This is a genomic window from Streptococcus gwangjuense, from assembly GCF_003627155.1.
Classification (GTDB): domain Bacteria; phylum Bacillota; class Bacilli; order Lactobacillales; family Streptococcaceae; genus Streptococcus; species Streptococcus gwangjuensis.
The window spans coordinates 230,273-287,943 of the sequence record NZ_CP032621.1 but is presented as its reverse complement, the minus strand read 5'-3'; the positions used below and the strand labels follow the sequence as shown (position 1 = coordinate 287,943).

The 57,671-nt window shown below is 40.6% G+C and carries 42 protein-coding genes and 2 pseudogenes (2 of these 44 running past the window's edge); 12 read left to right on the top strand and 32 right to left on the bottom strand.

What is annotated here, in order from left to right; genetic code table 11:
• A protein-coding gene (locus tag D7D53_RS01280) for an Ig-like domain-containing protein (RefSeq protein ID WP_120769879.1) crosses the window boundary here: on the bottom strand, positions 1–7,162 show its 5' portion. The gene continues 956 nt to the left of window position 1, outside the view; only the first 7,162 of its 8,118 coding nucleotides appear in the window; it begins with the start codon at positions 7,160–7,162; its stop codon lies beyond the left edge, outside the window.
• Positions 7,163–7,769: 607 nt separating this feature from the next.
• Here D7D53_RS01280 and D7D53_RS01275 point away from each other — a divergent pair.
• Positions 7,770–8,399: an MBL fold metallo-hydrolase gene (locus D7D53_RS01275; RefSeq protein ID WP_120769878.1), complete on the top strand. Its 630-nt coding sequence runs from the start codon at positions 7,770–7,772 to the stop codon at positions 8,397–8,399.
• A 106-nt stretch (positions 8,400–8,505) separates the two neighbouring features.
• Here the strand turns inward: D7D53_RS01275 and D7D53_RS01270 are convergent, their stop codons facing one another.
• Both D7D53_RS01270 and pepO read right to left on the bottom strand, forming a co-directional pair.
• Positions 8,506–9,270, bottom strand: a complete 765-nt coding sequence (locus D7D53_RS01270) for a hypothetical protein (protein WP_120769877.1) — start codon at positions 9,268–9,270, stop codon at positions 8,506–8,508.
• 59 nt (positions 9,271–9,329) lie between these two features.
• Positions 9,330–11,222 (bottom strand): endopeptidase PepO, encoded by a 1,893-nt coding sequence (pepO, locus tag D7D53_RS01265; RefSeq protein ID WP_120769876.1) that lies wholly within the window; start codon positions 11,220–11,222, stop codon positions 9,330–9,332.
• A 179-nt stretch (positions 11,223–11,401) separates the two neighbouring features.
• On the opposite strand from pepO, the gene D7D53_RS01260 reads away from it, so the two are divergent.
• The 8 genes from D7D53_RS01260 to D7D53_RS01220 all read left to right on the top strand — a co-directional run bounded on the left by D7D53_RS01260 (position 11,402) and on the right by D7D53_RS01220 (position 17,190).
• A complete protein-coding gene (locus D7D53_RS01260; protein WP_064276573.1) occupies positions 11,402–12,124 on the top strand; it encodes a metal ABC transporter ATP-binding protein in 723 nt (240 codons plus the stop codon).
• Positions 12,121–12,969: a metal ABC transporter permease gene (locus D7D53_RS01255; RefSeq protein ID WP_000559787.1), complete on the top strand. Its 849-nt coding sequence runs from the start codon at positions 12,121–12,123 to the stop codon at positions 12,967–12,969. Before D7D53_RS01260 ends, D7D53_RS01255 begins: the two co-directional genes overlap by 4 nt.
• A 31-nt stretch (positions 12,970–13,000) precedes the next feature.
• Entirely contained in the window at positions 13,001–13,930 is a 930-nt protein-coding gene (gene psaA, locus D7D53_RS01250; RefSeq protein ID WP_120769875.1) for a metal ABC transporter substrate-binding lipoprotein/adhesin PsaA, read from the top strand.
• 236 nt (positions 13,931–14,166) lie between these two features.
• On the top strand, positions 14,167–14,661 hold the full coding sequence (tpx, locus tag D7D53_RS01240) for a thiol peroxidase (protein ID WP_020902427.1): 495 nt from the start codon (positions 14,167–14,169) through the stop codon (positions 14,659–14,661).
• 78 nt (positions 14,662–14,739) lie between these two features.
• Positions 14,740–15,390, top strand: coding sequence for a metal-dependent transcriptional regulator (locus D7D53_RS01235; protein WP_120769874.1), 651 nt, complete (start codon positions 14,740–14,742; stop codon positions 15,388–15,390).
• 118 nt (positions 15,391–15,508) lie between these two features.
• Positions 15,509–16,216: a nicotinamide mononucleotide transporter gene (locus D7D53_RS01230; protein ID WP_174705267.1), complete on the top strand. Its 708-nt coding sequence runs from the start codon at positions 15,509–15,511 to the stop codon at positions 16,214–16,216.
• A 128-nt stretch (positions 16,217–16,344) separates the two neighbouring features.
• Entirely contained in the window at positions 16,345–16,758 is a 414-nt protein-coding gene (locus tag D7D53_RS01225) for a hypothetical protein (protein ID WP_049552188.1), read from the top strand.
• 18 nt (positions 16,759–16,776) lie between these two features.
• On the top strand, positions 16,777–17,190 hold the full coding sequence (locus D7D53_RS01220) for a hypothetical protein (protein ID WP_080978360.1): 414 nt from the start codon (positions 16,777–16,779) through the stop codon (positions 17,188–17,190).
• Between the two features lie 38 nt (positions 17,191–17,228).
• Here D7D53_RS01220 and dtd read toward each other — a convergent pair whose 3' ends face one another.
• The 20 genes and pseudogenes from dtd to D7D53_RS01115 form a co-directional block, all read right to left on the bottom strand.
• On the bottom strand, positions 17,229–17,672 hold the full coding sequence (dtd, locus tag D7D53_RS01215; protein WP_049552187.1) for a D-aminoacyl-tRNA deacylase: 444 nt from the start codon (positions 17,670–17,672) through the stop codon (positions 17,229–17,231).
• A gap of 29 nt (positions 17,673–17,701) precedes the next feature.
• The gene (locus tag D7D53_RS01210) at positions 17,702–19,924 is read right to left on the bottom strand and encodes a RelA/SpoT family protein (protein WP_120769873.1); all 2,223 of its coding nucleotides are present in this window, start codon (positions 19,922–19,924) and stop codon (positions 17,702–17,704) included.
• A 134-nt stretch (positions 19,925–20,058) separates the two neighbouring features.
• Complete coding sequence (locus tag D7D53_RS01205; RefSeq protein WP_000229953.1) at positions 20,059–21,189, bottom strand: ABC transporter ATP-binding protein; 1,131 nt, start codon at positions 21,187–21,189, stop codon at positions 20,059–20,061.
• A 112-nt stretch (positions 21,190–21,301) separates the two neighbouring features.
• Positions 21,302–22,171, bottom strand: coding sequence for a helix-turn-helix domain-containing protein (locus D7D53_RS01200; protein WP_120769872.1), 870 nt, complete (start codon positions 22,169–22,171; stop codon positions 21,302–21,304).
• Positions 22,172–22,174: 3 nt separating this feature from the next.
• Positions 22,175–22,561 carry a Mini-ribonuclease 3 gene (locus D7D53_RS01195; RefSeq protein ID WP_000567927.1) on the bottom strand — a complete coding sequence of 129 codons (387 nt, stop codon included), beginning with the start codon at positions 22,559–22,561 and terminating at the stop codon, positions 22,175–22,177.
• Entirely contained in the window at positions 22,554–23,897 is a 1,344-nt protein-coding gene (cysS, locus tag D7D53_RS01190) for a cysteine--tRNA ligase (RefSeq protein WP_120769871.1), read from the bottom strand. The genes D7D53_RS01195 and cysS overlap by 8 nt, the downstream gene beginning before the upstream one ends.
• A gap of 17 nt (positions 23,898–23,914) precedes the next feature.
• Complete coding sequence (locus D7D53_RS01185) at positions 23,915–24,436, bottom strand: dihydrofolate reductase family protein (RefSeq protein ID WP_120769870.1); 522 nt, start codon at positions 24,434–24,436, stop codon at positions 23,915–23,917.
• Positions 24,437–24,736: 300 nt separating this feature from the next.
• Positions 24,737–25,621: pseudogene (locus tag D7D53_RS01180) on the bottom strand (GNAT family N-acetyltransferase).
• An 11-nt stretch (positions 25,622–25,632) separates the two neighbouring features.
• Positions 25,633–26,250 (bottom strand): serine O-acetyltransferase, encoded by a 618-nt coding sequence (cysE, locus tag D7D53_RS01175; RefSeq protein WP_120769869.1) that lies wholly within the window; start codon positions 26,248–26,250, stop codon positions 25,633–25,635.
• A gap of 15 nt (positions 26,251–26,265) precedes the next feature.
• Positions 26,266–28,479: a polyribonucleotide nucleotidyltransferase gene (gene pnp, locus D7D53_RS01170; RefSeq protein WP_120769868.1), complete on the bottom strand. Its 2,214-nt coding sequence runs from the start codon at positions 28,477–28,479 to the stop codon at positions 26,266–26,268.
• A 533-nt stretch (positions 28,480–29,012) separates the two neighbouring features.
• Entirely contained in the window at positions 29,013–29,879 is an 867-nt protein-coding gene (metF, locus tag D7D53_RS01160) for a methylenetetrahydrofolate reductase [NAD(P)H] (protein WP_000089967.1), read from the bottom strand.
• A gap of 102 nt (positions 29,880–29,981) precedes the next feature.
• The gene (gene metE / locus D7D53_RS01155) at positions 29,982–32,231 is read right to left on the bottom strand and encodes a 5-methyltetrahydropteroyltriglutamate--homocysteine S-methyltransferase (RefSeq protein ID WP_120769867.1); all 2,250 of its coding nucleotides are present in this window, start codon (positions 32,229–32,231) and stop codon (positions 29,982–29,984) included.
• Between the two features lie 244 nt (positions 32,232–32,475).
• Positions 32,476–32,838, bottom strand: coding sequence for a TIGR02328 family protein (locus D7D53_RS01150; protein ID WP_020902413.1), 363 nt, complete (start codon positions 32,836–32,838; stop codon positions 32,476–32,478).
• A complete protein-coding gene (locus D7D53_RS01145) occupies positions 32,822–33,226 on the bottom strand; it encodes a YbgA family protein (RefSeq protein ID WP_120769866.1) in 405 nt (134 codons plus the stop codon). Before D7D53_RS01145 ends, D7D53_RS01150 begins: the two co-directional genes overlap by 17 nt.
• 134 nt (positions 33,227–33,360) lie before the next feature.
• Positions 33,361–36,405, bottom strand: coding sequence for a type I restriction endonuclease subunit R (locus D7D53_RS01140; protein ID WP_120769865.1), 3,045 nt, complete (start codon positions 36,403–36,405; stop codon positions 33,361–33,363).
• A gap of 56 nt (positions 36,406–36,461) precedes the next feature.
• Entirely contained in the window at positions 36,462–38,189 is a 1,728-nt protein-coding gene (locus D7D53_RS01135) for a restriction endonuclease subunit S (protein ID WP_120769864.1), read from the bottom strand.
• An 11-nt stretch (positions 38,190–38,200) separates the two neighbouring features.
• Entirely contained in the window at positions 38,201–39,076 is an 876-nt protein-coding gene (locus D7D53_RS01130) for an Abi family protein (RefSeq protein WP_120769863.1), read from the bottom strand.
• A 78-nt stretch (positions 39,077–39,154) separates the two neighbouring features.
• A pseudogene (locus tag D7D53_RS01125) lies at positions 39,155–39,518 on the bottom strand (cell filamentation protein Fic); the annotation flags it as partial.
• Entirely contained in the window at positions 39,508–41,079 is a 1,572-nt protein-coding gene (locus D7D53_RS01120) for a type I restriction-modification system subunit M (protein ID WP_120769862.1), read from the bottom strand. The pseudogene D7D53_RS01125 and the gene D7D53_RS01120, both read right to left, overlap by 11 nt.
• Positions 41,080–41,186: 107 nt before the next feature.
• A complete protein-coding gene (locus D7D53_RS01115) occupies positions 41,187–42,500 on the bottom strand; it encodes a reverse transcriptase domain-containing protein (RefSeq protein WP_162927859.1) in 1,314 nt (437 codons plus the stop codon).
• 886 nt (positions 42,501–43,386) lie between these two features.
• Here D7D53_RS01115 and D7D53_RS01105 point away from each other — a divergent pair.
• Positions 43,387–44,004 (top strand): TVP38/TMEM64 family protein, encoded by a 618-nt coding sequence (locus D7D53_RS01105; protein ID WP_000076168.1) that lies wholly within the window; start codon positions 43,387–43,389, stop codon positions 44,002–44,004.
• A 42-nt stretch (positions 44,005–44,046) separates the two neighbouring features.
• On the opposite strand, the gene scrK is transcribed toward D7D53_RS01105, so the two are convergent.
• Both scrK and D7D53_RS01095 read right to left on the bottom strand, forming a co-directional pair.
• Complete coding sequence (gene scrK, locus D7D53_RS01100) at positions 44,047–44,934, bottom strand: fructokinase ScrK (protein ID WP_033685440.1); 888 nt, start codon at positions 44,932–44,934, stop codon at positions 44,047–44,049.
• 148 nt (positions 44,935–45,082) lie between these two features.
• Complete coding sequence (locus D7D53_RS01095) at positions 45,083–46,969, bottom strand: sucrose-specific PTS transporter subunit IIBC (protein ID WP_023948466.1); 1,887 nt, start codon at positions 46,967–46,969, stop codon at positions 45,083–45,085.
• 379 nt (positions 46,970–47,348) lie between these two features.
• On the opposite strand from D7D53_RS01095, the gene D7D53_RS01080 reads away from it, so the two are divergent.
• The gene (locus D7D53_RS01080) at positions 47,349–48,803 is read left to right on the top strand and encodes a sucrose-6-phosphate hydrolase (protein ID WP_033685441.1); all 1,455 of its coding nucleotides are present in this window, start codon (positions 47,349–47,351) and stop codon (positions 48,801–48,803) included.
• Positions 48,784–49,749: a LacI family DNA-binding transcriptional regulator gene (locus D7D53_RS01075; protein WP_000226006.1), complete on the top strand. Its 966-nt coding sequence runs from the start codon at positions 48,784–48,786 to the stop codon at positions 49,747–49,749. The genes D7D53_RS01080 and D7D53_RS01075 overlap by 20 nt, the downstream gene beginning before the upstream one ends.
• A 189-nt stretch (positions 49,750–49,938) precedes the next feature.
• Here D7D53_RS01075 and D7D53_RS01070 read toward each other — a convergent pair whose 3' ends face one another.
• The 7 genes from D7D53_RS01070 to rsmB all read right to left on the bottom strand — a co-directional run.
• Positions 49,939–51,213: a hydroxymethylglutaryl-CoA reductase, degradative gene (locus tag D7D53_RS01070; RefSeq protein WP_120769859.1), complete on the bottom strand. Its 1,275-nt coding sequence runs from the start codon at positions 51,211–51,213 to the stop codon at positions 49,939–49,941.
• Positions 51,213–52,385, bottom strand: coding sequence for a hydroxymethylglutaryl-CoA synthase (locus tag D7D53_RS01065; protein WP_162927858.1), 1,173 nt, complete (start codon positions 52,383–52,385; stop codon positions 51,213–51,215). Before D7D53_RS01065 ends, D7D53_RS01070 begins: the two co-directional genes overlap by 1 nt.
• 113 nt (positions 52,386–52,498) lie before the next feature.
• Positions 52,499–52,948 carry a threonine/serine exporter family protein gene (locus tag D7D53_RS01060; RefSeq protein WP_033682214.1) on the bottom strand — a complete coding sequence of 150 codons (450 nt, stop codon included), beginning with the start codon at positions 52,946–52,948 and terminating at the stop codon, positions 52,499–52,501.
• A 1-nt stretch (position 52,949) separates the two neighbouring features.
• A complete protein-coding gene (locus D7D53_RS01055; RefSeq protein WP_120769857.1) occupies positions 52,950–53,708 on the bottom strand; it encodes a threonine/serine exporter family protein in 759 nt (252 codons plus the stop codon).
• Between the two features lie 88 nt (positions 53,709–53,796).
• Positions 53,797–55,710 (bottom strand): Stk1 family PASTA domain-containing Ser/Thr kinase, encoded by a 1,914-nt coding sequence (gene pknB / locus D7D53_RS01050; RefSeq protein WP_120769856.1) that lies wholly within the window; start codon positions 55,708–55,710, stop codon positions 53,797–53,799.
• On the bottom strand, positions 55,707–56,447 hold the full coding sequence (locus D7D53_RS01045; RefSeq protein ID WP_042751602.1) for a Stp1/IreP family PP2C-type Ser/Thr phosphatase: 741 nt from the start codon (positions 56,445–56,447) through the stop codon (positions 55,707–55,709). Before D7D53_RS01045 ends, pknB begins: the two co-directional genes overlap by 4 nt.
• A gap of 14 nt (positions 56,448–56,461) precedes the next feature.
• Positions 56,462–57,671, bottom strand: partial view of a 16S rRNA (cytosine(967)-C(5))-methyltransferase RsmB gene (gene rsmB / locus D7D53_RS01040; RefSeq protein WP_162927857.1) — the 3' portion only. The gene runs 104 nt beyond the window's last position; 1,210 of the gene's 1,314 nt are visible here — the last part of the coding sequence; its start codon lies off the right edge, out of view — the gene reads right to left on this strand; it ends in the stop codon at positions 56,462–56,464.

Below are 57,671 nucleotides of genomic sequence, written 5' to 3'. Positions count from 1 at the left end.
GAAGTTTCTTAGTTTCTACGAAGCGGTAACCTGGAATATCTTTCTTAGGTTGTTCGCCATCTTCACTTGGATTTCCTGGAATCTCATTTCCTTCTTTATCCTTGAATGATGTCTTAACTTTTTCGTAGACGTGCTCTGTATCTCCATTTGGAAGTTTCTTAGTTTCTACGAAGCGGTAGCCTGGAATATCTTTCTTAGGTTGTTCGCCATCTTCACTTGGATTTCCTGGAATCTCGTTTCCTTCTTTATCCTTGAATGATGTCTTAACTTTTTCGTAGACGTGCTCTGTATCTCCATTTGGAAGTTTCTTAGTTTCTACGAAGCGGTAACCTGGAATATCTTTCTTAGGTTGTTCGCCATCTTCACTTGGATTTCCTGGAATCTCGTTTCCTTCTTTATCCTTGAATGATGTCTTAACTTTTTCGTAGACGTGCTCTGTATCTCCATTTGGAAGTTTCTTAGTTTCTACGAAGCGGTAACCTGGAATATCTTTCTTAGGTTGTTCGCCATCTTCACTTGGATTTCCTGGAATTTCGTTTCCTTCTTTATCCTTGAATGATGTCTTAACTTTTTCGTAGACGTGCTCTGTATCTCCATTTGGAAGTTTCTTAGTTTCTACGAAGCGGTAACCTGGGATATCTTTCTTAGGTTGTTCGCCATCTTCTGTTGGATAGTTTGGAATTTCATTTCCGTCTTTATCCTTGTGACTTGTCTTAACTTTCTCATAAACGTGTTCTACATCGCCATTTGGAAGTTTCTTAGTCTCTACGAAGCGGTAACCTGGGATATCTTTCTTAGGTTGTTCGCCGTCTTCTGTTGGATAGTTTGGAATTTCATTTCCGTCTTTATCCTTGTGACTTGTCTTAACTTTCTCATAAACGTGCTCTGTATCGCCATTTGGAAGTTTCTTAGTCTCTACGAAGCGGTAGCCTGGAATATCTTTCTTAGGAGTTGTACCTTCCTCAGTAGTTGTTCCTGGAATTACATTTCCATCTTTATCTTTATGAGTTGTTGTAACTTTCTCATAGATGTGTTTTGTATTTCCTTTTTCGTCTACTTCAGTTTTAACAATCTTATATCCTGGGATATCTTTAGATGGTTTAGTTCCGTCTTCTGTTGGTGAAAGTGGGTTACCATCTTTATCAACGAATGATGTATCAGGACGTACTGTTGGAGTGTACTTAGCTGTTACTGGTGTACCGTTCTTATCTACACGTTTAACTGTTACACCTTTAGCTTTTCCTACGAAGTTTGGTTCTGGTGTGAATGTTACTTTACCATCTTTATCAATAGTGTAAGTCCCTTCGCCTGGTACTTTCTTCTCAGTTGTACCATCGTCAAATGTTGGTTTAACAGTTTCATCGATTTCAACTGGAACTTCCTTACCGTTGATTGTAACTTTTCCACCTTCAAATGTTGGTGTTCCTGATTGAGGCTGTCCTTTAGGACCTTCTGATTCAGAATCTTTTGAAGTTGGTGTTACTGGAACGACTACTGGAGTGTACTTAGCTGTGATTGGTGTGCCGTTCTTATCTACACGTTTAACAGTTACACCTGTTGCTTGACCAGTGAATGTCTTCTCTGGTGTGAAGGTTACTTTACCGTTCTCGTCGATTGTGTAAGTTCCTTCGCCTGGTACATTCTTCTCAGTTGTTCCATCTTCGAATGTTGGCTTAACAGTTTCGTCGATTTCTACAGTTTTTTCTTCACCATTTACAGTAACTTTTCCACCTTCAAATGTTGGTGTTCCTTCTTGAGTAGCACCTTGAACATTTGTAGTGATAACATCTGAACTTGTTGGTGTTGCTGGTTTCACAACTGGTGTGTAAGTAGCTTTAACTGGTGTGCCGTTCTTATCTTCGCGTTGAACTGTGACACCTGTTCCTTTACCTGTGAAGTTCTTTTCTGGTGTGAATGTAACTGTTCCATCTGGAGATACTGTGTATGTTCCTTCACCTTCGATAGTTACTGAATCAACTGGATCTCCTGTTTTCGGATCTACCAATTTAGCTGGTTTATCTTCGTTGATTTCAACCGTTTTTTCTTCACCATTTACAGTAACTTTTCCACCTTCAAATGTTGGTTTACCTGTTTGAGTTGAACCTTGGATATCTTCAGTTACTGCATCTGTTCCTGTTGGTATTGCTTTCTTAACAACTGGTGTGTAAGTAGCTTTAACTGGTGTGCCGTTCTTATCTTCGCGTTGAACTGTGACACCTGTTCCTTTACCTGTGAAGTTCTTTTCTGGTGTGAATGTAACTGTTCCATCTGGAGCTACTGTGTATGTTCCTTCACCATCGATAGTTACTGAATCAACCGGATCTCCTGTTTTTGGATCTACCAATTTAGCTGGTTTATCTTCGTTGATTTCAACCGTTTTCTCTTTACCATCGATTGTTACTGTTCCACCCTTGAATTCTGGTTTACCTGTTTGAGTTGAACCTTGAATATCTTCAGTTACAGCATCTGTTCCTGTTGGTGTTACTGGTTTGACTTCCGGTGTGTATGTAGCTTTAGCTGGTGTGCCGTTCTTATCTTGACGAACTACTTCAACACCTTTGGCTACTCCTGTAAATTGTGGTTCTGGCTTAAAGGTTACTGTTCCATCTGGAGCTACTGTGTATGTTCCTTCACCTTCTACAGTGACTGAATCAACTTGTTCTCCAGTTTTTGGATCTACCAATTTAGCTGGTACTGTATCGTCGATTTCAACAGTTTTCTCTTCACCATTAACCATAGCTGTTCCACCTTGGAATACTGGTTTACCTGTTTGAGTTGCACCTTGAACATCGACAGATTTTGCTGGTTCTGCTTCTGGTTGTGCAGGAATGATTGATGGAGTGTAAGTTGTAGAAACTTTAGTTCCATTTGTGTCCTCTGCTTGAACGTTAGCTGGTGTTACTTTACCAGTGTAAGATTTATCTGTTGGTGTGAAGGTTACTTCACCTGTTGCTGGATCGATTGAGTAAGTACCTACTGGGGTTACTCCATCTTCAGCGTATGCTGGAGTTGTTTGTCCTGCTGGAACTTCATTTCCTTCTTTATCAAGAAGTTTGTATGAATTCTCTTTAATTGGAGCAATAGTGTCTCCAGGAGCGAATGTTGGAGTTCCTTTTTGAACGTCACCTTGGATAGCTTCTGATTTAGCTGGTTCTGCTGTTGGAACTACTGGAGTAATTAATGGTGTATAAGTTGTTTCAACAGCTGTTCCGTTTTTATCCTTAGCTTGGATTCTTACTGGTTGAACTTCTCCAGAGTATGTCTTATCTGTTGGTTCAAACACTGCCACCGCTTTACCATCTACAGTTTTCAGTGTGTATTTACCAATTACATTTCCTTCTGGATCTTTAGCTGGAACTTCTGTAGCTGGTTGACCATCTTCACCTAGAAGTGTGTAAGTGGATGGATCGATATCTACAGTTTTTTCTTTTCCAGCAATTGTAGTCTTACCAGGTTCAAATGAAACTGTACTTTCTTGAGTTGCACCTTGAATATCGACAGATTTAGCTGGTTCTGCTGTTGGGGTTACTCCGACAATTGTTGGCGTGTAAGTTGTCTTAACTTTAGTTCCATTTTTATCTTCAGCTTGTACGTTTGCTGGTTGCACTGGTCCTACATAAGTTTTATCTGTTGGAGTGAATGTTACTTCTCCTGTTGTTGGATCAACAGTGTATGTACCTACCTTGTTTCCATTTGGATCCAATGCATCAACTGGTCCAGTTGCTTCTGTTCCATCTGGATTCAATAGTTTGACAGAACCTTCTTTAATTGGAACTTCAGAGTTTCCTTCTGTAAATGTAGGAGTTCCTTTTTGAGTTTCACCTTGTACTCCTGTTGAAGTAGCTGGATCCGCTGTTGGTGTTACTGGTGTCACAGTTGGTGTGTATTTAGCTGTAGCTGTAGCTGTTACCGGATTTCCATCTTTATCTTGACCTACTGGCGCTGTTAATGATACATTAATACCTTTAGCAGTTCCTGTAAATTGTGGTTCTGGTGTGAAGGTTACCGCTCCAGTTGTTGGATCGATTGTGTAAGTTCCTTCACCTGGTACTGTTACAGTTTTTTCATCTGTTGGCTGTCCAGTTGCTGGATCAACTAGTTTAGCTGGATATTGTGCACTTGGAGTTACTGCGTCTGGAGCAGTGCCATCACCATCTTTATCTACGTCGATTGAGAATTTAGGTGTTTTCGTTTGTGGTTTACCTTGAATATCTGTCGATGTTTCCGGAGTTCCAACGATTTCTTTTGGAGTTACTGTTGGAATGTATACAGCATCCATTGTTTTTTCAGATGTTGTGTGTGTTCCATCATTGATATTTTCAAGACCGTGTTGTGCTGTTAGGGCTGTCCATCCAGTTGAATGACCATTAGCATCTACAGCACGAAGTACGATACCATCTGCTTTACCAACAAAGTTAGGCTCTGGAGTGAAGGTAACTTTGTCATCAGTTACTGTATAAGTACCTTGACCTGCTTTAGTGTATGATTTCACCAAGTTTCCACTTGGATCTACAATCATAACACCTTGAGATTGTTTTTTCTTAGTTGTTTCTAAGCTAATAGAGTTTGGTTGTTCAGAGTAATCTAGTTTACCGTATGAATTGAAAGTAGTATTTCCGTTGTTTGAACCAAGGTTAGAAGCATCGTCCCCTAGAGCACGTGATACAAATTCAATACCTACAGACTGAGTTTCACCTTGTTTACCAGTTGTTTCTTCCTTATCTCCACGTGGAGGTAAAGCAACTTGAATTTGGTTATCTTCTACTTCACCTGAGAAAGCAATACCAGTAGGTTTGGTTACTTGTTTTTCAGATTTAGCGATACGTGTACGGAAGTTAACTTTATCTTTAGTTGTATCAACAACCTGAGTGTTTCGGAACACTAATTCCACTGTTTCATTGTTTCCAGTTACTTTAACGATATCAGATGCTTCACCTTCATCGAATTTACCGTTATTGTTGAAATCGATAAATCCACGCACGTAAGCAGGTTCTACTGTACCTGTGTATTTGTCATTACCATTTGCTGAAGCAACTACTTTGACACGGTATGTATTATCTGCACCTTGGACAAGTTTAACTTCTGGTTCACCATTATCTTTATTGATATGAACATTTTCTAGAGCAATAAGTTGTGCTACACCTTCATCGCCATTGTCAGTAGCATCATCTGATCCGATACCGCGTACGCGCTCACCATTTTGCGCTTCAGGGTCAGCTTTTACTGTACCTAGATATGGTTGTTGAATTTCTTCTACTTGATTGGTTGCATAGTCAGTAGTAGATGTTCTGAGAGAATGCTCTGCTTTACCATAAGATTCTGGAAGATCTCCAAAGTCTGATAAAGAGATACCAATCATAGATGACTGAGCTCCACCCGAAATGATGTAGAATCCAACTTCAGTTGCTCCTGCAGTAGATACGATTGGTGTAGCTTTGTTACCACCTTCACCATTGATGTAACTACCAAAGACTTGAGAACCTAATCCTGATGTTGCTGTATCAGGTGTTGAAAAAGCAGAATTTGCTAACGCTTTTTGAAGTTTAGCGTCTGCAGGGCTAAATTCTTGAGGGCTTGTGACATTTTTCATCTTCACATTAGGTTGATAAGGAGTTGTTTCTGCTGCGTTACCTACCAATGCATATAAATCCCAAGGCGTTCCGTTTGTAGTGTAGATTTCACTTTCGTTTACCTTGATATCTTCACCAGATGTCATTAAAATAGTTGGTTTTGTTTTCTTACCGTTATATTCAGCATCAACACTAAATACTACACCAGCGATAGTACCATTCTTTTGAACCGATTTATCATCAGTACCCGCAATGGTAGTTTTATGTGGATCAGTATCAAAACCTGCGTTTTTCACGTGTGCCCATTTTGTTTGAGCAGAACCACCGATACCAGTCGCTTGTTTAAAGCTATTTACTGCATCTGGATTATAAGTATCTTCACTAGCAGTTCCCGCCACACGATTTTTATAAGTCTCTGTAGCATGGAACGGTTTCATCTCTTTAACAGTTAATGTTACAACATAACCTGGCATCAACTCCTTTTTGAAAGTTGAACCGATTTGAAGTTGTCCATCTGCATCTAAGTTAGTCCAAGCTGCTGTGTCTGTAAAATCTAGCCATTGGATTTGCTTAGAAGCTTCTTTTATCTCTTTATCATCTTTTCCTTTGTTTAAGATAGGAATATCAGCTAGAGATGAGTAACCATGATCTGCCAACCATTTTTGTCCTGCTTCTGTAGATGAGTCTTTAAGTGCTGTTGTTTGAGCATCTTCCAAGTTGACTGCGAACTTACCATCACGGCCGATTCCTGCGTTTTTCAATTCATTGTAAACTGCAAGGATTGATTCGTTAAGACGAGCCAATTGAGCATCTACTTGTTCTTTTGTTACACTCTTATCAGCAAGAAGAGCCTTAGTTTCAGTAAGAACTGCTTGGTTTTTAGCTACTGCTGCTTCAACAGCTGCTTTGTTTTCTTCCTTCACTTCCTTCTTAGAAAGTTCAGATTTTGCAAGTCTGTTTGTTACATCTGCTTCTGATGAAGCTTTGTCAAGCGCTGATTTAGCTTCTGAAAGAGATTTTTCTGCTGGAGTAGCTTTCTTTTCAGCTTCTGCTTTAGCCACTTCTTTTTCTGCTGCTTTCTTTTTATCGAAACCAGCAGTATTTGATTCAGTAACTACAGTACTCAATGCTGATACAGTTTCTGCTTGAACATCTACATCAGCTTGACTAGCATCTGCTTTTGCAAGAGTTGCTTTAGCTGCTGCCAATACTTCCTTAGCTGAGCTTACTACTGTAGCATCTGCATATTTAGCAGTTGAAAGTTTAGACTCCAAAGTTGCAATGCTTGCTTCTAGGACAGCTTTATTAACTTTTTTAGCTTCCTGTACTTTAACTTCAGGTTTTGCTTCCGCTACTTTAGTTTCTGGCTTAACGGCTTCCTTATCTTTATTAGAATCCGCTTGATTTGCTGGGGCAGTAGCTGCCGCTACTGATGTTTCAGCACCTTGAACTTCCGTTGCTGATACCGCACCATTTCCAAGGAACATCAAACCAGCTGCAATTGCTACTGATGCTGCTCCAAAGCTATATTTCCGGATACCATAACGGATGTACTTTTCTACTCTAAAATCTTGTTGTTGCTTGCCTTTCATTTAGACCCACAACCTCCTTTTTTATTTTGATGTCGATTTACAAGTTATTGATATCGAAAACTCACAGGTAACCTCAGATGAAACAAAAGATGTTAGAAGTGAAGTTTGATATCATAAAATTGTTTACAACATACAACTTTATGATATCATATTTTCTAGTCTGTAGCAAATAAAATGACTTATTTTTTTATTCTAAATTTAAAATAAATATTTTCCAAAAATACAACAATTTTCAGACTCTTTAAGTTGTAAAATAAGATGCATCAAACTGTCATAGGCCACACACTATATTTTTTAATAATCAGTATATTAATTTATATTAACTATACATGTATATTTTGTTTTCTTTTATTACAAACTTTCTTCTAATACAGAGTACAATTTACTTGTTTCATTAATTCACTCTCCAAATCATTAACTTTATTTTAAATCCCAGTCAATTAAAAGCTCTAGCTAGTTCATAACTCTAAAAATAGCTATCTTTATTTTAGACAGAATGAAATAGATAACCAGTAACCTTCTTTAAAAGAGAAGGATTTTCTGTCCACTCTATTCTCCCCAACTGTGCTATACTTATCTTAGTACATTCTTTGAGATTGGAGCTAATATGAAAATCCATAAAACTGTGAATCCTGTTGCCTATGAAAACACCTATTACCTGGAAGGTGAAAAGAACCTCATCGTTGTTGATCCTGGTAGCCATTGGGAAGCCATTCGTCAGACAATAGAGAACATCAACAAACCGATCTGTGCTATTCTCTTGACCCACGCCCATTATGACCATATCATGAGTCTGGACCTGGTTCGCGAGACTTTTGGCAATCCTCCTGTCTATATTGCAGAGAGTGAGGCTAGCTGGCTCTATACTCCTGTCGATAATCTCTCTGGACTTCCCCGCCACGATGATATGGCAGATGTGGTCGCAAAACCGGCTGAGCACACTTTTAGCTTTCATGAGGAATATCAATTAGAGGAATTTCGTTTCACTGTCTTGCCAACACCAGGTCACTCTATCGGTGGTGTTTCTATCGTCTTTCCTGATGCTCACCTAGTCTTAACAGGGGATGCTCTTTTCCGAGAAACTATTGGACGGACCGACCTTCCAACTGGTAGCATGGAGCAACTCCTTCATAGTATCCAGACCCAACTCTTCACCCTGCCAAACTATGATGTCTATCCAGGGCATGGTCCAGCTACTACTATTGCTCACGAAAAAACCTTCAATCCTTTTTTCTAGCTAGCAAAAAACCAAGGAATTTTTTATCCTTGGTTTTTGTGTACTTCTATTCAATTCTCCATTTTTTGATTTTAGGATCTAGTCTAGTATTGAATTTCATCGAATACTAGTTGACTGGCTGAAATTCTTTCCATTCAAATTTAGCTAAATCAAGTTCATTAGAAGAAATCCCCAAGATTTGCTCTGGCTTTTGATCACTACCAATTTGAAAGATTCCTTCTTTAATCTTCTGTACTCCGTCTTTATCAAAAGCATACAGACTTAAGTTCATTTCTGGTCGTGTTGACTGCCAGTCTGCATATCTGACTTGACCATTTTCATAGATAACTAAACTTGAACGAAAACCACCTGCAGAAGCTACATAAGCTGTATGAAGCAACTTGGGTTGTTTATTCTCTAAATAGTAAATGGCCCCTATATATTTTTTATCTCCAATAATCAATTCATCCTGACCATCATTATTTAAATCAGCAAACACATAATGAAGACTAGCTGGTTTATCGTAGGTGCTTAGTGTAAAGATATAGCCATACTCTTCAGAAAAAATCTTGTTCTGTTTCAACTTTTCATACAAGGATTCTCGGTCACCACTACTTAAAAGTGCCTGATAGTGATTGTACCGCTCTATTACTTCCTTGTACAAATCTTTTCCTGTTTCGCTTTTCGTTTCCATTGTTGTTGACGGCGTTGCCATTGAAGAACTTGTACTAGTTTGGCTCTCTGACTTCGTAGAGTTTTCCTTCTGTTCCTCTTTGGTAGAAGATGATTGTATTGCCGAAGGTTCTATTTTTTCATCTTTTTTGTTTGCACCACAAGATGCTAAAACAAAAACAGTAAGAATAGCTGAAAATATCATTAAAAATTTCTTCATATTAACCTCTTTAACCCATCCTATACAGATTTACGGATTTTAGTATTAGATTCGATTCATTACCAAATAATCACGCGGTCTTCTGGTGAACGCCACATACCATCTCCTTCTTTGACATCATAGGTTGTAAAGAAATCATCGAAGTTTGGTACTTGCACATTGACACGGAGTTTGGCTGGTGCGTGCACATCGACACTAGCCAAAAGTTTCATAAATTCTGGACGACCTTTCATGCGCCAAATGCGACCGAAGTTGTAGAAAAATTCTTCTGCTGAGAAGTCTGGTTCTCTCTTGGCTGCTTCAAGCGCTGCAGCGATTCCTCCCAAGTCAGCCACGTTTTCTGACACAGTCAATTTACCGTTGATGGTTGCACCATAAGAATCCTGTCCATCAAATTGGTCAATGACTTTTTGTGTTTTCTCCTTGAAGGCAGCATAGTCACTCTCTGTCCACCAATCCTTTAGGCTACCATTTTCATCAAAGGAAGCTCCATTGGTATCAAAGGCGTGGGAAATTTCATGGGCAATAACTGCCCCAATACCACCGTAGTTAGCAGAAGATGACTGATGCAAGTCATAGAAAGGTGCCTGTAAAATAGCCGCTGGGAAAACAATCAGGTTCTTCTGTGGATTGTAGTAGGCATTGACCATATGAGCAGGCATGCCCCACTCCTTGTAATCTACAGGCTGGTTCCACTTACTCCAACTGTGTTTGATTTCCACACGCGCAAAGGCTAGAGCATTGTCAAAAAGACTAGCATTTTCATCCACTACCTTGTCTTTGTAGCGTGCTGGCAATTCTTCTGGGTAACCGATATAAGGCTTGATGACATTGAGTTTGACGATGGCCTTTTCACGAGTTTCAGGAGTCAGCCAGTCATTTTTAGCCAAGCGTTCCTTATAGACATCAATCATGGTTGCCACTTTTTTTTCTACGTCTGCCTTAGCTTCTGGGGAGAATTTTTCATGGGCATACCAGAGACCCAAGGCTTGTTTGAATGGACCTTGTGCTAGCTGGTAGGCTGCCTTGATCTTGTCTTTAGCTTCTGGAACTCCTGAAAGCGCACGGCTATAGGCACCTGACAAGATACGAATTTCTTCTGTTAAATAGCTGGTTGAGAGATTAACCACACTCAAAATCAAGGTTGCCTTGAGGAGAGGCCATGCCTCTTCACTATAGAATTGGTCTGCTGCTTGCCAGAAACGTTCCTCGTCTACGATAACCTTGTCTGGCACTTGTCCAAGAACGGCTTGGAAGAAGTCATCCAAAGGTAGGGCAGGCGCAAATTTCTTGAAATCTTCGTAATCATATGGATGGTAAAGTTTAGCATACTCTGAACTTTCTTCATTAGAAAGCACCACTGCTGCAATTCGGCGATCCAATTCAAGTCTTTTCTCTAGCAAGTCTTCAATTTCTTCATCAGAGAAATCATAAGCCTTGAGAAGATTTGCGCTGCTTTCTTTCCAAAGAGTCAAGAGCTCTTCGCGCTGAGGATGGTCTTCTGCATAGTAGGTCGTATCTGGCAGGATCGTGCTTGGAGCACTGGCCCATAGAACATTGATTCTTGCATCCATAAAGTCTGGCGATACACCAAAAGGAAGGAAGTTAGGTTTTCCTGCAAGTTCAAACTCTGCTAGTCTAGCAGTGAAATCCGCAAAAGTCTCCAACTCTTGGAATTCTTTAAGGAGTGGTAAGACAGGTGTGATACCGTCAGCTTCTCTCTTATCAAAATCACGAACTAGGCGGTGGTATTTGACAAAGTTTGCCAAGATAGCATCCTCAGGTACCTCTTTTCCTACCAACCACTTGTCTGTTGTCGCCAACATCAAGTCTTCAATTTCCTGGTCTAAATCAACAAAACCTCCCGTTTGAGACTTATCTGCTGGGATTTCAGCTGTCTTCTGCCATTCTCCATTGATAGCATCATAAAAATCATCTTGATAACGTGTCATCTTGTTCTCGCTTTCATTTTTTAAGTTATTGCTAGCTTAACAAAAATTGCTTGGGAATGCAATTAAAAATGGACTTTCCTTTTCCATCATTTTTCAGTTATTATTTTAAATTTTTCAAAAATTAACTTGACTTAATTTTTTTTTTAAGGTATATTAAGAGGCAGGAGGAATACAACTGTATGATACGTATCGAAAACCTCAGTGTCTCCTACAAAGAAACATTGGCACTTAAGGATATTTCACTAGTGCTCCAAGGACCAACAATTACCGGTATCATTGGTCCAAACGGTGCTGGAAAATCAACATTATTAAAAGGTATGCTGGGAATTATCCCACATCAAGGTCAGGCATTTCTCGATGACAAGGAAGTTAAAAAATCCTTACACCGAATTGCCTATGTCGAACAAAAAATCAATATCGACTACAACTTTCCCATCAAGGTCAAGGAGTGCGTCTCGTTAGGACTCTTTCCCTCTATCCCTCTCTTTCGCAGTTTAAACGCTAAACATTGGAGAAAAGTAGAGGAAGCCCTTGAAATCGTCGGCCTAGCTGACTATGCTGAACGGCAAATCAGTCAACTGTCTGGAGGTCAATTCCAGCGGGTCTTGATTGCCAGATGTTTGGTTCAGGAAGCCGACTATATCCTCTTGGATGAACCCTTTGTTGGGATTGACTCTGTCAGTGAGGAAATCATCATGAATACGCTGAGAGATTTGAAAAAAGCTGGGAAGACGGTTCTCATCGTCCACCACGACCTCAGCAAGGTTCCCCACTACTTCGATCAAGTCTTGCTTGTCAATCGAGAAGTGATCGCCTTTGGTCCAACCAAAGAAACCTTTACCGAAGCCAATCTCAAAGAAGCTTACGGTAATCGACTCTTTTTCAATGGAGGTGACCTATGATTGCAGAATTTATCGATGGATTGCAAAAATTCCATTTCCTACAAAATGCCTTGATAACAGCCATTGTCGTCGGGGTCGTAGCTGGAGCTGTGGGATGTTTCATCATCCTACGCGGGATGTCACTCATGGGAGATGCCATTTCACATGCTGTCTTACCAGGTGTTGCCCTCTCCTTTATCTTGGGCCTTGACTTCTTTATAGGAGCCATTGTCTTTGGATTGCTAGCTGCTATCATCATTACCTACATCAAGGGAAATTCGATTATCAAAAGCGATACCGCCATCGGCATTACCTTTTCTTCTTTCTTAGCCCTCGGTATCATCTTGATTAGTGTCGCTAAAAGTTCAACTGACCTTTTCCATATCCTTTTTGGTAATATCCTGGCCGTCCAAGATACGGATATGTTTATTACTATGGGTGTTGGGGCAGTCATTCTCTTGTTAATCTGGATTTTCTTCAAGCAACTCTTGATAACTTCCTTTGATGAACTCTTGGCTAAAGCCATGGGAATGCCTGTCAATTTCTATCACTACCTTCTCATGGTACTCCTGACTCTCGTGTCTGTGACAGCCATGCAAAGTGTCGGAACTATCCTGATTGTAGCCATGCTGATTACCCCAGCTGCAACTGCTTATCTGTATGCTAATAGCCTGAAAAGCATGATTTTCCTTTCCTCAACCTTTGGAGCTACTGCTTCAGTTTTGGGACTCTTTATCGGTTATAGCTTTAACGTTGCGGCAGGTTCTAGTATCGTGCTCACAGCTGCTAGTTTCTTTCTCATTAGCTTCTTTATCGCTCCAAAACAACGATATTTGAAACTGAAAAATAAACATTTGTTAAAATAAGGGGTAAAGCCCCAATAAATTGGAGGATCTAATGAAAAAATTAGGTACATTGTTCGTTCTCTTTCTTTCCGTCATTGCTCTTGTAGCATGTGCTAGCGGAAAAAAAGATGCAGCTTCTGGTCAAAAACTAAAAGTTGTTGCCACAAACTCAATCATCGCTGATATTACTAAAAATATTGCTGGTGACAAGATTGATCTTCACAGTATCGTTCCTATTGGTCAAGACCCACACGAATACGAACCACTTCCTGAAGACGTTAAGAAAACTTCTGAGGCTGACCTCATTTTCTATAACGGTATCAACCTTGAAACAGGTGGCAATGCTTGGTTTACAAAATTAGTAGAAAATGCTAAGAAAACTGAAAACAAAGACTACTTTGCAGTTAGCGAAGGCGTTGAAGTTATCTACCTTGAAGGAAAAAATGAAAAAGGAAAAGAAGACCCACACGCTTGGCTTAACCTTGAAAATGGGATTATCTTTGCTAAAAACATTGCCAAACAATTGAGCGCCAAAGATCCTAACAACAAGGAATTCTACGAAAAAAATCTCAAAGAATATACTGATAAATTAGACAAACTTGATAAAGAAAGCAAGGATAAATTTAATAACATCCCTGCTGAAAAGAAACTCATTGTAACCAGCGAAGGAGCATTCAAATACTTCTCTAAAGCCTATGGTGTCCCAAGTGCCTACATCTGGGAAATCAATACTGAAGAAGAAGGAACACCTGAACAAATCAAGACCTTGGTTGAAAAACTTCGCCAAACCAAAACTCCTTCCCTCTTTGTAGAATCAAGTGTGGATGACCGTCCAATGAAGACTGTTTCACAAGACACAAACATCCCAATCTACGCACAAATCTTTACTGACTCTATCGCAGAACAAGGTAAAGAAGGCGACAGCTACTACAACATGATGAAATACAACCTTGATAAGATTGCTGAAGGATTGGCAAAATAATACTCTTCGAAAATCTCTTCAAACCACGTCAGCTTTATCTGCAACCTCAAAGCGGTGCTTTGAGCAACCTGCGGCTAGCTTCCTAGTTTGCTCTTTGATTTTCATTTAGTATAAGCCTCTGAAAAACGTCATTCTCTCATGAGCTGGCGTTTTTTCTATATCCATATTTCCGGTCAAATCATTGGAAAATTCCGACTGTTTCAGCTAAAATGGAAGAAAAAAGATTGGAGTATCCTATGGTAACTTTTCTCGGAAATCCTGTGAGCTTTACAGGTAAACAACTACAAGTCGGCGACAAGGCACTTGATTTTTCACTCACTACAACAGACCTTTCTAAAAAATCTCTGGCTGATTTTGATGGCAAGAAAAAAGTCTTGAGTGTCGTGCCTTCTATCGATACAGGTATCTGCTCAACTCAAACGCGTCGTTTTAATGAAGAACTGGCTGGACTGGATAATACGGTTGTCTTGACTGTTTCCATGGACCTCCCTTTTGCCCAAAAACGTTGGTGCGGTGCTGAAGGTATTGAAAATGCCATCATGCTCTCAGACTATTTCGACCAGTCCTTTGGACGTGATTATGCCCTCTTAATCAATGAGTGGCACCTATTGGCACGCGCGGTCTTTGTCCTCGACACTGACAATACTATTCGCTACGTTGAATACGTGGACAATATCAATTCTGAACCAAACTTCGAAGCCGCAATTGCAGCTGCTAAAGAACTAAATTAGAAGCCATTGTGGCAGATAGCTAGAGAAATCTAGCTTTTTTTGATATACTAGATAAAGATATTAGACAAGAGGAAACGAATGACCCCGAATAAAGAAGATTATCTAAAGTGTATTTATGAAATTGGCATAGATTTGCATAAGATTACCAACAAGGAAATTGCAGCTCGTATGCAAGTCTCTCCCCCTGCCGTAACTGAAATGATTAAACGGATGAAGAGCGAAAATCTCATCCTCAAGGACAAGGAATGCGGTTATCTACTGACTGACATCGGCCTCAAGCTGGTCTCTGAGCTCTATCGTAAGCACCGTTTGATTGAAGTTTTTCTAGTCCATCATTTAGACTATACGAGTGACCAGATTCACGAGGAAGCTGAGGTATTGGAACACACTGTCTCTGACCTGTTCGTGGAAAGACTGGATAAACTACTAGGATTCCCCAAGACCTGCCCCCACGGAGGTACTATTCCTGCCAAGGGAGAACTCTTAGTTGAAATCAATAACCTCCCACTAGCTGATATCAAGGAAGCTGGCGCCTACCGCCTGACTCGGGTGCATGATAGTTTTGACATTCTCAATTATTTGGATAAGCACTCACTTCACATCGGTGACCATATCCAAGTCCAGCAGTTTGATGGCTTCAGCAATACCTTCACTATCCTTAGTAAAGACGAGGACTTACAAGTAAGTATGGACATTGCCAAACAACTCTATGTCGAAAAAATCGACTGATTTCTCAAGTACCCCAACCACCCCTGAAAATTTTATTTTCAGGGTTTTATTTCTATCATTTGATTTTACTTTCATTTAGTTGTATAATATTTGTCAAAAAAGAAAGATATCTTAATATATGAAAAAATCACTAAAAATTTTTGCGACATCCAAATGGTTTGATCTCTTCGGGGTTGCTTTGGTCGTTGGGATTGCGATTGCATCTGGTTACCTCAACTCACGCCTCGATAAATTTGTAGACTGGGGACCATGGACAGCTCTTGTACCCTTTGGATTAATTTCCGTAACCAACGTTGGGATTTCCATGTTGTCCACTCGTTTCACGGGAAAATTAAGCAAATGGGGAAATTACTTTGGTATTGTTAATACGATTTTATCTGGTACCATTGATTATATCCTTGGAAATAAGGCAGCCATCATTACCTATCCCGTCACCTTCCTCATTTATACCTTTGCTATTAAGAAATGGGAAGCTTCGCAAGAAGGCAGACCCAACCAAATGAGCCAAAAACAGCTAAAATTAGCGGCCATCATCATTTCCATCATCGCCTTCCTCTTTGCCTTTGTGACCAACTATATCGGTTATGGAGGCAAGATGAATCTCCTTGCCTACGTGACAACTATTGCCTTTGCACTGTCTCTCATTGCCAATGCTTTTAACGCATTGAAACTAACAACTCAGTGGGGCTTTTGGTTGATTTACAATTTTGTTCAGCTGACAAAAGCTGGTATTCAAGGGAATTTTGCCAATATTGGAAAATACATCTTTTATATCCTCAATGCAATCGGAGCTTTATTTGTCTGGAATGATGAAGAAGTAAGATAATAGAAGAAAACTTAAATAAAAAACAAGTCGACTTAAGAGAATCTCCCTTCTGCTATTTTTATCATTTTAGTTGTAACTCCCATTCTTTTGGAGTAGAATGAAAATAGATAAAAGAGGGAGGTCATCTTATGAAAAAACTCTTTAGACTCCATTTTACAGCAATTGCAGTTATCGATTTGCTACTATTCGCATTTTTTAGCACTAGACCCGAGACAGATTTCGACCGGCTCTTGCTCACTGGTTTTATTTTCCTCCTTGCTCAAGGACTACTGCTATTTCGCTTGGTTGTCCAACTCAAACATCAATTCGCTGAGATTTATCCTCAAATCAATAAAAAGATTCGCTTCTACTATTTAGGGGTGCTCATCAGCGACTTTCTATTTTTTGTCCTTTTAGCCTTCGTTAGTTCTCAGCATTTTTACTCTCTTATGCCAATCATCACTGCTTGCCATTCTACTTTTTATTATAGGACAGCGGACTACCTAAGAAACAACTATCCAGACTTTTACGGCAAACATATCTCTTTATGGGAGTGCCTATAAGGAAAAGGAGGTTTTAGCATGAAAAAAATCATCTTCATCAAAAGCATTCAACTCCTTGTCATTGATGGAATCATGCTGGCATTTTTGACATTTAAAGAGGGACTTACTTGGGACTGGATTTTGATTTATAGCGGTTGGCTCATTTTCTTTCATCCTGTGCTATTGACCTATCTTTCCAACCAACTTTGTGACCACTTTAGTCAACTCTATTCCCAGATTAGACTCAGATTCTGGCGTTTTGCCTTACAAATCCTCCTATGGGATAGCCTGATCATTCTCTCCTTGATATGTTTAAGTGGTATGCCACTTTTCCTTCAGGGAACTCTCCTAATCTTAGGACACCTCATCCCTTCCTACCGCATAAGCCAAAGCCTGAAAAGAGATTTCCCCAAGGCATATCAGGAACCGATTTCATTTTGGAGTATTTTGTGATAGATAAGAAAAACCAAGCCGACTGGGCTTGGTCTTTCTTATCTATTTTTAGTATCAAGGATAATGGTAACTGGACCGTCATTGACCAGTTCAACCTGCATATCCGCTCCAAAGATGCCTGTCTGAACGGGTACTTCTTGCGCTAATTTTTTATTGAATGCATCATAGAAGTCTGATGCCATATCAGGCTTGGCTGCACCTGTAAAGGCTGGACGATTGCCTTTCTTAGTATCCGCAAAGAGGGTAAACTGAGAAATAGAGAGGATTTCTCCTTCAATATCTTTGACAGACAGGTTCATCTTGCCTTCTGCGTCTGAAAAAATCCGCATGTTGACAAGCTTTCTCACAGCATAGTCCAAATCTTCCTCTTGGTCCTCTGGTCCAACACCAACCAGCAATAAGAGTCCCTGATTGATTTTTCCCTGAACCTGACCTTCGATACTCACTTGAGCTTTTTTGACTCGTTGAATAATGATTTTCATAATAGCCTTTCTAGTAAGAACTCAGACCATTAGCCGTTGGTCCGTTTGACAGAATAAACTTCTGGCACACTCTTAATCTTATCTACGACCGTGGTCAGCGTCGAGAGGTTAGCAATGCCGAAGGACACATGGATATTAGCAAATTTCATATCCTTGGTTGGTTGGGCGTTGACCGTTGAGATATTCTTAGTAGTGTTGGAAAGAACTTGCAGTACATCGTTCAACAGTCCTGTACGGTTGAGGCCGTAGATATCGATATGGGCCATATACTCCTTATTTGAGCTAGAGTACTGGTCTTCCCATTCCACATCAAGGAGACGTTGCTCGTAGTTTTCTTGAGCGCGCAGGTTCATACAGTCCACACGGTGAATAGCCACACCACGCCCTTTAGTGATATAGCCGACGATGTCATCACCAGGAACAGGATTACAACACTTAGCAATCCGCACTAGGAGTCCTGAGGCACCTTCAATGACCACACCACCCTCATGCTTAACCTTGAGGGTTTCTTTATTTTCAACCTTGATCTCGCCACCTTTGACAAGTTCCTCTGCTTCCGCCTTGGCCTTGGCACGCTCTTCCTCACGGCGTTCCTTTTCAGTCAGACGGTTAAAGACGGTAATAGCACCGATTTCTCCAAAACCAATAGCCGCAAAGAGGGATTCTTCTGTCTTGTAGCTGGTCTTTTGCAGAACTTGGTCCATATGACGCTTGTCCATGAATTTATTGGCCACATAGCCATTTTCTTGGAACTGAGCCATCAGCATCTCACGACCCTTGTTGACAGACAATTCCTTATCTTGGTTTTTAAAGAACTGGCGAATCTTGTTACGAGCCTTGCTGGTCTTGACCATATTGAGCCAGTCACGGCTCGGTCCAAAGGAGTTCGGGTTGGTGACAATTTCAACCTGATCCCCTGTCTTGAGCTTAGTTGTAAGTGGAACCATACGACCATTGACCTTGGCACCAGTTGCTTTTTCACCGACTTTGGTATGGATTTCGTAGGCAAAGTCAATCGGTCCTGAATCTTTTGGAAGAGAGCGGACAGCTCCATCTGGGGTAAAGACGTAAATCTCCTCAGCCAGATAGTTTTCCTTAACTGAATCGACAAATTCCTTGGCATCATCGGCCTGGTCTTGGAGCTCCATCATCTCCTTGATCCAGTTCATCCCAATGGCTGATTCCTTGCTGTTAACCTGCCCCTTGATGCCTTTCTTATAAGCCCAGTGAGCTGCAACCCCGTACTCAGCGACCTCGTGCATTTCCTTGGTACGAATCTGGAATTCAATCGGCCCTTTTGGTCCATAGACGGTCGTATGGATAGACTGATAACCATTGGCCTTGCGGTTAGCAATATAGTCTTTAAAACGGCCAGGCATCGGTTTCCAAAGCTCATGCACATAACCAAGCATGGCATAAACATCACTTTGGGTATCCAAAATACAACGAATGGCAATCAGGTCATAGATTTCCTCAAAACGTTTTCTCTTATCCTGCATTTTGCGGAAAATCGAGTAAATATGCTTAGGACGACCGTAAATCTTCCCTTTCAAGTGACGATCCGTCGTATATTCCTCTAATTTTGTAACTACCTCATCCACCAAGGCTTCACGCTCTCTGCGTTTTTCCTTCATCATATGGGTAATCTTGTAAAACTCCGTTGGATTAAGATAACGGAAAGATAGGTCTTCCAATTCCCATTTAACGCTAGAAATCCCCAGACGGTGGGCAAGCGGCGCATAGATTTCCATGGTTTCTTTAGAAATACGCTCCTGTTTGTCTTTTCGAAGATGTTTCAGGGTCCGCATATTGTGCAAGCGGTCAGACAGTTTAACCAAAATAACACGGATGTCCTCAGACATGGCCATGAGCATCTTGCGATGGTTTTCCGCTAATTGCTCCTCAATTGATTTGTACTCGACCTTACCAAGCTTAGTAACCCCATCTACGATTACCCGCACATCAGGACCAAACTCTCTTTCCAAATCGTCCAAGGTCGCATCTGTATCTTCCACCACATCATGCAAGAAACCACAAGCTACCGTTACGGCATCCAGCTTGAGCTTGGCTAAAATACCTGCCACTTGGATAGGGTGAATAATATAAGGCTCACCTGATTTGCGATATTGACCACTATGGCATTCCACCGCGTAGACCAAGGCCTTATGGACAAAATGGACATCCTCTTCCGTTAAATATTCTTTAGTTAAAGCGACAACTTCTTCGCCTGTTAAATTCACTTCTTTCGGCATCTCTACTCTCCAATTCTTCCTACCATTTTATCACTTTTTTAAGAATATGAAAACTAGAAAATTCCCTCTCAATCAATCCACATCTCAAAAAACACTGCCAGATTTCTCTAGCAGTGTTTTAAATTTCTTTTATCTTAGTAAACCGTTCTTTCAGTTTCTACATCGAAGAAGTGTGCTTTGTTCAAGTCAAATCCAAGTTCAACTGTTGCACCTGTTTGCAAGTAGTCACGAGCATCAACTTTGGCAACAAATTCATCTTTACCAACTTGGCAGTAAAGGTGAGATTCTGAACCAAGCAATTCTGATACTGAGATAGTAGCTTTGACAACTGATTCTGGGAATGTTTCAAGGAAAGCAGGTTCTGCATTCACATCTTCTGGACGGATACCGAAGATCAATTCTTTACCTTCGTAGCCTTTTTCACGAAGAACTTTCAATGCGCCTTCTGGAACTTTCAAACGGAAACCGTCAGAAACAATTTCGCTACCAACCAATTTCACATTGATGAAGTTCATAGCTGGGCTTCCAATGAAGCCTGCTACGAATTTATTAACTGGGTTTTTGTAAACTTCTTGAGGAGTACCGATTTGTTCTACACGTCCGATAGTACCTGTACCAGCAGGGTTCTTAGTTGCTGACATGATAACGATACGGTCTGCCAGTGTCATCGCTTCTGTTTGGTCGTGAGTTACGTAGATAGTTGTAGCTCCGATACGACGGTGGATTTTCGCAATTTCAGCACGCATTGATACACGAAGTTTGGCATCCAAGTTTGACAAAGGTTCGTCCATCAAGAACACTTTTGCATCACGGACGATTGCACGACCCATGGCAACACGTTGACGTTGACCACCTGAAAGGTCAGCTGGTTTACGTTCCAAGAATTCTTTCAATCCAAGGATTTCAGCTGCTTCTTGCACACGTTTGTCGATGTCTTCTTTGCTGTATTTACGCAATTTCAAACCGAAAGCCATGTTGTCATAAACAGTCATGTGTGGGTAAAGAGCGTAGTTTTGGAATACCATGGCGATGTCACGGTCTTTTGGAGCGACGTCGTTGACAACCACGCCATCGATAGATGCAGTTCCTTCTGTGATATCTTCAAGACCAGCAATCATACGAAGAGTTGTTGATTTACCACATCCTGAAGGACCTACGAAAACGATAAATTCTTTGTCTTTGATGTCCAAGTTGAAGTCTTCAACTGAATAGTGTTCGCTGTTTGGATATTTTTTGTAAATGTTTTTAAGATTCAATTCTACCATGAGGTGAACTCCTTTTGTCTTTTGATAGTTTTATTATAGATGAAAACGCTTTACATTTCTATGGCAAGATGACTAAAAAAATAAAAAAGTTCTGTGCAACTTGCACAAAACTTTAGAGAATATCTGGTAAAATCAACTGATAGCACAAGGTGAGATCCGTCAATTCCTTCAACTGAAGCCCTGTCAACTCTTCCCATTTATCAATCTTATATTGAAGAGAATTGCGGTGCAGATAGAGTTGCTGGGCTGTTTTTGTTAGGACAGCACTATTTTCCCAAAGGGAGAGAATGATTTCCTGAATCTGATCCTGGTCCAAAATCATCTGGTGCAGGCATTCCTTGATTGCTCTCAGGTCAACAATTCTTTCCCCCATACTCCAAAGATAGAGTTGTGAAAAGGTATGAACACCTTGGTGACCCTGACGCCACCAAGTCTTAAACAAATCTCGCTCTGCTTTGATTAAGTCTGATAGGGCTTGATGTCCTGTCTGAGACCAAACCTGACCTAACATGATAGAGAGACGCAGTCCAAAGTCATACTCAACCGCTTCAATCGTATCACTTAAAATAGCTCGTACAGAGGTGTATTTATCTTGTTGAAGTACGAAAACATAATCCTGAGCCCCAACCTGAAGCACCGTCTGACAGTTAGGAAAAAGGGTCCTCATCATATCTAGCCAAGAGGATAGATTTTCCTGCTGAAAATAGGAAAGATGACAGTAAACCAGCTGAATCTTTTTAAAAGCTTGTGGTGCCTGTCCCTTACCCTCAATCAGATAGGAATACCAAGGATTGAGCGAACGAGCCTGCTCCTGCTGGGTCAAAAGAGAAATCAACTGCTTTTCACGCTCACTGAGCCCAGCTTCCTCCAGCAAAATCCACCGCTGAGAAGCTAAAGGGAGCGTGAGATAGCCCTCTTTCTCTACTGGTTGGTCTGAAATCTGAGCTTCAGGAAACCAGTCTTGTAGTTCTTTTGCCATCATACCCTAGCCCTCCACTTTTTGGATACACCATGAAATCAAGCTCTCAAGACGTTCCAGATTTTCAGTCATATGGAGATAACCCATGACGGCTTCAAAACCTGTGGACATACGGTAAGTCACCACATCAGCATTTTTGGCCTTGGTGTGGCTATTGGTATTGCGGCCACGTTTGTAGATTTCTTCTTCTTTTTCCGTCAGGACTTGCTCTTCTAACATGAGGGAAATCAGGCGAGCCTGAGCCTTGGCTGAGACATACTTGGTGGCCTCTTGGTGGAGTTTATTGGGCTTTGTCATGCCTTTGAGGATGAGGTGACGGCGAATATACATGGAATACACCGCGTCCCCCTCAAAAGCTAACGCAATTCCGTTAATGAGATTGACATCAATCACGTGTCCACCTCACTCCATCTTTGGTGTCAAGGAGCTTAATCCCTTGAGCAGCCAATTGGTCACGGATCTGGTCCGCTGTCGCAAAATCACGACTGGCACGCGCTTCTTGGCGTTTTTGGATCAAGTCTTCAATCTCAACGTCCAAAACTTCCTCAATAAAGACAATTCCAAAGACTTCCAACATATCCGCAAAAGCTTGCTTGACACTTGCATCATAGTTGCCAGAATTGATCCATTTGGCCATTTCAAAAACAACTGTGATACCGTTGGCAGCGTTAAAATCTTCATCCATAGCTGCTACAAACTTATCTTTAAAGGCTTGTAACTCTTGGGCGTCCACATTTCCTGTAAATGGTTGCTCATAAGTGTTCTTCAAATACTTGAGATTGGTCTCAGCGTCTCGCACTGCCTTTTCCGTAAAGTTGATAGGCTTGCGGTAATGCTGAGTCGCAAAGAAGAAACGAAGCACTTGCCCATCAAGAGTTTTAAGGGCATCGTGCACTGTGATAAAGTTACCCAAGGATTTGGACATCTTGACATTATCAATATTGACAAAGCCATTATGCATCCAATAGTTGGCAAAGGTCTTGCCAGTTTTGGCTTCTGACTGGGCAATTTCATTGGTATGATGAGGAAACTCTAGGTCGGCTCCACCACCGTGAATATCAATGGTGTCGCCCAAAATCTCTGTCGACATGACTGAACACTCGATGTGCCAGCCCGGACGACCAGGTCCCCAAGGACTGTCCCAAGAAATCTCGCCTGATTTGGCAGCTTTCCAGAGGGCAAAGTCTACAGGATTTTCCTTACGTGCCGTTTCTTCATCGGTACGACCTGAAGCACCTAGTTCCAAATCTTCCAAGGTTTTATTTGCTAATTTAGCATAGTTGTGGGATTTTTCCACACGGAAGTAAACATCTCCTTGGCTCTCATAGGCAAAACCTTTTTCAATCAAGTCTTCCACAAAACGGATGATGTCAATCATAAACTCCACTACACGCGGATGGCGAGTCGCAGGTTTGACGCCCAAGGCCGTCACATCCTCACGAAAGGCAACGATGTACTTGTCCGCAACCTCCTGTGGCGTAATGCCTTCTTCCTTGGCACGGTTGATAATCTTATCATCCACATCCGTAAAATTGGAAATATAGGCAACCTCATACCCACGGTACTCAAAATATCGACGAATGGTATCAAAAGCTACCGTCGAACGGGCATTCCCCACGTGGATATAGTTATACACGGTTGGCCCACAAACATACATCTTGACTTTGCCGTCCTCAATCGGGACAAACTCTCGCAAATCACGAGACATGGTATCGTAAATTTTAATCATGCGGTCCACTCCCTTCTCTATTTCTGACTTTTTCGGCTGAAAACCAGCTCTGCAAAAGGACCAAATTGTCTGAGGCTATCCAGTTGGTAAAAGCGCTGCCCTTCCTCTTGGGTAAAGAAGGGAACCCCCTTTCCTAGGATAAGGGGCGCTATCTGAACAATGAGGTGGTCGAAAAGATCCGCATCCAAGAGCGGTCCTACTAAGGAATTACCACCAATCACAAAGACATTTTTGCCTTTGTCAATTTGGTGAACAAAGTCCACCACATCCCCAGCTACTGGCTGGTAATTGCTGACAGGCAGGTTTCTATCATGCGTAAAGACATAGTTTTCCGTAGCTTGATAAAAACTTTCTACATCTTGCAAATCTTGGATTTCCTCAAAGGTCCGCTTGCCCATGATGGTGATATCCATTTGCCTGTAAAAGTCATCATAGCCTGTATCCTCTACAGAACCAAGCTGATGCAGCCAGTCTATCCTGTGCTGGCTGTCTGCCAAGTAGCCATCCATGGTGATACAGCCGTAAAAATATACTGCCATTCTTGTAGTTTCCTTTCTAGTTCTACTTCGCCTTCACTTAGCGGGATAGCTCCAGATGATTAGACCTAAGCTAATCAAAGTATTCAGCAAAATCCTTGCTGGACAAGAAAAATAAGCCAGACAACAGCAATTCCAATCTGCAACAGAACGGTTCATTCTTAAACATTCAAGCGCCTCTCCTGTCTACTTACGGCTCAAGGTGTCTTAGATTTTAATCATAAAGTAATAGTCAAGAAAACTAAAATCCAAGAACAATTAGTAAATCACTAAGAGTTCAATTGAATTTCAGTCCGAATCTCTCTACACTTCGGAATCCCTTGCTCCTTTCTCATTCAGATAAACCACCTGAGTCTGTTTGACAAAGCCAATTTTTTCATACAAACGTTTGGCAACTACATTGCTATCTTCCACTGCAATTTAGAACTCCTTATCATTTTGCTCAATCAGTTGGTTGACAAGGGATTTTGCTAAGTAGCTTCCATATCCTTTCCCACGTTCAGGTTCAGATATTGCTAAACCGTAGAAATAATTCGTATTGCTCGATAAATCAACCGTGCAAGTTCCAATAACCTGACCGTCTTTTAACAAAATATATAAGCGACTTTCTGGATCCTTCAGAGCTTCAGCGACATATCTATCCACAATCTCTCTAGACTCATGTTCCTCTGAGAATGCCTGAAATTTTAACTGACTAATTTGCTCCTGATATGAACTATCTGCTAACAAAACTTCAAGATTAGAAAGCTTTGCTAACGGATAAGGTCTTCTATCCTTACCCAACCAAGTTTCTGTATCCTCGTCCTCGACCAATCCCCAGTTGCTAACAAAATTAGGATGGCGGTCTAGAAAAATACGTTCTGTCTGAAAAGTAACTGAACGAATAGGGAAAGAAGCCGTTTCTTTCTCAAAACTAGTAAACAATGCACGCGCAATCCCCTGACGGCGATAATCTGGATGAACCAGCATCGTCACTTCCACATCTTGGTCATCTGCATAGACAGTTAATAAACCAACAAGTTCGCCTTTTTCATAATAAAGGAAAAAGGCGGGCATGTTTGGGTCAAAATTAAGCATGTTAGAGAGATAGGGATCACGATAAGTTCCATCATAGGCTTGGCAACAGTTAATTAATTTTTTTGCCTCAGATAACTCCTTTTGGCTTAACTTGTTTCTTGCTTGAATCATATAGGTAACCTTTACAAACCAGACGATCTGTGACTGGCTTCTTTAGCCTGCTCGAGTTTATTGACATAGTACTCTCGTTTTTCTTCAACTTCGTGAATGACCGGCTCGTCTTTTTTACCATGTACACGGACAATCTTAGCCGGAATACCGACAACTGTCACATCACTAGGTACATCTGCCACGACAACTGCTGCAGCACCGACCTTGGCATTTTCACCGATTTCCACCGGCCCGATAACTTGGGCATGGGCTGATATGAGAGCTCCTTTACGAACAGTCGGATGGCGTTTGCCAACATCCTTACCAGTCCCACCGAGAGTCACCCCATGATAAAGGAGAACACCCTTTTCAACAATCGCTGTCTCTCCAATCACCAAGCCTGAACCGTGGTCGATAAAGACACCTGAATCAATCTGGGCACCTGGATGAATCTCAATCTGCGTCCAAAAACGCCAAAATTGACTGTGCATACGAGACATGAGTTTGAAGCCATGCTTCCAGAGAAAATGGGAGAGACGGTGGGCCGCCAAGGCCTTGACACCTGGATAAGTCAGCAAAACCTCCAAAGTGGTGCGGGCCGCTGGATCATTTTCTTTTACGATATCAATGGTTTCGCGCCACCATCCCATACATTTCTCCTTTTCTTATTCTGAATCTTTTGGTGTTTCTGTAAATTCTTTCTTAGGTTTGTGATCCTTATGATGACGTGGGCGGTGAGGACGCTCTGATTTTTCACCTTTTTCATCACGTTCAGGTTTTGGAGGTCGAGGAAGAAGAGCTTTCATAGAAGCATCCACACGTCCTTTTTCATCAATCTTGATAACCTTAACATCAACTTCATCCCCGATTGCTACCAAGTCTTCGACATTATTGGTACGCGTCCAAGCCATCTCAGAGATATGAACAAGGGCATCTGTCTTATCAAAGAGGTTAACAAAGGCACCAAATTTCTCGATACGAACGACTTTAGCACGGTAAACTTCGTCCACCTTAGCTTCACGGACCAAACCAGCAATAATTTCTTTAGCACGGTTAATAGCATCTTGGTCGCTAGAGTAGATAGACACATTTCCTTCTTCGTCGATATCAATCTTAACGCCTGTTTCAGCGATAATCTTGTCGATGGTTTCTCCACCCTTACCGATGACAATCTTGATCTTGTCCACATCAATCTTGATCGTATCAATTTTCGGAGCAGTTGGAGCCAATTCTGGACGAACTTCTGGAATGGTTGCTTCAATCACATCAAGGATTTCAAAACGGGCTTTCTTGGCTTGGGCAAGAGCCTCAGTCAAGATTTCTGCAGTAATCCCTTGGATCTTGATATCCATTTGAAGGGCTGTAATCCCGTCACGAGTTCCTGCAACCTTGAAGTCCATATCTCCAAAGTGGTCTTCCAAACCTTGGATATCTGTCAAGACTGTATAGTTGTTTCCATCTGAAATCAGACCCATAGCAATACCAGCTACTGGCGCCTTGATTGGCACACCACCAGCCATAAGGGCAAGCGTTCCCGCACAGATAGAAGCTTGAGATGAAGAACCATTTGATTCTAAAACTTCTGCTACTAGACGAATAGCATATGGGAATTCTTCCAAACTTGGCAAGACTTGAGCAAGGGCACGCTCACCGAGAGCACCGTGACCAATTTCACGACGACCTGGCGCACCGTAACGACCCGTTTCCCCTACAGAGTATTGTGGGAAGTTATAGTGGTGCATAAAGCGTTTCTTGTACTCTGGATCCAAACCATCAATGATTTGAGTTTCACCCATCGGAGCCAAGGTCAAGACTGAAAGGGCTTGAGTTTGCCCACGAGTGAAGAGACCAGAACCGTGCACACGAGGAAGGAAGTCAACAACCGCATCCAAAGGACGGATTTCATCGACCTTACGGCCGTCAGGACGAACCTTATCTTCTGTAATCAAACGGCGCACTTCAGCGTGCTCCATTTGTTCCAAGATTTCAGCCACATCACGCATGATACGGTCAAATTCTTCGTGGTCCGCATATTTTTCTTCATAAACAGCAGTTACTTGGTCCTTAACTGCTTGAGTTGCAGCTTCACGAGCCAATTTTTCTTCTACTTGGACCGCTTTTTGGAGGTCGCTGTTGTAGGCTGCGATGATTTCAGCCTGCAAGTCAGCGTCTACATGAAGTAATTCTACTTCAGCCTTTTCCTTACCGACAGCAGCAACGATTTCTTCTTGGAAGGCAATCAATTCTTTGACTGCTTCGTGCCCTTTAAGAAGGGCTTCCAACATGATTTCTTCTGACAATTCTTTAGCACCAGATTCTACCATGTTGATGGCGTGCTTGGTACCAGCTACTGTCAATTCAAGGAGAGATTGCTCTGCTTGTTCTTGACTTGGATTGATGATGATTTGACCATCTACATAGCCCACCTGTACACCAGCGATTGGACCGTCAAATGGAATATCTGAAATGGAAAGTGCTAAGGATGAACCAAACATAGCAGCCATTGGTGCAGAAGCATTTTCATCATAAGAAAGTACTGTGTTGATGACTTGGACTTCGTTACGGAAACCTTCCGCAAACATAGGACGGATTGGACGATCAATCAAACGCGCTGTCAAAGTCGCATCCGTTGAAGGACGTCCTTCACGTTTCATAAAGCCACCAGGAAACTTCCCAGCTGCATACATTTTTTCTTCGTAGTTGACTTGAAGTGGGAAGAAATCCCCAGTTGCCATCTTCTTAGACATCACGGCCGCAGTCAAGACAGTTGACTCACCGTAACGCACGACAACTGCGCCATTTGCTTGCTTAGCAACCTGACCAGTCTCTACAATTAACTCACGACCCGCAAAAGTCGTTTGAAACACTTGTTTTGTCATTTTAATCCCCTTTGGATTGATGAAATTATACGCCTTGCCTACAAAGATCAGGATACAAAGGGCGTCAAAAGCAAAGTAAAATAGGAAACTGACGAAGTCTTCGATGAAGACAAGACAGTTTATCTTTTTTACACAGCTTTTCGGCCGGGTTCGATTACTCAAGATAGCATTCGATTGACGCAGTGTACCATGCACACCAGGAAATCTATCTTTTTCACTAGGGATTTAGCCCGTGTTCAATTACTCAAGATACAAATCATTAGAAAGGTTTGATACTAAAGCATCTGAACCTTTCACGCTAATCGCTATCAGGCGATTAGCTAAACGCTTTACTAACTCTTTCCTCATATAACATCGATTTGACTCGCTCGTGTCGCTCCAACCACATTTGAAAAGCCTTTAAAATTTTAATACCCTCATCTTTGTATCAAGTACGTACAGAGTCTATTTTATCATATTTTTCTTAAAAAGTGCGGCCTTTACCATTAAAAAGGAACCACTCCCCTCACCTGAGAAGAATGGTTTGCTTTTTATTATCCTAGAGACTGATGATTAAACAAGGCATGGGTTGCTTGGTGGATGTATTTTGCTGTTTCTGCATTGTTCATGGTGTAGAGATGCACACCTGCAACATCCTGAGTTACCAAGTCCACGATTTGGTCCACTGCATAGGCAAGTCCTGCTGCTCTGAGCGACTCAGGGTCATGCTCATACTTGTCTAAGATGGCTTTAAATTTGCGTGGAAGATGGATATTCTCACAAGTCTTCAAGAGGCGGAGAGCCTGATTTCGATTCAGAATTGGCATAATCCCTGCATGAATGGGAACATCAATCCCAGCCAAGATGCACTTGTCTTGGAAATCATAGAAGCGCTCATTGTCAAAGAAAAGTTGAGTTACAAGGCTCGAGCAGCCTGCATCCACTTTCTTCTTAAGATTTTGAATATCTGAAATCTGATTTGGTGAATCTGGATGACCTTCTGGATAACAAGCTCCGACAATATCAAAGTGAGGGGCTTGCTCCTTGATGAACTCAATCAAGTCCGTTGCGTAGCGAAAATCTTTTTGCGGCTCCACATCTGGAATAATATCCCCACGAAGAGCCAAGATTTTCTGCACCCCAACCTTGTCTAAGTCGGCAATGGTTTCAGCAACCTTGTCCTTAGTCAAATAGATGGCTGGCAAGTGAGCAATAGTCGGAATCGCCAAGTCATTTTGGATAAAGTCGGCCAAACGAACCGTCGTTTCCTTGATATTAAATTTATTATTGCTGGCAGTTACACTGATAAAGTGAGGAGCCAACTCCTGCATATCTTGAAGAGCAGAAATAATGTTATCATTACCCACGGCTGGGTTGGGAGGGAACACTTCAAATGAGAGTGACGGTGTTTGGCGTGACATAGTCATTATCCTTTTCTAGTTGATTTTTTTCGTTAGCTGGATTCCTAGAATCTAAGTGAAACAGGCAGATTGACCAAACAGCGCTTCTTGAGAAATCCTATCTTACAATTTCTCACGCGCAGCTTTCGCTGCTTCCACAAGGCGGATCAAGCTTTCTTTTGTTTCTGGAATACCACGTGTTTTCAAACCACAGTCAGGGTTGATCCAAACTTTCTTGCTTGGCACTTTAGCAAGGATAGCTTCGATTGTGTGGTCGATTTCGCCTTCATTTGGCACACGAGGTGAGTGGATATCGTAAACCCCAGGTCCCACTTCTGTTTGGAAGTTTTTCGCTTTGAGTTCGTCCAAGATTTCAAGGTTTGAACGGCTAGCTTCAAAGGAAATAACATCTGCATCCATGTTGTCGATAGCTGGGATGATATCTGTAAATTCTGAGTAACACATGTGAGTGTGGATTTGTGTGTCTGGCGCTACTGTTGAGTGTACCAAGCGGAAGGCAGGAATTGCCCAGTCAAGGTAGTCTTCGTACCAGTCGCTACGACGGAGTGGCAATTTCTCACGAAGAGCAGCCTCATCGATTTGGATGATTTTCACACCAGCAGCTTCAAGGTCAAGTACTTCATCCTTGATAGCAAGGGCGATTTGAAGAGTAGAATCCTTGATAGAGATGTCTTCACGTGGGAATGACCAGTTAAGAATTGTAACAGGTCCAGTCAACATACCTTTAACAGGTTTGTTTGTACGGCTTTGTGCATAGCTAGACCATTTAACAGTGATAGGGTTAAGACGAGTGACATCACCCCAGATGATTGGTGGTTTAACCCCACGCATACCGTATGATTGAACCCAACCATTTTTAGAGAAGAGGTAGCCTGACAAGTTTTGACCGAAGTACTCAACCATGTCATTACGCTCAAATTCACCGTGAACAAGGACATCAAAGTCGATATCTTCTTGCCATTTGATCCATTCATCGATCGTTTCAGCAAGGAAAGCATCGTACTCTTCTTGAGACAATTCACCTTTACGGTAAGCCAAACGCTTCGCACGAACTTCCTTAGTTTGAGGGAATGAACCGATAGTTGTTGTTGGAAGAGCTGGAAGTTTGAAAGCTTCTTCTTGGATAGCTTCACGTTCTGCAAAGGCTGGCAAACGAGTGTAGTCAGCGTCTGTCAAGCCAGCGATACGCGCACGAAGTTCAGCATTTTCACCAACACGTTCAGTCGCAAAGAGTTCTTTATTAGCAGCAAGTGCTTCTTCACCTTGACCATTGCGGATAGCATCCAAGTCACGAATCTCATCCAATTTTTCAACTGCAAAGGCAAAGTGGTTCAAGATAGCTGGTTCAAATTCCTCATTAGCTGTTGTAAATGGCACATGAAGAAGTGAGCATGAGCTTGTCAAGACAATGTTTTCAGCTGGAATTTGTTCAAGAACAGCTAAGCTCTTTTCGTAGTTGTTGCGCCAGATGTTTTTACCATTGACAATACCTGCATAAAGAGTCTTGTCAGCTGGGAAACCACCTTTAACGAGTTCAAGAGTTTTCTTACCTTCAACGAAGTCAAGACCGATAGCATCTACTGGCAAGGTCACAAGGTCAGCGTAAACGTCACGAACGTCTCCGAAGTAAGTTTGAAGCAAGACTTCAAGACCTTTTTTGTCAGCCAAGAGTTTGTTGTAAAGGTTCAAGAAGAGGGCTTTTTCTTCAGCTGTCAAATCTTTTACAAGAGCAGCTTCGTCGAGTTGGATACGAGTCGCACCAAGTTCTGCCAATTTAGCAAAAACTTCTTGGTAAGCAGCAACTAAGCTGTCTACGAAGTCTTCTGCTTTCACGCCTTCTTCAAAGTCTGACAATTGAAGGAAAGTGAATGGACCTACAAGAACAGGACGAGTGTTGAGACCAAGTTCTTTTGCTTCTTGGAACTCATCGAAGATCTTGTGACCTGCAAGTTTAACTTGAGTGTCTTTTTCAAATTTAGGAACGATGTAGTGGTAGTTGGTGTTGAACCATTTCTTCATTGGGAGCGCGCGAACGTCCCCTTTTTCTCCTTGGTAACCACGACCCAAAGCGAAGTAGCGCTCAAGGTCAGACAAGTCCAAGTTTTGAACTGAAGCAGGTACCACGTTGAAAAGGAAAGCAGCATCTAGGAAGTTGTCATAGTGAGAAAAATCATTTGATGGAATTTCAGTGATGCCTTTTTCTTTGACAATGTTCCAGTGTTTAGCACGCAAGTCTTTTGCGGCTGCAAGGAGTTCTTCTTCTGAGATTTCTTTTCTAAAATATTTTTCAGTTGTAAATTTTAATTCGCGGAATTCGCCCAAACGAGGGAAACCGATGATTGTAGTTGACATGATGTGTCCTCCAAAATTTGTTGTTGAAACTATCTTAACAGAAAAGAAATCATCTGTATAATTGTAAAAAATTAGGCTTTGATATAGTTTGAAACTATATCTCTGTTTTAAACAAAAGAAAAAGACTTGAGACAAATGCCTCAAATCCTTTGTGTAGCTTGTTTTATAGCTTTATTTCAGTTAGACGGTTCAAACGCGTTATTAGTAACTCTTATAAGTGACTATGGCTTGTTATTAGAAAAGACTATATGTTGATTCCCTTCTCTCGGAGATTTTCCAGGCACTCCTCATAGTAGGTAGCATCATGCTCACTATAGATAGGACTTTTCATCTTTTCCTCTACTAAGTCTTGATAAGGAGGGCAGGTCTTACCTCGGTAGTTCTTGTCCAGCCACTCTTGACTTACCTTATAGCCATGGTTAGCCATCTCCTCCATGATCAAGCGATGATAGGCATAGAGACAATAGGGCGAGTGAGTAAAGACATAGTCCACCGTCGCATGCTTTCTACCCCAGCCATTGCCACGTAGAGCGCAACACTCTCGATGCTGCCCCAAGAGTTGAGGACGGGGAAGTTGTGAAATCAAAGCCTCATGCCAAAGTCTCATGGGCGTCTCCTTTCAGTAAAGTCGAATGTTGCAAGTATGTATTTGGGTAACGTTCAAGTAAATCTCTCGTCTTAACAATTAAGTCTTCTTTGGTGGCATGGCCAGAGTGATAACGCTCCAGTAAAAACATATAGTCCTTGCGCTCAGCATCAGTCGCTTTCTTCTTGAAATATCCCCAAATATGCTGAAAAGCATTACAAACCTGACCCCTGTGTTCTGGAATCTGGCAGGCACGGTCAATCATCTCTTGAACCATACTCACCTCCACCTCTTCATTCTTGAGATACTGACGAATCTCATTGTATATATTGCTAGAATGACTCAAAACGAGATATTTGTTTCTCGCCCAGAGTTGCTGGCAAAGGGCACGTTGGTTGCGATTTTCCATATTTCTCCTTACTTTCTACTAGTTCCCCGGAAATAAGGAAACAAAGTTATATCTTAAAAATGAGCGAATTATGAGCGAATAAATAGTATTTTTTGTAGAGCCTGATTTTTCTAATAAATATTAGTCAACAATCCTTAAATACCTGAATAAGTCTCTACTAACAACTGAATCTTACGTAAAACTTCTTGCTTTTTCCGTTCACGCGCTCCTTGTCTACGAGAAGTTGGTGGAATAATCGAATCCAAATCAGTCCCACTATTTTCAGCATAACCTCGTTGAATTGATTTGTCTATGAATAATTGATAATCAGCTACAAGTTTCTCAGCCTCAGCTAGGTCGTGAATCGCAATTTTCTTGCGCTCTTTGCCATATTCATAGAAAGCATTAATAATCCCATCATGGTCTTTCAATTTTTGCAAATCAGTGTCATTGATAAATCCAATAACCAACTCTTCTTTAGCACGGATATCAATGCTAGAGCGAATCACACGACTAACTTCTGCTTTCATTACTTCTTTAGACTCAGAATTCTTCGATTTTTCAACAATCAATGCAAGAATGTAGTCCAGGTTAATCTCATCTGTTTTTAGGAGTTCAATCTCAAATTCGACATCTGAAAGATCAATATCCAAGTCCTTGGCCTTTTCATAATTTTTAAGGTTCAAAAATTCATCTCGAATTTCCACATAAGTGCTTCTTAAATCCTGAAGATAACCTTCTGAAATAGGTTTGTCGATTTCTTGAAACTCATCATAATTTCGAAGGACATTATCAAGCTTCAACAACTCACCAAATAACTTAACAAACTCCTTCTTATCATGCTCTGTTTCAATTTCTTGCGGATTCGGGAATCTTTCCAGAATTTCCTGACAAACTGCAGTATAGCCTTTGACCTCGATACCCGTTACTTGGTCAACGAAACCATCCATATATTCACTAAAGCTTTTTTCTAAGATGATTTCAAGCTTGTTGGTGTCTCCAAAAGTCTTAATAGCTTCCTGCGTAGCCTTTTCTAAATCACGGAAACAAACAATATTTCCAAAAGGTTTAACCTTGTTAAAAATCCGATTGGTTCTCGAGAAGGCCTGAATCAAACCATGATAACGTAGATTTTTATCGACAAAGAGTGTATTCATAGTCGGGGCATCAAATCCCGTTAAGAACATACCGACCACAATCAGCAAATCCACTTCCTTGGATTTAACGCGTTTGGAAAGGTCACGATAGTAATTTTGAAACTCCTTCCCATCAGCTGAGAAGTTGGTCTTAAACATGTGATTATAATCATCAATTGCTCTAGAAAGAAACTCTTTAGAAGTTAGAGGCATGGCTGTATCTTGAGGTTCTAGCTCTTCATCTTGAATTTCTCCATAAGCTGACTGTTCTTCGTTAGGCGCAAAGCTAAAAATAGTCGCAACTTTCAAACGCTTAGCCTCTGGTAAAGCTGCTTGCTGTCGTTGGAGTTCTTCATAGTATAATTTTGCTGCTTCAATACTTTGTACAGCCAGCATAGCATTAAATCCAGACAATTGTTTTTGTTTATGAGTATAGTGTTGATTTCGGTGTGTTTTTGTATTATACACTCTCAACAGGTACTCTGTGATGGTTGCTATCCGTTCTGGATGTAGAAGTAGCTCCTTCTCCATCTTTTTGAGTTTCTTCTCATCAATCTCTCGGCCAACTGCTTTTTCAGCTTCTCTATACTTATTGATTTCAGGCTTGATATAGTTGTAATCAACCTTGAACTTCAAGACTTTTTTATCTCGAATAGCATCCGTGATAACATAGTTATGAAGTTGCTCCCCAAAAACTTCTTGAGTTGTTTCTCCCGTTAAACTATTTTCTGGGAAAATCGGTGTCCCTGTAAAACCAAATAGAGCGTACTGTTTAAAAGCCTTCTTAATGCGCTTTTGAGCCTTCCCAAACTGAGAACGATGACACTCGTCAAAAATCAAGACACATTTCTTAGCATAGACTTCATGATTAGGATTCGCAGTGATAAACTTATTTAATTTTTGAATAGTTGTGACAACGATTCGATCATCATTTTCTTCGATACTGCGTTGTAGTTCTTTTGTATTGTTACTACCATTGACTGAATTTGGTTGGAATTTTTGATATTCCTTCATAGTTTGATAGTCTATGTCTTTTCTATCTACAACGAATATCACTTTGTCAATATAGTCCAACTCTGTCGCTAAGCGTGCAGTCTTAAAGCTGGTCAAGGTTTTCCCTGACCCTGTTGTATGCCAGATATAGCCACAAGCATTGATTGTTCCAAAATTCTTCATCTCATTAGAGGAATGAATTTTTCTCAAAATACTCTCGGTAGCTGCTATCTGATAAGGGCGCATGATGAGCAAGGTATTGTCCACATCAAAAACACAATACTTGGTCAAAACTTCCAAGAGGACACGCTTGCTTAAGAAAGTAACAGTAAAATCTTCCAATTCGTGAATAGTCTTATTCTTACGGTCTGCCCACTCACAGGTAAACTCATAGTGATTTTTATTTTGAGCTGTCGTATTTGCAAAGTAGCGTGTATAAGTGCCATTCGAAATCACAAAAATCTGAACATACTTATACAAAGAATTTTCGCTGTTAAAGCTTTCCTTACTATAACGGTGAACCTGATTAAAGGCTTCTTGTAGACTAACCCCACGCTTCTTCAATTCAATCTGAACTAGCGGAAGACCATTGACTAAAATGGTCACATCATAACGGTTGGTATGACTCCCCACTTGCGTCACTTGGTTGATGACCTGCATACTGTTGTTGTGAATGTTTTTCTTGTCAAGGATAAAAATGTTTTTAATCCGTCCATCATCAAAAACAAAGTCATAGATATGATTTTCTTGGATTTTTCGTGTTTTTTCAACCAAACCTTCATTGGGACAGTCTAAATACTCGACTACAAAACGTTGCCATTCAGCATTCGTAAAGATCACCTTATTAAGCTTTTCAATTTGGACCTTTGCATTTGCTAAAAGCTCCGCAGGTGTATGGATATCCAATCGTTCATAATTGAGACCATTGACTAAATCCATAAGCAATTGTCTTTCCAAATCTGCCTCAGACTGAAATTCTCTATCTGTGCGATACTCTGGTTGATACTCAGCCAAGAGAATCCCTTCATTTGTTTCCGCAATTACTTCATGTACTTTTGAATAATCAACCATTGCATGCTTCCTTTTTTTATTTTAATTGAGATTCTATCTCAAAATGATTAAAGAATTTATCTAGTAAAGTTTAATAATTGTTCTCTCCAGTATTCATACTGTTTCTGTCTTAGTTCGATTTCTTTTGGAAGGCCCTCAGAAAGAGAGTTGGTTAAAGTATTGAAATTGTCAAGGGTAGAGACGATTCTTACTTGTTCAGTAAGAGATGGTAAGTAGAACGTTACTTTATCAATAATATCCTTAGACAATCTAGGAATACTAGCCTTTCGAACCTGTGATTTGAGTCTATCTTGCTTACTTAACAAGACATAGTACATAAATTTATCAGAAATATTATCTGACGTCTCTAACGTGTAGACATCATCTGCTGCCCAAAAGTCCACAGTGCTATACCCAATTTCACCAGCCGCCCCTGCACAAATTACAAAGCTAGTATTTTTCACTCTGTTTGATTCGGTATAATATCCTAAGGGGGCCAAACTATTTTGATAAACTGGAACACTTCCTGAAGTAGTTAGTTGCTTTCTAACAAGTCGTTTCCCACGTTGCAAATTGACAACTTGTCCCACCTTCACTCGAATTGGCCCAAATACCCACTGTAAAAGCTTGATAATAGCGGAGTTGTCCCACTCCTCTACTCTACTCTCAGTGTACTCGCCTTCGGCGACGAATGTCAAGAGTTTTTCTCTAAAATATTCATACTGTTTTTGTCGAAGTTCAATCTCTTTGGGCAGTCCGATGTTGAGGGCATTACAAACCTTGTCAAAATTGTCCAGAACTTGAACAATACGAGACTGGATTTCGAGAGAAGGGACTGGGATTTTGAATTTTTCAGTATCATTACTAGAAATTTGTGGCATCTGCATATTATTAGCGATGTTTTGAAAATGTTCTTTATTATGAACTAAGTAATGATAAATATATCTTAAATTGATATTTTCATTGTCTGAACTGTATGACCAAAATTCATTTTTAAAACTAAATGGTTTTGTACAATATTCAAAATCAATAATCCCGCGAGATTTTACAATAATTGCTTCTTCAGTATGAATATCTTTATCAGGAATATCTCCATAGTTCACATCAGCGTAAGTCTTTCCTCCTGCGAAGATACGGATTGGTGCACCATCTTTGTGAAGTAGTTTCATCTGACCAGCTGTAATTTTAGTCCCTTTTCCTTTTTTTAGACACTCACTTAACATCTTCCACTCAACCTGATAAACTTCATCCTCAAAGGATAAGAGTTTATCTCGATAATAAGAATATTGCTTTTTACGTGAGGTCAATTCTGAGGTCAATTCTGAGGTCAATTCTGTAACATACTCAGTCATTTTGTCAAGTTTTTGCACGATTTTTTCTTGAATTTCTAACGGAGGAATAGGGATGGAAATTCTTGAAACATCCTTAGGATACACGTGTGGTACTCCTGATCCTTTTTTTAGACTAAAAAGTATTCCTTGTTTTTCAAGGAGATAATGGTATAAATACTTTGTACTTAACATTTTATCAAATGGTTTAATAGAAAAAGCATCTGATACAAATATCGGTTCATTCCAATACATCACAAAACCTGCATATGCACCACTACCTGCAACAGTTATTGTTTCACCTTCTCTGTTAAAGTCTCCATGGAAGTATGCAGGCTTCTGACCTCCAGAAATAACTGGATAAGGTCCATCAGTAGCTGTTTTAGAGGTAATTGTTTTTCCACGTTTTAGAAATACCACTTCCCCTAAATCTTTCCACTCAACAGGACAGTTTTGGATTTCCTCTAGGATGTTCATATTATACTTCCTCATTTCTTTAGTACTTTTTCCCACTCCTCTACAAATCCAATATGATGCAGATGAATTACTGCTTGATAACGTTTAATGAGTGCTGACAATTCACCTAGAAATCCTTCATTCCATTTTTTCTTATCAGGATGGAGGCTTTTAACCGCATAAAGTTGTGCCATTAGTCTATTTTTCAATTTACTATTTTCGTTCATGAAAGTAGGGAGTTGACCAGGGACCTTTGTGAAGCTTGTATAATATAAACGATTATAGTGGGCACAGTAATTTCTTAGAACCACTGCAACTTCTAGATAGGTTCTAACTTGAGTAGACTTTATACCAACATTTTTAGCAATATCTTTCTGGATATCTATCGGAGAATCTGCAAAAAATTTCGAAGTCATTCCAAAAGTAAAAAATTCTACTAAAACCCAGATAGGAAATTCTCCATCATATTTTCGGTGGTGATGCTTATAAATAGGGCTTTTCTTCCTATGTTCCAACTCCTTTTCAACATTTCCTAAAAATTCATTATGTTTATGAAATTTATTAAAAGCAGTCGCTTCTTTATAAGCTAAAGCTCCGTATTTATTTCCATGATGATAGGCGACTTGAGTCCTAAAATACAACTCAATGTCCTCTAAATACTTGAAAATAAGCAAACGTAACTCTGAATCAAAACAAGCAATTCCATAAATTTTCTCCAAAGAAACCTTGCTGGAATCATACTTCTGCGTCTCTTTGTCACGAAAAGGTAAAAAATAAGCAGTTAGCCGATAATAATTAACCTTTTGTAAAATATCAATCGCATACTCATTTGATTTGATATCTTTACATCCGTGCTCAATTAATTTGGCCACCTGCTCATCCCAAGTTTTAAATTCTTTAATTTTCATAGTAACTTCCGTATAAAAAAATGTCCGCCTTGTCACATCAAAGAGAGGTGGGCGGTCCTATTAATTCTATTATACCGTTTTTAACAGATAATTCAAGGATTTTTTACTATTTTTGGAATTATTTTCAATATTTTCAATATAGTATACACGGTAGCCAATCGCTAAAATCATATCGAGATTATAGTAGGCGACTTTTTTTGACTGAGTTTTACCAGCCATTGCACCATGAAGCAGTGGTTGTCAACTGATAGTTGACAACCACTGCTTCATCCAACTCACCATCTTCAAAAATAGCCTTAATATGTTTACTAATATTTTGCTTGGAAGTTTGAAAGAGCTCAGCTAGTTCTTGTTGAGTCAGCCAAACCGTTCCATTATCCAAGTGGAGTTCAATAGCTGACTCACCATCATCTGTTCGATAGAGAATCACATCATTTGCCATAGCTCAGCTCCTCGACAATCTTATCTATCTCTGCACGCAAGTGGTCAATCTTAGTAACGGTCTCAGCTATTTCTTTATTAAGCACATCAATATCAATCTTCTCACGTGTATCTTCTTGTTCGACATAGGTTGAAACAGATAGGTTATAATTCTGCTCTGAACCAATCACATCATTATCAACAAGAGCAGATTTATAGTCAACATTTTGATAATTAGAGAATAATTCAACTATATGTTCGATATTGCTACCCGTCAAAACATTGTTGTTAGTCTCTTTTTTGAATTCCTTACTCGCATCGATAAAGAGCGTTTTGTTCTCTAGTTTATTTTTTGCCAAAACCAAGATAGTCGTTGCGATAGAAGTTCCAAAGAAGAGATTGTCTGGAAGGGAAATCACTGCTTCAACAAAGTTGTTATCTACTAGATACTGACGAATGGTCTTTTCAGCTCCTCCACGATAGAAAATTCCTGGAAAACATACAATAGCTGCTCGACCTTTATTGGATAAGTGATTTAGACTATGCATGATAAAGGCAAAGTCAGCTTTTGATTTAGGAGCTAGCTTACCAGCTGGAGCAAAGCGGTCATCATTTATTAGAGTTGGATCTCCATCTCCCACCCATTTGACAGAATACGGAGGGTTAGAAACGATAGCATCAAATGGCTTTTCTTCTAAATGCTGAGGATTTAAAAGGGTATCTCCTCGCTTAATATCAAAGTTATTGTAGTTGATATTGTGCAAGAACATATTCATACGAGCCAAGTTATAGTTGGTCATGTTAATTTCTTGACCAAAGAATCCATCTTCTAGAATATGGTCTTCATATTGTTTTTTCATTTGAAGAAGGAGAGAGCCTGAACCACATGTTGGGTCATAGACCTTGTTAATCTTGTCCTTGCCGACCATCACTAGACGAGCTAGTAGTTTAGAGACTGTCTGAGGTGTGAAAAATTCACCCCCACTTTTTCCTGCATTACTTGCATAGTTGGAAATCAAGAACTCATAAGCATCCCCAAAAGCATCAATGTCATTTTCCTCAAAGTTACCAAAGTTAATGCTATTGATACCATTTAGGATATCAGATAGGCGCTTATTTTTTTCTGGAACAGTCCCACCAAGGATGTTGCTTCTTGTATCCAAGTTATCAAACAGACCTTTGATATCATCTTCTGATTTGAAGCCAATCGCTGACTTCTCAATAGCTTGAAAAATATTGGCCAATTCTTCGTTTAAATTTTCATTTTGTGAAGCATCCTTGACTACATTTTCAAATAGTTGACTCGGAAGGATAAAGAATCCCTTATCCTCAACTGTCCCTGGTTTAAAATCTTGCTCAGCTTCTTGGTCACTCAATTCAGCATAACGGAATTCTAGATCCCCAGCCTCATGCTCAGCGCGGTCAAAATAATCAGCCATATGCTCTGAAATAAAGCGATAGAAAAGGATTCCTAAAATGTATTGTTTAAAATCCCAACCATCTACAGCTCCTCGAACATCGTCCGCAATCGACCAAATCTTACGATGCAGTTCCTTGCGTTCTGCATTTTCTTTACTTGCCATTTTCACTTCCCTAATTCAATGCATTATCCTTTATATTTTATCATATTTTAAGAAAAAGCACTTAAACCAAGAATAAAAGTGCGTCCTAAAAGTTAGACAGAAAAAATCTAACTTTTGGGATGCAGTACAGAAGAGCGAGTGATGTTCATTTTAGAGTGAATCCTATATCCTAATGCTTTTTCAATTTTTTTCTTTCTATTTTTTAATTGTGATAACATTAGATTAGAAGTATTTGGACTAATTTTATCAAATATTTCCTGGGATCTCTGAGCATATTTTATAAAATTACTAGGATATTTTTTTGATTTTCCAAAATCAGTATACAACGAGTAAATTTTGTGACGATTTGGTAGCTTCTTTAATCCTTTCTTTCTTTGAATACATTTAGATTTGTATATCAATTTTCTACCTTCACGGTAAAATTTATAGATACTCTTTTCACGAATTTTGACATTATTACCATCAAATCGAAAACCTAAATAATCTATACCATTTACTTTGTTGTGTTCATCCAATACCACATTATCATTAATAAAAAATTTTTTATTTTTATCAGTCTGTAAATGAATTTTATTTTCATCTGATAGTTCTTTTAATAAATTTGTAATCTCCTCTACAAAATTATTTCCATACCTAGAATACAGTTTTTCAACATCTAATACAATTATAAAATCATCAGAATATCTTTGATAAAAACCATCAAATTCTTTTGAAAGTTCAGCTAAGCTCCTATCAAAATCAATAGCATAGATATTAGCAAGAACTCCACTTAATGAATTTCCTTGAGGGATTCCAAAAATATTTTTGTTTAATTTGCATTTATTATATTTTTGAAATTTTCTAAAATCACCTATACTTCGAAAATAACTAACATCATTTTTCAGTACCAAAGAATCATCAGAAAAATCTAAAGTACTTTTTTCAATAAAGGCAAATTTAGTTAGTGATTTATATATGTTATACCAATCACTGGGTAATTGTTGAACTTTTAATACTCTCTGCAATCTATCCTTTAATAATTTGTGATCCAATGTATCAAAAAACTTTTCAAAATCACCAATAATTACCAAAGCATTGTCTTGCTTCTCTATAAAAGAAATCGCCTCCGCAGCAAAATTTATACTACTTTGATGTTGTTTATTCGTACGATATGCCACCGAGAAGAAATTTAATTCATTATCCTCCATCCACTCATTGTAGCAAATATTTAGTAATTCAGAGTAATATTTATATATCAAACCATCTAAATGGCCTGCATACATTAGAGGACGAATTTTAAACTTTACAGGTCTACCATCAATATCACTAAACTCATAACCAACGTACTTAGAATTTTTCCGCTCATAACGCAAAAAAGGAAGAAAGCTATGACGAGCAACTTTCTCTGGGTCTGTAATATAATCTATTACCCTATCAATCATTATCCTTTTATCAATATGACGATATTTCTTACACTTATACGATTTGAAATTTATTTTTTCCATAAAACAAAAGGAGCAATATTAGCAATAGGTCGGTATTCCTATAATAAAAGCTAATATTGCACACTTATTAATTTATTTTATAATACCGAATACCAAATTAGTCACGAATGTTAGAACGATTTCTTCAAAGAAATCCATCAGTAGTCCCTCCGATTCTGTAAACTGGTTGATTTGACTAAGAGTCGAACGTAGACGAGGACGTTGTCTAAGTTCGAATCCAAACTGCCGACCGAGGCAGATTGCAACGATAATCAAAATTAACATCTTCTCACCTATATTAATTATAGCACAATTTGTAGCTTGTGAGCAAGCGTCTATCATTGTGACAGATAAATTCGACTTCCCATACGGCTAAACCTATGGACAACTTTATTTTACCATTTAAAAAAACGAAGTCAAGTAATAATTAATTCCATATCTAACTATATTTAGCGATTATTTCAGAACTGATTAATATTAAAATTAACTAACGATTCGAAGGATTCATACTGGACATAAACTTCGTCCATCAGATAGAGACCCTTACTATTTTTAGATTTTAACTTTTCTAGCCTTAGAATACATATAAACTTTAGTAAATACGACTATTCGAAAGCTCGAAGACCTCAAAACTTTCTCATATAAGCTATTCGAAACGTAATTTACTTATAAATTTATGTAATTACACTTATTCTAAACCTAGAATACATGTAAACTTTAGGAAAGAGATCTATTCTAAGTCTCGAAGGCCTATTCACTATCCATTCCTCATCAAAAAGACTCATTCCCCCTTTCTCCTCCAAAATATGGTATAATAGAATTATACTATCTATGAGGAGTTTACATGTCACAGGATAAACAAATGAAAGCTGTTTCTCCCCTTCTACAGCAAGTTATCAACATCTCATCGATTGTCGGTGGGGTTGGGAGTTTGATTTTCTGTATTTGGGCTTATCAGGCTGGGATTTTACAGTCTAAGGAAACCCTCTCTGCCTTTATCCAGCAGGCAGGTATCTGGGGGCCACCTCTCTTTATCTTTTTACAGATTTTACAGACGGTCGTCCCTATCATTCCAGGAGCCTTGACCTCTGTCGCTGGCGTCTTTATCTACGGCCACATCATCGGTACAATCTACAACTATATCGGCATCGTGATTGGCTGTGCCATTATCTTTTATCTGGTGCGCCTCTATGGGGCTGCCTTTGTCCAGTCTGTCGTCAGCAAGCGTACCTATGACAAGTATATCGGCTGGTTGGATAAGGGCAATCGTTTTGACCGTTTCTTTATTTTTATGATGATTTGGCCCATTAGTCCAGCTGACTTTCTCTGTATGCTGGCTGCCCTGACCAAGATGAGCTTCAAGCGCTATATGACCATCATCATTCTGACCAAGCCCTTTACCCTCGTGGTTTATACCTACGGTCTGACCTATATTATCGACTTTTTCTGGCAAATGCTTTGACACGTAAAAAATCCGTTTGGTTTCCCAAGCGGATTTTGTGCTTTATTTTGAAACTTCTTTTGCAAGAACAAAGTTCCCAAGTGTGGCAGAACCATTTCCTGCGACTGCTGGCGTCACGATGTAATCACGCACGTCTGGTACTGGTAGGTAACCATTGAGAAGAGCTGTGAATTTCTCACGGACACGGTCCAGCATGTGTTGTTGAGCCATGACTCCACCACCAAAGACGATTACGTCTGGGCGGAAAGTCACTGTAGCATTAACCGCAGCCTGAGCGATATAATAGGCTTGAACATCCCAGACAGAGCTGTTGAGTTCAATGTTTTCACCACGAATACCTGTACGAGCTTCTAGACTTGGACCAGCCGCAAAACCTTCCAAACATCCTTTGTGGAATGGACAAACACCGTTGAATTCTTTTTCAATATCCATTGGGTGTTTAGCCACATAGTAGTGACCCATTTCAGGGTGACCCACACCACCAATAAACTCACCACGTTGGATGACACCGGCACCGATACCAGTACCGATTGTGTAGTAAACCAAGTTTTCGATACGACCGCCGGCATTGTTACGGGCAACCACTTCACCATAGGCAGAGCTGTTTACGTCTGTAGTGAAGTACATTGGCACGTTGAGGGCGCGACGAAGGGCACCAAGCAAGTCCACATTTGCCCAGTGAGGTTTTGGAGTCGTCGTGATAAAGCCATAAGTTTTTGAGTTTTTGTCAATATCAATCGGACCAAATGAACCAACTGCAAGACCAGCAAGGTTATCGAATTTTGAAAAGAACTCGATGGTTTTATCGATTGTTTCGATTGGAGTTGTTGTTGGAAATTGTGTTTTTTCTACAACGTTAAAGTTTTCATCACCGACAGCACAGACAAATTTTGTACCGCCCGCTTCCAAGCTTCCATATAATTTTGTCATGATAAACCTCTTGTTTTTATTTTCTTTATTATAGCATATTTCGAAAATCTAAGTTTCTCAATTTTTTAGATTTTCCTCTGTAAATCTTACCATTCAAGCAAAAACGAACAAACATGTCATTTGTTCGTTTTCATTTAGCTAGGAAAGATTAAGCTTTCACTTCGATCACAGCATCCCCCTTCGCAACTGAACCAGTTGCGACTGAATCTACTGAAGCGTAGTCAGCTGTATTTGTAACGATAACCATTGTTGTATCATCAAGTCCAGCTGCAGCGATTTTGTTTGAGTCAAATGTTCCAAGAACATCGCCAGCTTTAACCTTGTCACCTTGAGCAACTTTTGCTTCAAAACCTTCACCATTCATAGATACAGTGTCAATACCAACGTGGATCAAAACTTCAGCACCATCAGTTGTTTTCAAACCAAAAGCGTGTCCTGTTGGAAAGGCAATTGAAACTTCAGCATCAGCTGGTGCATATACCACACCTTGGCTAGGTTTCACAGCGATACCTTGTCCCATAGCTCCACTTGAGAATACTGGGTCATTAACATCAGCAAGAGCAACAACGTCACCAACGATAGGAGTTACAAGTGTTTCATTTTGAAGAGTTGCTGGAATGTTACCAGTTGTTTCTTCTTGGACCAAACGTTCTGTCTCTACTTCAGTAGCAACTTCTTTTTCATCCTCATAACCAAACATATAAGTAAGAGCGAAACCAAGAACGAATGATACAGCTACCATAAGAAGGTATTGTGCAAGTTGTCCGTTACCGATGTAAAGCATTGTACCAGGGATGACGGTGATACCATTACCAGTACCTGCAAGTCCAAGGATAGAAGCCAATCCACCACCGATTGCACCAGCAATCAATGAAAGGAAGAATGGTTTACGGAAACGCAAGTTAACCCCGAAAATAGCAGGCTCTGTAATACCTAGGAAGGCAGAAAGAGCAGCTGGGAAAGCAAGTGTTTTTAGTTTTGGATTTTTAGTTTTAACACCAACCGCAACAGTCGCAGCACCTTGAGCTGTCATAGCAGCTGTGATGATCGCGTTGAATGGGTTAGCATGGTCAGCAGCAAGCAATTGAACTTCAAGCAAGTTGAAAATGTGGTGCACACCTGACACGACAATCAATTGGTGAACCCCACCGATCAAGAAACCACCAAGACCAAATGGCAAGCTGAGGATCGCTTTTGTAGCGATAAGGATGTAGTTTTCAACGACGTGGAAGACCGGTCCAATGACAAAGAGTCCAAGGATAGACATGACCAAAAGTGTAACAAATGGCGTTACCAAGAGGTCAATGACATCTGGAACAACCTTGCGGACAGCTTTTTCAAATTTAGCTCCGACAACCCCGATGATGAAGGCTGGAAGAACAGAACCTTGCAAACCAACAACAGGGATGAAACCAAAGAAGTTCATAGCTGTTACTTCACCACCTGAAGCGACTGCCCAAGCGTTTGGAAGCGAGTCAGAAACAAGCATCATACCAAGAACGATACCAACGGCTGGATTTCCACCGAATACACGGAAGGTTGACCACACAACCAAACCTGGCAAGATGATAAAGGCTGTATCTGTCAAGATTTGCGTGTAAGTTGTCACGTCAGCTGGAAGTGTCATTCCAAGAGCAGTCAATAGACCACGTACACCCATGAAAAGACCTGTTGCTACGATAACTGGGATGATTGGAACGAAAACGTCACCGAAAGTACGGATAGCACGTTGGAACCAGTTCCCTTGTTTGGCAGCTTCTGCTTTCATATCATCTTTAGATGATGTTGGCAAACCAAGTGCAACAACTTCATCGTACATTTTGTTAACTGTACCTGTACCAAAGATGATTTGGTATTGACCTGAGTTAAAGAAAGCACCTTGAACTTTTTCCAAGTTCTCAATCACTTCTTTATTGATTTTTCCTTCATCTTTGACCATGACACGAAGACGAGTCGCACAGTGGGCAACACTGTTGACATTTTCACGTCCGCCCAAGGCATCGATGACTTTTTTTGCAATTTCCTGATTGTTCATTTGCAAAAATCTCCTTATATAAAATTTTGTTCTTGTTTGAAAGCGATTTTATCCGCCCTACGACTATTATTTTATCATGTTTTAGAAATATGTCAAGCGTTTTGCAGAAAAAATATTCTATCCACTTAGTAAGCATGCTTTAGATTGATTGATTTTGACTGTTTTATCAGGTATTCCTTGAAAAAATAAGTTTAAAATCTTATTTAAAAGGGTTTTGTTTCATTCTCTTTCATATTTTCTTGAAAAGTTGATTGATTTCCTGCATTTATTTTGTGACAAACGTTTGACAGTTTTTTCTTTTTTTTAACATAAAAGGCTTGCTTTTTTTTCCGAAAACGGTTACTATTAAAAGTGATAAGATTTTTGGAGGAATGAATGAATGAAATGGACAACTGAGCGTCGTTACAGACTTTATCAAGATTGGACGCAAGAAGAAATTCAACATATAAAAGAAAATATGGCACAATCTCCATGGCATACTCATTACCATGTTGAGCCAAAAACAGGACTCCTAAACGACCCAAATGGCTTTTCTTACTTTGATGGAAAGTGGATTGTTTTTTATCAGAACTTTCCTTTTGGTGCAGCCCATGGTTTGAAATCTTGGGTTCAATTGGAAAGTGAGGACTTGGTTCATTTCACAGAAACTGGAGTCAAAGTTTTGCCTGACACTCCATTAGATAGCCACGGTGCCTACTCTGGTTCTGCCATGCAGTTTGGCGATAACTTATTCCTATTTTATACAGGAAATGTCCGCGATGAAAATTGGATCCGTCACCCATACCAGATTGGGGCTTTGATGGATAAGGAAGGCAATATTACGAAGATTGACAAGATCTTAATTGACCAGCCGGCAGACTCTACAGACCACTTCCGCGATCCGCAAATTTTTAATTTTAAAGGTCAATACTATGCCATCGTCGGTGGACAAGATTTGGAGAAAAAAGGCTTCGTTCGTCTCTACAAAGCTATTGACAACGACTACACAAACTGGCAAGCTGTTGGCGACCTTGACTTTGCTAACGACCGCACTGCCTATATGATGGAATGCCCAAATCTGATCTTTGTAGGGGAGCAACCTGTCCTTCTTTACTGCCCACAAGGATTGGATAAGAAAGTTCTAGATTACGATAATATCTATCCAAATATGTATAAGATTGGGGCTTCCTTTGACCCTGAAAATGCCAAAATGGTAGATGTGTCTCAACTTCAAAACATGGACTATGGTTTCGAAGCCTATGCAACTCAAGCCTTCAACTCTCCTGATGGACGTGCTCTAGCTGTTAGCTGGCTTGGTTTGCCAGATGTTTCTTACCCTTCTGATCGTTTTGACCACCAAGGAACCTTCTCTTTGGTCAAAGAACTCACTATCAAAGACGGTAAACTCTACCAATACCCAGTCGCAGCTGTCAAGGACCTTCGTGCTTCTGAAGAAGCCTTCTCAAATCGTGCCCAAACCAATAACACTTACGAACTTGAACTCAACTTGGAAGCCAATAGCCAGAGCGAGATTGTCTTACTTGCTGATAAAGAAGGCAAGGGACTTTCAATCAACTTTGACCTTGTAAATGGTCAAGTGACAGTGGATCGTAGCCAAGCTGGTGAACAGTACGCTCAAGAATTTGGGACAACTCGTTCTTGCCCAATCGATAACCAGGCTACTACTGCTACAATCTTCATCGATAACTCTGTCTTTGAAATTTTCATCAATAAAGGAGAAAAAGTATTTTCTGGTCGTGTCTTCCCACATGCGGACCAAAATGGTATCCTGATCAAATCTGGAAACCCAACTGGAACTTACTATGAATTAGATTATGGTCGCAAAACTAACTGATGTCGCCAAACTTGCAGGCGTCAGCCCTACTACCGTTTCTCGGGTTATCAATAAAAAAGGCTATTTATCAGAGAAAACTATTCAAAAGGTCAATGAAGCCATGCGGGAATTGGGCTATAAACCCAACAACCTAGCTCGTAGTCTGCAAGGAAAATCGGCTAAATTAATCGGCTTGATTTTCCCAAATATTTCCAACGTTTTCTACGCAGAATTGATTGATAAGCTGGAACACCAACTCTTCAAAAATGGTTATAAGACCATCATCTGCAACAGTGAGCATGATTCTGAAAAAGAACGCGAGTACATCGAAATGCTGGAAGCCAATCAGGTGGACGGTATCATTTCTGGTAGTCACAACTTAGGAATTGAAGACTACAATCGTGTGACAGCACCGATTATTTCCTTTGACCGAAACCTATCGCCAGACATTCCAGTCGTTTCCTCTGACAACTACGCTGGTGGGGTTCTTGCTGCCCAGACCTTAGTCAAGACAGGCGCCCAGTCTATCATCATGATTACAGGAAATGACAATTCTAACTCGCCAACTGGACTACGCCACGCTGGCTTTGCATCTGTTCTCCCCAAAGCACCTATTATCAATGTTTCCAGTGACTTTTCTCCTGTCAGAAAAGAAATGGAAATCAAGAATATCTTGACTCGACAAAAGCCAGATGCCATTTTTGCTTCAGATGATTTGACAGCTATTCTGGTCATTAAAATTGCTCAAGAACTAGGCATTTCTGTTCCTGAAGAGCTCAAAGTCATCGGCTACGATGGGACCTATTTTATCGAGAACTACTACCCTCATTTGACAACAATTAAGCAACCTTTGCAAGAGATTGCCTGCCTCACTGTTGATCTTCTCTTGCAGAAGATCGAAGGTAAGGAAGTTGCGACAACAGGCTACTTCTTACCAGTTACCCTATTACCTGGAAAAAGTATTTAATACTCAATGAAAATCAAATTCAAACCACGTCAGCGTCGCCTTACCGTAAATATATGTAACTGACTTCGTCAGTCTTATCTACAACCTCAAAGCAGTGCTTTGAGCAACCTGCGGCTAGCTTCCTAGTTTGCTCTTTGATTTTCATTGAGTGTAAGCACAAGAAAACTCAGACCGATTCGTCTGAGTTTTTTATGATCTTAAATTTTCTAGATAGCGCTGGGCAGTTTCTAAGTTAAAGGTTTTATCTGCGATGAGGCGCTCAACTAGGGGAGCTACCTCGGATTCACTAGCACCTGCGAGAAGTGCCAAGGATTTGGCCTGCAATTTCATGTGTCCTTGCTGGATTCCTGTACTTACCAAGGCTTTGAGGGCTGCAAAGTTTTGGGCTAGCCCGATAGAAACAATAATCTGAGCTAATTCTTTGGCAGAAGGATTTCCCAGTAGTTCGTGACTAAGGGCCACACGAGGGTTGAGGCCGATAGAACCACCCTTGGTCCCTACAGGCATGGGTAAGGTCATCTCACCGACCAATTCTTCTCTTTCAAGGTTCAGCGTCCATTGACTAAGACCTTGGTAGCTTCCATCTTGACTGGCAAAGGCATGGACCCCTGCTTCAATGGCACGCCAGTCATTACCAGTGGCAATCAAAATGGCATCAATACCATTAAAAATTCCTTTATTATGAGTAGCAGCTCGATAAGGATCAGCCTGCGCAAACTGGCTAGCCAAGGCAATTTTCTCTGCAATTTCTCGTCCTTGATCCTTTTGGCGGCTCAAGTAGCGAAAGGCGATGCGACAGCTTGCTGTCACCAGAGAATCGGTCGCGTAGTTGGACAGGATTCCCATGAGACTCTGTCCCTGACTGAGTTCTTCTAAGACTGGTTTCAAGGCTTCTAGCATGGTATTGAGCATATTGGCTCCCATGGCTTCTTGGGTATCAACATGGAGATAGACGACTAGGAAGTCTGTTTCGCCTTTGATCTGTTCTACATGTAGATCACGCGCCCCGCCCCCTCGTTTGACGATAGAAGGATAGGCTTGATTGGCAAGTTCCAAGAGCTCAGCCTTCTTGCTGGTAATATTAACTTGCGCTTGTTCAGGATCAGCAACTTGATAAAGAGCTACCTGTCCAATCATCTGACGCTTATGAACTTGTGCAGTAAAACCTCCTGCACGCTTGATGATTTTACTGGCATAGCTGGCCGCTGCAACCACGGACGGTTCTTCTGTTACATAGGGAACGGTGTATTCCTGACCGTTGACAAGAACCTCTGGAACCAGCGAATAAGGCAGAGAAAAAGTTCCCACTACATTCTCACTCAGCTGGTCTGCCACAGTCACACTCATCTGTTCATCCTGCTCCAAACTCTCTTGTCTCTCAGGACTAAGGAGCGCCTGAGCTTTTAACAACTCAAGGCGCTCTTGGTATGATTTTTTAGAAAATCCATTCCAACTTATCTTCATTATTTTTCAACCTTGCTATAACGGCGTTGGTGGTCGATAATTTCAACCAAGGCAAAATCTTGATTTTCATAGCCAGCAAACTGGGCAGAGTTTGTTTCATCCAAGTCTACTTCTTCAAAGAAGACCTTTTCATAGTCTGCAACGGATAGGGCAGTACGTTTGTTGAGTTTGTTCAAGCGGTCTTTATCCAGATAAGCTTCATAACCTTTAACCAATTCACCACTGAAGAACTCAGCTACAGCCCCACTTCCGTAACTATAAAGGGCGATTTTATCGCCAGCCTTCAAGCTATCTGTATTTTCCAAGAGAGACAAGAGTCCAAGGAAGAGGGATCCTGTGTAGATATTCCCCACCTTCTGACTGTAGAGAATAGACTGGTCAAAATGCTTTTGCAAGAGGTCTTTTTTCTCTTGTGGCAAGTTCTTATCCATGATTTTTTTCAAGCCTTTTAAGGCTAATTTAGGGTAAGGCAAATGGAAGCAAACAGCTGCAAAATCATCTAAGGTAAGCTGGTAACGTTTTTGGTATTCAAGCCAAGTCGTTTTCAAACTATCCAAGTATTGCTGGGTAGAATAAACACCATTTACATAAGGCGTTGTTGAGTAATTTGGACGCCAGAAATCCATGATGTCACGAGTCTGAGCCACATTGTCATTATTAAAGGCCATAATGCGTGGATTTTGTGTAATTAACATGGCCACACTGCCAGCACCCTGAGTGGGTTCTCCTGGAGTTTCAATACCGTACTTGGCAATATCACTGGCAATGACCAAAACCTTGGACTCTGGAGAATTTTCCACATGCAATTTGGCATAATGAAGGGCCGCTGTCGCTCCATAGCAGGCTTCTTTAATCTCGAAACTACGAGTAAAGGGCTGGATGCCCAGCAAACCATGCACAAAGACGGCCGCAGCTTTACTCTGGTCAATTCCTGACTCAGTAGCCACAATGACCATATCAATTTCTGATCTTTCTTGCTCAGTTAAAATAGAATCACTTGCACTGGCTGCCAAGGTCACGATATCCTCAGTTAGAGGCGCAATACTCAATTCCTTGAGCAAGAGTCCTTTGCTTAATTTTTCAGGGTCAATTCCCCTCGCTTCTGCTAAGTCTTGTAATTTCAAGACATATTGACTGGTCGCAAAACCAATCTTATCAATACCGATTGTCATATTTACCTCTGTTTTATCATTCATTGTAAAAAATCGTTCTATACTATTTTATCACAAATAGCAGTAAAAGAGAGAAAAAAGACTTGATTCACCAAATCAAGTCCCTTATCAATCTAACTATTATGCTGTTTTCTTAAGTAGGAATAAAATCTGAGAATTACTGTTCCACTAGCCATTCCTATAGAGATTACCAGAGCCAACATGACAACCAAGGTAGCACTAGCAATGGCATGATTGTAATCCCCTGTCACAAAAAAGGCAGTTGTCCGATAGGAGAGATAACCCGGAACCAGAGGTGCCAAGATGGCCAAGATAAAGACCACAGCAGGTGTTTTATAAAGAATACTTAAAATCTGGCTGACACAAGAACCGATAATGGCTGCAATGAAGGTGGCTACAATGACATTGGTTGGTTCCTTGAGCAAGAGATAGATTAACCAGACAGCCATACCCAAAATCCCTCCAGGTAAAAGCATAGAGCGTTGCACATTGAGTACGATTAAAAAAGTGATGATGGCAAGAAGACTTGCTACTGCTTGTAATAAAAAGGTTGTTAGTGTCATATTAATTCATCAATACCAAGGCGACAGAAGTTCCCGCCCCTAAAGCAAGGGTAATGAGCAGGGATTCAAACATCTTACTCATACCAGAGTTTATGTGGTTGGTCATAATATCACGAACCGCATTGGTCAAGGCAATCCCTGGTACAAACGGCATGACCGCACCAGCTATAATCAAATCTGCCGTTGAAGGAAAACCTGTGTAGCGAGCCCAAAACTGGGCAATCATCCCAAAGACAAAGGCTCCAGCAAAGGCTGTCACAAAGGGAATTCGGATAAACTTCTCCACATAAAGGGAAAAGGCAAAACCAAATAAGGTAGCCACTCCTGCCCCAAGTGCGTCGTAGATATTTCCACTAAACATAATTGAAAAGAAAGGGGCGCTAAAGGTCGCAGCTAGAGTTACCTGCAACTTAGTATAGGGAAGAGGTCGAGCTTGCAAGGCCGTCAATTGCTTGAAGGCCGTCTCTAAATCAATCTGCCCCCCAACCAGCCGACGAGAAATCTGGTTGACATCGCAGACTTTTTCAATATTATAAGACGAGGAAGTCACACGCTTCATACGCGAAATATTGGTATTTTCAATGGAGAAAAAGATAGCGGCAGGCATGGCAAGAACATTGCAATCCACAATCCCCTGTGAATGCGCAATGCGGATCATGGTATCTTCTACACGATGAATCTCTGAGCCACTTTTGAGAAGAATGGTTCCAGCTAACATAATCACATCGATGACGGCATTTAATTCTCTTGATTCTTCCATGCGTTCCTCCTTTTATCAACTCCTTCTATTCTATCACAAATCCGGACTCAAAAAAAATCTTTGCCATGAAATCATGACAAAGATTCGTTTAATCACGAGAATTTTCGTGGTTTCCTTCACTATTTGGTTGAGTCGGAGTAGGAACCGTTCCTTGTTGATTTCCTTGCTGACCACCTTGTTGATTCCCTTGATTTGGAGTAGTAGGTGAACCTTGGTTACCACGTTGAACTGACGTTGAAGAGGAACTTGATGGTGGTGTTTTGGGTTTATAAATCGAAATTTTAATACGTGTGCTGGCTAAATCAATTTTTCCACCCGGTTTTGGACTTTGCTCTACAACAGTCTCCTCAGCTGTTCCTTCAGGAGCAGTAGACACTTCTACAACTTCGATATTAGCTTTTTTAACTCCATATATCTCTGTAAGATTATTAACTGCAAATTCTCGAGTTGAACCAATATATCTTGGCATTGAAATCGAATTTACTTTTTTAGCAACTGTCAAAACTATTTGAGTTGCCTTGCTAAGATCGTAGGTTGTTCCCTCCGGTAAACTTTGTTTCATGATTGTGCCGGCTTCGATTTCGTTGGATTCTTCTTCCTCAATCTTAATTAGATTTTCTGGAACCTTCTTGCCTTTCAATTCTGCCACTACATCACTAGATTTTCGTCCAAGATAATTTCCAAGTTGGAAGGATTGCTGACCAGAAGACACAATCAAATTAATTTTTGTTCCTTCTTTTCGACCAGTTCCAGCGTCAGGATCGGTACGAATAACACGACCTTCTTCAACCTTATCACTAGCCTCTGTTTTTTCTTCACCAACCTCAAAATTGGCTTTCTTAAGCGCTTCTTTAGCCTCAGCAACCGTCTGACCTGCCACCTTTGGAACGGCAATGGTAGCAGGCGTTCTATATAAAATCCATACTAAGGATGCCACAACCAACAAGAAGGTCGCCAATAAAATTGGATAACGTGCTTTCATGCGACGCCGTTTAGTTGGCTTTGGACTAGGTACTGTTTTTTCTGTCTGATGAGTTTGGGGCTTAGGCTGAGGTCTTCCCTCTTGTACCGGAGCTTTAGGAATAGAAGTCAAGGTACTTTGTGGAACTTTAGGAAGAGTCTTGGTATCCGCCTTAGTCGCATCGTCAAAGACCAGCTTTGGTTCATTACGACGATTATAAGACAAACTACTCGACAAGTCCACATACATCTCAGCGACTGATTTGTAGCGATCTGTCAATTTCTTAGCAGTTGCCTTGATAACAACATTTTCTAAAGCCTGAGGTACAGATGGATTTTCAGCTATAACCGATGGCAGTGGTTTCTGGAAATGCTGGAGGGCGATGGTCACTGCACTATCCCCATCGTAAGGGATATGGCCAGTCAACATCTCATAGAAAATAATCCCCATGGCATAGATATCACTCTGTACAGTCGCTTTAGAGCCACGCGCCTGCTCTGGCGATAAATAATGAACGGAACCTAGCATTGAGTTGGTCTGGGTCAGACTTGTCTCAGCAAAGGCTACCGCAATCCCAAAGTCTGTAACTTTGGCAGTCCCATCTGGGGTCAAAAGGATATTTTGCGGTTTCAAATCCCTGTGAACAATTCCTCGAGTATGGGCTAAACGCATAGCCAAGAGGATTTGTCCCATGATTCGAACCGCTTCTTCATTTGAAAGAGGGTGATGTTCCTTGATATAGCGTTTGAGGTCTAATCCAGCAACATATTCCATTGCGAGATACTGTTGTCCCTCTTCTTCACCGATATCTGTAATCCGAACGATATGAGGATGGTCCAGATCTGCCATGGCTCTCGCTTCCCGCTGAAAACGAGCCACTGCAATAGGATCTGTTTGGTAGTTGGTCCTCAGGACCTTAACTGCCACTTCTTCCCCGTCTAGAATCAAATCTTTAGCCAAGTAAACATCTGCCATGCCTCCTCGACCAATCTGTTTGAGAATCCGATACCGCCCGGCAAAAATCTTGCCGATTTGGATCATTCTGTTGCCTCCTCATTAACAGCGATAAGGGCAACTGTGATATTGTCTAAACCACCTGCATTGTTGGCAAAACGAATCAAGGTTGCTGCCTTATCTGCCAAAGAAATATCGCTGGTTACAATATCAGAAATCTCACTTCCTGAAATCATATTTGTCAAGCCATCACTATTGAGTAAGAGATAGTCCCCAGGCTCAAGGGTGATTATTCCAAAATCAGGCTGAATTTCATCTTTTTGACCAATAGATTGAGTAATAATATTTTTCTGTGGATGGCTAGCAGCTTCTTCTGGCGTCAATTGACCTGCCTTAAGCAATTCATTGACCAAAGAATGGTCGCTCGTTAACTGGTGGTATTCTTCTCCACGAATCAAACCGATACGAGAATCCCCAATGTGGGCATAGATAGCCTGATTATCAATAATGGCTACAGCCTCAAGGGTTGTTCCCATTCCTTTATAGGCTTCATTTTGTCCCAATTGGTTAATCCTTTGATTTTCAATCTCAAGGTTGTTAGCAAACCATTCACGCACTTCATTAACCGTATCGATTTGTGTATCAACCCAAGCTACACCCAGGTCTGTTACCGCCATCTCACTAGCGATATTCCCTGCGCGATGACCTCCCATACCATCAGCTAGGATAATCATGGTACGTCCAGCTCTATTGACATAGTGGTTGGCATAGTCTTGGTTATTTGTTCGTTTCTGACCAACATCTGTTAATAATGAAATTTCCATGTGTTAGTTCCTTCCTAATCCGATATCTTGCGAAATTGACTGATGAAGAATCCATCACTTCCATACAATTCAGGTGTGATGAGGATACAGCCATCTTTCATGATATCCTTACATTCATGTTCTAGTGTTACCTGCTCAAATTCAGGATGACTTTCTAAAAATGCCTGTACGACTTGAAAGTTCTCCTCTGAGACAATAGTACAGGTACTATAAGTTATTATACCACCTTTGCGTAGTGTTTGACAAACACTACCTAATATTTCTAGCTGAATTTCCTGCAAGGACGCGAAATCTGCCGTTTCTTTATTGTATTTGATGTCTGGTTTTCGGCGTAGAAGACCAATTCCTGAACAGGGAGCATCTACCAAAATCTTATCAAATGAATCCTGACCAAAAAACTCATGTACCTTTCTGGCATCCAATTTTTGCCTTTGAACCCGATCTACAACCCCCAAACGTTGGGCATTTTCTTGTATTAAGTCCAACTTATGGTCGTACAAGTCCAGAGCAGTAACCTGACCTGTCGTGAGATAAGAGGCTATATGGGCTGTTTTTCCACCCGGAGCCGCACAGGCATCTAGAACCTGCTCATCACCTTGTAAATCAAGAGTGGGAGCAACCAGCTGACTAGACTCGTCTTGGATAGTAATAGCCCCCTCTGAAAATAGGTCATGTCCCGCAAAGTGGCCTTGCTCCTTAACCAGACCAGAAACAGACAAAGGTGAAGCACTAGCTTCCAACAAGGCTTTGATTTCCTCTTTTCGGCTTAAATCAGTCACTCGGATGCTGGCCTTGTTGCGCACCAAAAGACTTTCAAAAATAGCTTGTGCCCGCTCTTCGCCGTATTCTTCCTTGAGCTTGGCAACTAGCCAAACTGGGAGAGAATAGGCAATGGAATCACGCTTGTTTTTTCGCTTGATGCTAGCAATATCTGGCCAACCTTCACGCAAGATACGACGTAAGATAGCATTGACCAATTTTTCACTGCCCTTTTTACGGACTTTGGCCAATTCCACTGCTTCATTGACCACAGCATGATCTGGAATCTTGTTCAAATAGCGGAGCTGGTAGGCGCTCATGAGAAGTAGGACATAGAGCCAGCTGTCTAACTGGTCTCTGTCTTCTATAAAGTGGGACAGGTACCATTCCAGAGTCAGTTTACGGGCAACCGTTCCATAGACAATCTCTGTCACCAAGCCCTTGTCTGCTACAGAAAGTTGGCTT

What these genes read in the sequence shown, in the direction of transcription:
- D7D53_RS01275 (WP_120769878.1), top strand. Translation starts at nt 7,770, where the DNA reads ATGAAAATCCATAAAACTGTGAATCCTGTTGCCTATGAAAACACCTAT.
- D7D53_RS01270 (WP_120769877.1), bottom strand. Translation starts at nt 9,270, where the DNA reads ATGAAGAAATTTTTAATGATATTTTCAGCTATTCTTACTGTTTTTGTT.
- pepO (WP_120769876.1), bottom strand. Translation starts at nt 11,222, where the DNA reads ATGACACGTTATCAAGATGATTTTTATGATGCTATCAATGGAGAATGG.
- D7D53_RS01260 (WP_064276573.1), top strand. Translation starts at nt 11,402, where the DNA reads ATGATACGTATCGAAAACCTCAGTGTCTCCTACAAAGAAACATTGGCA.
- D7D53_RS01255 (WP_000559787.1), top strand. Translation starts at nt 12,121, where the DNA reads ATGATTGCAGAATTTATCGATGGATTGCAAAAATTCCATTTCCTACAA.
- psaA (WP_120769875.1), top strand. Translation starts at nt 13,001, where the DNA reads ATGAAAAAATTAGGTACATTGTTCGTTCTCTTTCTTTCCGTCATTGCT.
- tpx (WP_020902427.1), top strand. Translation starts at nt 14,167, where the DNA reads ATGGTAACTTTTCTCGGAAATCCTGTGAGCTTTACAGGTAAACAACTA.
- D7D53_RS01235 (WP_120769874.1), top strand. Translation starts at nt 14,740, where the DNA reads ATGACCCCGAATAAAGAAGATTATCTAAAGTGTATTTATGAAATTGGC.
- D7D53_RS01230 (WP_174705267.1), top strand. Translation starts at nt 15,509, where the DNA reads ATGAAAAAATCACTAAAAATTTTTGCGACATCCAAATGGTTTGATCTC.
- D7D53_RS01225 (WP_049552188.1), top strand. Translation starts at nt 16,345, where the DNA reads ATGAAAAAACTCTTTAGACTCCATTTTACAGCAATTGCAGTTATCGAT.
- D7D53_RS01220 (WP_080978360.1), top strand. Translation starts at nt 16,777, where the DNA reads ATGAAAAAAATCATCTTCATCAAAAGCATTCAACTCCTTGTCATTGAT.
- dtd (WP_049552187.1), bottom strand. Translation starts at nt 17,672, where the DNA reads ATGAAAATCATTATTCAACGAGTCAAAAAAGCTCAAGTGAGTATCGAA.
- D7D53_RS01210 (WP_120769873.1), bottom strand. Translation starts at nt 19,924, where the DNA reads ATGCCGAAAGAAGTGAATTTAACAGGCGAAGAAGTTGTCGCTTTAACT.
- D7D53_RS01205 (WP_000229953.1), bottom strand. Translation starts at nt 21,189, where the DNA reads ATGGTAGAATTGAATCTTAAAAACATTTACAAAAAATATCCAAACAGC.
- D7D53_RS01200 (WP_120769872.1), bottom strand. Translation starts at nt 22,171, where the DNA reads ATGATGGCAAAAGAACTACAAGACTGGTTTCCTGAAGCTCAGATTTCA.
- cysS (WP_120769871.1), bottom strand. Translation starts at nt 23,897, where the DNA reads ATGATTAAAATTTACGATACCATGTCTCGTGATTTGCGAGAGTTTGTC.
- D7D53_RS01185 (WP_120769870.1), bottom strand. Translation starts at nt 24,436, where the DNA reads ATGGCAGTATATTTTTACGGCTGTATCACCATGGATGGCTACTTGGCA.
- cysE (WP_120769869.1), bottom strand. Translation starts at nt 26,250, where the DNA reads ATGGGATGGTGGCGCGAAACCATTGATATCGTAAAAGAAAATGATCCA.
- pnp (WP_120769868.1), bottom strand. Translation starts at nt 28,479, where the DNA reads ATGACAAAACAAGTGTTTCAAACGACTTTTGCGGGTCGTGAGTTAATT.
- metF (WP_000089967.1), bottom strand. Translation starts at nt 29,879, where the DNA reads ATGTCACGCCAAACACCGTCACTCTCATTTGAAGTGTTCCCTCCCAAC.
- metE (WP_120769867.1), bottom strand. Translation starts at nt 32,231, where the DNA reads ATGTCAACTACAATCATCGGTTTCCCTCGTTTGGGCGAATTCCGCGAA.
- D7D53_RS01150 (WP_020902413.1), bottom strand. Translation starts at nt 32,838, where the DNA reads ATGAGACTTTGGCATGAGGCTTTGATTTCACAACTTCCCCGTCCTCAA.
- D7D53_RS01145 (WP_120769866.1), bottom strand. Translation starts at nt 33,226, where the DNA reads ATGGAAAATCGCAACCAACGTGCCCTTTGCCAGCAACTCTGGGCGAGA.
- D7D53_RS01140 (WP_120769865.1), bottom strand. Translation starts at nt 36,405, where the DNA reads ATGGTTGATTATTCAAAAGTACATGAAGTAATTGCGGAAACAAATGAA.
- D7D53_RS01135 (WP_120769864.1), bottom strand. Translation starts at nt 38,189, where the DNA reads ATGAACATCCTAGAGGAAATCCAAAACTGTCCTGTTGAGTGGAAAGAT.
- D7D53_RS01130 (WP_120769863.1), bottom strand. Translation starts at nt 39,076, where the DNA reads ATGAAAATTAAAGAATTTAAAACTTGGGATGAGCAGGTGGCCAAATTA.
- D7D53_RS01120 (WP_120769862.1), bottom strand. Translation starts at nt 41,079, where the DNA reads ATGGCAAGTAAAGAAAATGCAGAACGCAAGGAACTGCATCGTAAGATT.
- D7D53_RS01115 (WP_162927859.1), bottom strand. Translation starts at nt 42,500, where the DNA reads ATGATTGATAGGGTAATAGATTATATTACAGACCCAGAGAAAGTTGCT.
- D7D53_RS01105 (WP_000076168.1), top strand. Translation starts at nt 43,387, where the DNA reads ATGTCACAGGATAAACAAATGAAAGCTGTTTCTCCCCTTCTACAGCAA.
- scrK (WP_033685440.1), bottom strand. Translation starts at nt 44,934, where the DNA reads ATGACAAAATTATATGGAAGCTTGGAAGCGGGCGGTACAAAATTTGTC.
- D7D53_RS01095 (WP_023948466.1), bottom strand. Translation starts at nt 46,969, where the DNA reads ATGAACAATCAGGAAATTGCAAAAAAAGTCATCGATGCCTTGGGCGGA.
- D7D53_RS01080 (WP_033685441.1), top strand. Translation starts at nt 47,349, where the DNA reads ATGAAATGGACAACTGAGCGTCGTTACAGACTTTATCAAGATTGGACG.
- D7D53_RS01075 (WP_000226006.1), top strand. Translation starts at nt 48,784, where the DNA reads ATGGTCGCAAAACTAACTGATGTCGCCAAACTTGCAGGCGTCAGCCCT.
- D7D53_RS01070 (WP_120769859.1), bottom strand. Translation starts at nt 51,213, where the DNA reads ATGAAGATAAGTTGGAATGGATTTTCTAAAAAATCATACCAAGAGCGC.
- D7D53_RS01065 (WP_162927858.1), bottom strand. Translation starts at nt 52,385, where the DNA reads ATGACAATCGGTATTGATAAGATTGGTTTTGCGACCAGTCAATATGTC.
- D7D53_RS01060 (WP_033682214.1), bottom strand. Translation starts at nt 52,948, where the DNA reads ATGACACTAACAACCTTTTTATTACAAGCAGTAGCAAGTCTTCTTGCC.
- D7D53_RS01055 (WP_120769857.1), bottom strand. Translation starts at nt 53,708, where the DNA reads ATGGAAGAATCAAGAGAATTAAATGCCGTCATCGATGTGATTATGTTA.
- pknB (WP_120769856.1), bottom strand. Translation starts at nt 55,710, where the DNA reads ATGATCCAAATCGGCAAGATTTTTGCCGGGCGGTATCGGATTCTCAAA.
- D7D53_RS01045 (WP_042751602.1), bottom strand. Translation starts at nt 56,447, where the DNA reads ATGGAAATTTCATTATTAACAGATGTTGGTCAGAAACGAACAAATAAC.